The sequence below is a fragment of the Roseateles toxinivorans genome (genome assembly GCF_004362525.1).
In the GTDB taxonomy this organism is placed as follows: domain Bacteria; phylum Pseudomonadota; class Gammaproteobacteria; order Burkholderiales; family Burkholderiaceae_C; genus Paucibacter; species Paucibacter toxinivorans.
This window is the reverse complement of sequence record NZ_SNXS01000010.1, coordinates 1-57,671: the sequence shown is the minus strand read 5'-3', so window position 1 is coordinate 57,671 and position 57,671 is coordinate 1. Positions and strand designations below refer to the sequence as shown.

The 57,671-nt window shown below is 66.8% G+C and carries 43 protein-coding genes (1 of these 43 running past the window's edge); 17 read left to right on the top strand and 26 right to left on the bottom strand.

Annotated elements, in window-relative coordinates; all coding sequences use genetic code 11:
* The 6 genes from DES47_RS24335 to DES47_RS24310 form a co-directional block, all read right to left on the bottom strand.
* Positions 1-810: the 5' portion of an ABC transporter ATP-binding protein gene (locus DES47_RS24335; RefSeq protein WP_133703372.1), read on the bottom strand. 189 nt of this gene lie to the left of the window's left edge; the window shows 810 of its 999 coding nt (coding positions 1-810); the start codon lies at positions 808-810; its stop codon lies beyond the left edge, outside the window.
* Positions 807-1,757, bottom strand: a complete 951-nt coding sequence (locus DES47_RS24330; RefSeq protein ID WP_133703371.1) for an ABC transporter permease subunit — start codon at positions 1,755-1,757, stop codon at positions 807-809. Before DES47_RS24330 ends, DES47_RS24335 begins: the two co-directional genes overlap by 4 nt.
* Positions 1,747-2,775, bottom strand: coding sequence for an ABC transporter permease subunit (locus DES47_RS24325; RefSeq protein ID WP_133703370.1), 1,029 nt, complete (start codon positions 2,773-2,775; stop codon positions 1,747-1,749). The genes DES47_RS24330 and DES47_RS24325 overlap by 11 nt, the downstream gene beginning before the upstream one ends.
* 18 nt (positions 2,776-2,793) lie before the next feature.
* Positions 2,794-4,353, bottom strand: coding sequence for an ABC transporter substrate-binding protein (locus tag DES47_RS24320; RefSeq protein WP_133703369.1), 1,560 nt, complete (start codon positions 4,351-4,353; stop codon positions 2,794-2,796).
* Positions 4,354-4,717: 364 nt separating this feature from the next.
* On the bottom strand, positions 4,718-6,316 hold the full coding sequence (locus DES47_RS24315; RefSeq protein ID WP_133703368.1) for an ABC transporter substrate-binding protein: 1,599 nt from the start codon (positions 6,314-6,316) through the stop codon (positions 4,718-4,720).
* Positions 6,317-6,414: 98 nt separating this feature from the next.
* Positions 6,415-6,876 (bottom strand): Lrp/AsnC family transcriptional regulator, encoded by a 462-nt coding sequence (locus DES47_RS24310; protein ID WP_133703367.1) that lies wholly within the window; start codon positions 6,874-6,876, stop codon positions 6,415-6,417.
* A gap of 100 nt (positions 6,877-6,976) precedes the next feature.
* Between DES47_RS24310 and ilvB the strand changes: the two genes are divergently transcribed.
* From ilvB to DES47_RS24295, 3 genes are all read left to right on the top strand, one after another.
* Positions 6,977-8,722: a biosynthetic-type acetolactate synthase large subunit gene (ilvB, locus tag DES47_RS24305; protein WP_133703366.1), complete on the top strand. Its 1,746-nt coding sequence runs from the start codon at positions 6,977-6,979 to the stop codon at positions 8,720-8,722.
* A gap of 281 nt (positions 8,723-9,003) precedes the next feature.
* On the top strand, positions 9,004-9,408 hold the full coding sequence (locus DES47_RS24300) for a hypothetical protein (protein WP_133703365.1): 405 nt from the start codon (positions 9,004-9,006) through the stop codon (positions 9,406-9,408).
* Positions 9,409-9,463: 55 nt separating this feature from the next.
* On the top strand, positions 9,464-9,946 hold the full coding sequence (locus DES47_RS24295) for an SET domain-containing protein (protein WP_133703364.1): 483 nt from the start codon (positions 9,464-9,466) through the stop codon (positions 9,944-9,946).
* Here the strand turns inward: DES47_RS24295 and DES47_RS24290 are convergent, their stop codons facing one another.
* The 4 genes from DES47_RS24290 to DES47_RS24275 form a co-directional block, all read right to left on the bottom strand.
* Positions 9,947-11,002 (bottom strand): 2-oxoacid:ferredoxin oxidoreductase subunit beta, encoded by a 1,056-nt coding sequence (locus tag DES47_RS24290; RefSeq protein WP_133703363.1) that lies wholly within the window; start codon positions 11,000-11,002, stop codon positions 9,947-9,949. It abuts the gene before it with no gap.
* A 16-nt stretch (positions 11,003-11,018) separates the two neighbouring features.
* Entirely contained in the window at positions 11,019-12,863 is a 1,845-nt protein-coding gene (locus tag DES47_RS24285) for a 2-oxoacid:acceptor oxidoreductase subunit alpha (protein ID WP_133703362.1), read from the bottom strand.
* A complete protein-coding gene (locus DES47_RS24280; RefSeq protein WP_133703361.1) occupies positions 12,860-14,680 on the bottom strand; it encodes an FAD-dependent oxidoreductase in 1,821 nt (606 codons plus the stop codon). The genes DES47_RS24285 and DES47_RS24280 overlap by 4 nt, the downstream gene beginning before the upstream one ends.
* Positions 14,681-14,810: 130 nt before the next feature.
* A complete protein-coding gene (locus DES47_RS24275) occupies positions 14,811-16,370 on the bottom strand; it encodes a methyl-accepting chemotaxis protein (protein WP_133703360.1) in 1,560 nt (519 codons plus the stop codon).
* A 240-nt stretch (positions 16,371-16,610) separates the two neighbouring features.
* Here DES47_RS24275 and DES47_RS24270 point away from each other — a divergent pair, with 240 nt between their 5' ends.
* The 3 genes from DES47_RS24270 to DES47_RS24260 are packed head-to-tail and all read left to right on the top strand — an operon-like array spanning position 16,611 to position 25,312.
* The gene (locus DES47_RS24270; protein ID WP_166652148.1) at positions 16,611-18,269 is read left to right on the top strand and encodes a FecR family protein; all 1,659 of its coding nucleotides are present in this window, start codon (positions 16,611-16,613) and stop codon (positions 18,267-18,269) included.
* A gap of 10 nt (positions 18,270-18,279) precedes the next feature.
* Positions 18,280-21,105 carry a CHASE2 domain-containing protein gene (locus DES47_RS24265; RefSeq protein WP_166652147.1) on the top strand — a complete coding sequence of 942 codons (2,826 nt, stop codon included), beginning with the start codon at positions 18,280-18,282 and terminating at the stop codon, positions 21,103-21,105.
* 40 nt (positions 21,106-21,145) lie between these two features.
* The gene (locus DES47_RS24260) at positions 21,146-25,312 is read left to right on the top strand and encodes a DEAD/DEAH box helicase (RefSeq protein WP_133703357.1); all 4,167 of its coding nucleotides are present in this window, start codon (positions 21,146-21,148) and stop codon (positions 25,310-25,312) included.
* Positions 25,313-25,327: 15 nt separating this feature from the next.
* On the opposite strand, the gene DES47_RS24255 is transcribed toward DES47_RS24260, so the two are convergent.
* From DES47_RS24255 to DES47_RS24205, 11 genes are all read right to left on the bottom strand, one after another.
* The gene (locus DES47_RS24255) at positions 25,328-26,254 is read right to left on the bottom strand and encodes a hypothetical protein (RefSeq protein ID WP_133703356.1); all 927 of its coding nucleotides are present in this window, start codon (positions 26,252-26,254) and stop codon (positions 25,328-25,330) included.
* A gap of 9 nt (positions 26,255-26,263) precedes the next feature.
* A complete protein-coding gene (locus DES47_RS24250) occupies positions 26,264-27,568 on the bottom strand; it encodes a UDP-N-acetylglucosamine 1-carboxyvinyltransferase (RefSeq protein WP_133703355.1) in 1,305 nt (434 codons plus the stop codon).
* An 82-nt stretch (positions 27,569-27,650) separates the two neighbouring features.
* A complete protein-coding gene (locus DES47_RS24245) occupies positions 27,651-29,183 on the bottom strand; it encodes a Do family serine endopeptidase (RefSeq protein ID WP_133703354.1) in 1,533 nt (510 codons plus the stop codon).
* Positions 29,184-29,326: 143 nt separating this feature from the next.
* A complete protein-coding gene (locus tag DES47_RS24240) occupies positions 29,327-30,631 on the bottom strand; it encodes an ATP-binding protein (protein ID WP_243748446.1) in 1,305 nt (434 codons plus the stop codon).
* The gene (locus tag DES47_RS24235; RefSeq protein ID WP_133703353.1) at positions 30,628-31,344 is read right to left on the bottom strand and encodes a response regulator; all 717 of its coding nucleotides are present in this window, start codon (positions 31,342-31,344) and stop codon (positions 30,628-30,630) included. The genes DES47_RS24240 and DES47_RS24235 overlap by 4 nt, the downstream gene beginning before the upstream one ends.
* Positions 31,345-31,403: 59 nt before the next feature.
* Entirely contained in the window at positions 31,404-33,608 is a 2,205-nt protein-coding gene (locus tag DES47_RS24230; protein ID WP_166652146.1) for a putative bifunctional diguanylate cyclase/phosphodiesterase, read from the bottom strand.
* A gap of 113 nt (positions 33,609-33,721) precedes the next feature.
* Positions 33,722-34,528, bottom strand: coding sequence for a 4-hydroxy-2-oxoheptanedioate aldolase (gene hpaI, locus DES47_RS24225; RefSeq protein WP_133703435.1), 807 nt, complete (start codon positions 34,526-34,528; stop codon positions 33,722-33,724).
* Positions 34,525-35,991 carry an NAD-dependent succinate-semialdehyde dehydrogenase gene (locus DES47_RS24220; RefSeq protein ID WP_133703351.1) on the bottom strand — a complete coding sequence of 489 codons (1,467 nt, stop codon included), beginning with the start codon at positions 35,989-35,991 and terminating at the stop codon, positions 34,525-34,527. The genes hpaI and DES47_RS24220 overlap by 4 nt, the downstream gene beginning before the upstream one ends.
* A gap of 11 nt (positions 35,992-36,002) precedes the next feature.
* Positions 36,003-37,547 carry a UxaA family hydrolase gene (locus tag DES47_RS24215; RefSeq protein ID WP_133703350.1) on the bottom strand — a complete coding sequence of 515 codons (1,545 nt, stop codon included), beginning with the start codon at positions 37,545-37,547 and terminating at the stop codon, positions 36,003-36,005.
* A 5-nt stretch (positions 37,548-37,552) separates the two neighbouring features.
* Positions 37,553-38,575, bottom strand: coding sequence for a Bug family tripartite tricarboxylate transporter substrate binding protein (locus DES47_RS24210; protein WP_243748445.1), 1,023 nt, complete (start codon positions 38,573-38,575; stop codon positions 37,553-37,555).
* Between the two features lie 26 nt (positions 38,576-38,601).
* Positions 38,602-39,690: a tartrate dehydrogenase gene (locus DES47_RS24205; protein WP_133703349.1), complete on the bottom strand. Its 1,089-nt coding sequence runs from the start codon at positions 39,688-39,690 to the stop codon at positions 38,602-38,604.
* A 96-nt stretch (positions 39,691-39,786) separates the two neighbouring features.
* On the opposite strand from DES47_RS24205, the gene DES47_RS24200 reads away from it, so the two are divergent.
* Positions 39,787-40,710, top strand: coding sequence for a LysR substrate-binding domain-containing protein (locus DES47_RS24200; protein WP_133703348.1), 924 nt, complete (start codon positions 39,787-39,789; stop codon positions 40,708-40,710).
* A 301-nt stretch (positions 40,711-41,011) separates the two neighbouring features.
* On the opposite strand, the gene DES47_RS24195 is transcribed toward DES47_RS24200, so the two are convergent.
* From DES47_RS24195 to DES47_RS24185, 3 genes are all read right to left on the bottom strand, one after another.
* Positions 41,012-42,433 carry an efflux transporter outer membrane subunit gene (locus DES47_RS24195; protein WP_133703347.1) on the bottom strand — a complete coding sequence of 474 codons (1,422 nt, stop codon included), beginning with the start codon at positions 42,431-42,433 and terminating at the stop codon, positions 41,012-41,014.
* 18 nt (positions 42,434-42,451) lie between these two features.
* Positions 42,452-45,700 carry an efflux RND transporter permease subunit gene (locus DES47_RS24190; protein WP_133703346.1) on the bottom strand — a complete coding sequence of 1,083 codons (3,249 nt, stop codon included), beginning with the start codon at positions 45,698-45,700 and terminating at the stop codon, positions 42,452-42,454.
* A 128-nt stretch (positions 45,701-45,828) separates the two neighbouring features.
* Positions 45,829-47,022: an efflux RND transporter periplasmic adaptor subunit gene (locus tag DES47_RS24185; RefSeq protein ID WP_243748450.1), complete on the bottom strand. Its 1,194-nt coding sequence runs from the start codon at positions 47,020-47,022 to the stop codon at positions 45,829-45,831.
* Between the two features lie 329 nt (positions 47,023-47,351).
* On the opposite strand from DES47_RS24185, the gene DES47_RS24180 reads away from it, so the two are divergent.
* Positions 47,352-47,984: a TetR/AcrR family transcriptional regulator gene (locus DES47_RS24180; protein ID WP_133703344.1), complete on the top strand. Its 633-nt coding sequence runs from the start codon at positions 47,352-47,354 to the stop codon at positions 47,982-47,984.
* Positions 47,985-48,019: 35 nt separating this feature from the next.
* A complete protein-coding gene (locus tag DES47_RS24175; RefSeq protein WP_133703343.1) occupies positions 48,020-48,904 on the top strand; it encodes a pirin family protein in 885 nt (294 codons plus the stop codon).
* A 13-nt stretch (positions 48,905-48,917) separates the two neighbouring features.
* On the opposite strand, the gene DES47_RS24170 is transcribed toward DES47_RS24175, so the two are convergent.
* A complete protein-coding gene (locus tag DES47_RS24170) occupies positions 48,918-49,997 on the bottom strand; it encodes a serine hydrolase domain-containing protein (protein ID WP_133703342.1) in 1,080 nt (359 codons plus the stop codon).
* Between the two features lie 183 nt (positions 49,998-50,180).
* Between DES47_RS24170 and DES47_RS24165 the strand changes: the two genes are divergently transcribed.
* On the top strand, positions 50,181-51,044 hold the full coding sequence (locus DES47_RS24165) for a fumarylacetoacetate hydrolase family protein (protein WP_133703341.1): 864 nt from the start codon (positions 50,181-50,183) through the stop codon (positions 51,042-51,044).
* Between the two features lie 35 nt (positions 51,045-51,079).
* On the opposite strand, the gene DES47_RS24160 is transcribed toward DES47_RS24165, so the two are convergent.
* Complete coding sequence (locus tag DES47_RS24160; protein ID WP_133703340.1) at positions 51,080-52,327, bottom strand: integron integrase; 1,248 nt, start codon at positions 52,325-52,327, stop codon at positions 51,080-51,082.
* Positions 52,328-52,561: 234 nt separating this feature from the next.
* Here DES47_RS24160 and DES47_RS24155 point away from each other — a divergent pair, with 234 nt between their 5' ends.
* From DES47_RS24155 to DES47_RS24130, 7 genes are all read left to right on the top strand, one after another.
* On the top strand, positions 52,562-52,918 hold the full coding sequence (locus tag DES47_RS24155; RefSeq protein ID WP_133703339.1) for a hypothetical protein: 357 nt from the start codon (positions 52,562-52,564) through the stop codon (positions 52,916-52,918).
* A gap of 471 nt (positions 52,919-53,389) precedes the next feature.
* Positions 53,390-53,704: a hypothetical protein gene (locus DES47_RS24150; protein ID WP_133703338.1), complete on the top strand. Its 315-nt coding sequence runs from the start codon at positions 53,390-53,392 to the stop codon at positions 53,702-53,704.
* A 103-nt stretch (positions 53,705-53,807) separates the two neighbouring features.
* Positions 53,808-54,350, top strand: coding sequence for an Imm52 family immunity protein (locus tag DES47_RS29740; protein WP_425057486.1), 543 nt, complete (start codon positions 53,808-53,810; stop codon positions 54,348-54,350).
* Between the two features lie 659 nt (positions 54,351-55,009).
* Entirely contained in the window at positions 55,010-55,666 is a 657-nt protein-coding gene (locus tag DES47_RS24145; protein ID WP_166652144.1) for an HAD family hydrolase, read from the top strand.
* Between the two features lie 681 nt (positions 55,667-56,347).
* On the top strand, positions 56,348-56,659 hold the full coding sequence (locus DES47_RS24140; RefSeq protein ID WP_133703336.1) for a type II toxin-antitoxin system RelE/ParE family toxin: 312 nt from the start codon (positions 56,348-56,350) through the stop codon (positions 56,657-56,659).
* A complete protein-coding gene (locus DES47_RS24135) occupies positions 56,643-56,957 on the top strand; it encodes a helix-turn-helix domain-containing protein (protein ID WP_133703335.1) in 315 nt (104 codons plus the stop codon). The genes DES47_RS24140 and DES47_RS24135 overlap by 17 nt, the downstream gene beginning before the upstream one ends.
* A 121-nt stretch (positions 56,958-57,078) precedes the next feature.
* Entirely contained in the window at positions 57,079-57,408 is a 330-nt protein-coding gene (locus DES47_RS24130) for a hypothetical protein (RefSeq protein ID WP_133703334.1), read from the top strand.
* Positions 57,409-57,671: the final 263 nt, after the last annotated feature.

The following is a 57,671-nucleotide window of genomic DNA, read 5'->3' as shown; positions in this document are numbered from 1 at the left end:
CAGCGTCGGCAGGCGAGCGGCGCCACGCGAGTGCTCGGGAATGGAGGCGAGCAGTGCCTCGGTGTAGGGATGGTGCGGCCGCTCGAACAGCGCCGGCACCGCCTGGGTCTCGACCACCTCGCCGGCATACATCACCGCAATGCGCTTGGCATGTTCGGACAGCAGGGCCAGGTCATGCGTGATCAGTATCAGCGCCATATTCTGCTGGCGCTGCAGATTGACCAGCAGGTCCAATACCTGGGCCTGGATGGTCACGTCCAGGGCGGTGGTCGGTTCGTCGGCGATCAATAGCTTGGGCGCACAGGCCAGGGCCATGGCGATCATCACGCGCTGGCTCATGCCGCCCGACAGCTGGTGCGGATAGGCCTGCAGCCGCGAACTCGGGTCCGGGATCTCGACCAGTTGCAGCAGCTCGAACGCACGGTCGTGCATCTTCATGCGGCTGGCCTTCTGGTGCACCTTCAAGGTCTCTATGATCTGGAAGCCCACCGTGTAGCTGGGGTTCAGGCTGGCCATCGGGTCCTGGAAGATCATCGCCATGTCACGGCCCACGATCTTGCGGCGCTCGCGCGGCGGCAAGGTCAGCAGATCGTGACCATCGAAGCGCAGCGCATCGGCGCGCACGCGGCCCGGCGCGTCGATCAGGCCCATCAGCGCCAGCATGCTGACGCTCTTGCCCGAGCCCGACTCGCCGACCACGCCCAGCAGCTCGCCGCGGTCCAAGGTGATGTCCACGCCCTGCACGGCGGCGAAGGGTCGCTCGGCGCTGCCGAACTCGACCGTCAGATTGCGTATTTCCAAAAGACTCATGACAGCTTCTTCAAACGCGGGTCGAGCGCATCACGCAGGCCGTCACCCATCAGATTGATGGCCAGCACGGTGCTCAGAATAGCCAGGCCGGGCAGGGTCACGACCCAGTTGGCGCGTTCGATGTAGTCGCGCGCCGAGGCCAGCATCGTGCCCCACTCGGGCATCGGCGGCTGAGCGCCCAGGCCCAGAAAGCCCAGGGCCGCGGCGGTCAGGATGGCGTCCGAGAAGCCCAGCGTCGCGGTGACTATCACCGGCGCCATGCAGTTGGGTAAGACGGTGTCGAACATCAGCCTGAACGTGCCGGCACCGGCAAGGCGCGAGGCGATCACATAGTCCTTGGCCAGCTCGGACATCGCCGAGGCGCGCACCAGCCGCACATAGCCGGGGATGCTAACCAGGGCGATGGCCAGCATCGTGTTGACAAGACCCGGCCCCAGCACCGCCACGACGGCAATCGCCAGCAGCAGGCTGGGCAGGGCCAGCATCACGTCCATCAGGCGCAGGATCGCCGTACCCAGCTTGTTTGGAAAGAAGGCCGCCAGCAGGCCCAGCGCAATGCCCGGCAGCATCGACAGAACCACCGCCACCAGCCCTATGCTCAGCGACAGCCGCGCGCCATGCAGCAGGCGCGACAGCATGTCGCGGCCGATGTCGTCGGTGCCGAGGAGGAAGCGGCTCGTGCCCTCGCCCCACACCGGCGGCGTCAGCAGCGCATCGCGGTACTGCTCGATCGGACTGTAGGGCGCCAGCACATCGGCCAAGAGCGCGCACAGCACGACGATGACGAAGAAGATCAGGCCCAGCAGCGCGCCCTTGTTGGACGAGAAGCTGCGCCAGAAGTCGGCAAACCCCGAGGGCAAGGGTGCCAGCAGCTCGTTGTTGTTGCCGACGACATTCAGCACCGGCCCCTGTTTGGCCGCATCGCTGGGCAATTGACTATTTGGCATGGCGGATCCTCGGGTTGATCCAGCCATAGAGCAGGTCCACCAACAGATTGACGATGATGACCAGGGTCGCGGAAATCAGGATACCGCCCTGCACCACCGGATAGTCGCGCCGGCCGATCGCATCGATCAGCCATTTGCCGACGCCGGGCCAGGAGAAGATGGTCTCGGTCAGCACCGCGCCGCCGAGCAGGGTGCCGACCAGCAGGCCTATCACCGTGACCACCGGCACCAGCGCATTGCGCAGCGCGTGCACGAACACCACACGGGCCGGCGACAGGCCCTTGGCCCGGGCGGTGCGCACATAGTCCTCGCGCAGCACCTCCAGCATGCTGGATCGCGTCATCCGCGCGATCACCGCCAGCGGCACCGTGCCCAGCACGATGGACGGCAGCACCAGGTGCGACAGCGCCGACTTGAAGGCCCCCGCCTCGCCCGACAGCCAAGCATCTATCAGCATGAAGCCGGTGCGCGGCGCGATGTCGAACTCCAAAGCCATGCGCCCCGACACCGGCAAAGCGAAGTCGGGCGCGATGTCGCGCATCGCCACCGAGAAGAACATGATCAGCAGCAGCCCCCACCAGAAGATCGGCATCGAGAAGCCGGTCAGCGAGATACCCATCACGCCATGGTCGAGGAGGGTGCCGCGCTTGATCGCCGCCAGCACGCCGGCCAGCAGGCCGACGACGGTGGCGAACAGCAGCGCACAGAAGGCCAGCTCCACAGTGGCCGGGAACAGCTTCAGGAACTCGCTCCACACGCCCTCGTGGGTGACGAAGGACTCACCCAGATCCAGCTGCAAGGCCTTCCACAAATAGATGCCGTACTGCTCGTACAGCGGCCGGTCCAGCCCCAGGCGGTGCAGGGTCTCGGCATAGAAGGCGGGGTCGAGGCGGCGCTCGCCGGCCATCACCTGCACCGGGTCGCCGGGGATCAGGTGTATCAGCGAGAAGGCCAGCAGGGTGATGCCGATGAAGGTCGGAATCACCAGGCCCAGGCGCTTGAGGAAGAAACTGAACATGGTCTAGGCTTGGAGCTCTCAGGGCAGGGACACACCGCGAAAATCGAGGTCGGCAAAGGGGCTGGATTTGAAGCCCCTGACCCGCTGGTTCACCGCCGTGAAGTACTGGGGATAGACGGTGGGAATCAAGGGCACCTCCTCGGCCACCATGCGCTGCGCCTGGACGTAGAGCTGGCTGCGCTGGCCTTGGTCGCTGTGGGCGCGGGCCTTGGCCAGCAGCGCATCGAAGGCCTTGTTGCACCAGCGGCTCTTGTTGTTGCCGGCGCTGACACCGTCACAGCTGAGGTTGGGGTTGACGAAGCTGTCAGGGTCGCCGTCGCCGGCCCAGTTCAGGAAGGTGATGTCATGCTCACCGGCACCGGTGCGCCTGAGCATCTCACCCCATTCCATCATCTGCACCCGAACCTTGACGCCGATCTTGGCCCAGTCGGCCTGCATCAGCTCGGCGGCACGACGGCCATCGATACTACCGCCGATGCGGGTGAAGATGGTCAGCTCGGTGCCGTCATAGCCCGAAGCCTTGACCAGCGCCTTCGCCTGCTCGACATCGAAGCGGCTGCTCAGGCCCTTGTCATGGCTCCACTGCGACGGCGGCAGGAAGCTGGCCGCAGGCAAGGCACGGCCGCCATAGACCGACTGGATGTAGCTGGCCTTGTTGAAGCTCAAGGCCAGCGCCTGGCGGAAACGCTTGTCGGACAGGAACTTGCGCTGCGTGTTCAGCGCGATATAGCCGGTCAGCAGCCCCACCTCGGACTGCACCTTGACGGCCGTGCCGTCGAAGCCGCCCAGGGTCTCACCGCGCATATTGGCACCGATCAGGCACTCGCCGGCCTTGAGTCGCTGCACGCGCACATTGGCGTCGGGCGTGATGGCCACCACCAGTTGATCGAACTGCGGCTTGCTGCCCCAGTAGCCCGGGTGGGTGCTCAGGCGCAGCACCGCGTCTTTCTGATAGCTCTTGAATACAAAGGGGCCGGTACCCACCGGCTGGGTATTGATCAGCTCCGGCTTGCCGGCCTTGAGCAGCTGCGCGCCGTACTCGGCCGAGTACACCGAGCTGTTGAACTGGTTGGCCAGCAGGGTCTGCATCAGCGCATTCGGCTGCTTCAGCTGCAGGCGCACCGTCATCGCGTCGACTTTCTCGACCGCCTTGATCGCATCGCCCATGCCGGTGCCGTGCCACATCAGAAAGCCGCCCTTGGCCACCGCCTGCCAGGGGCTCTTCGCATCGGCCATGCGCTGGAATGAGAACAGCACATCGTCGGCGTTCATCTCGCGCGTGGGCGTGAACCAGGGCGTGCTGTGGAACTTCACCCCCGGGCGCAGCTCAAGGGTCAGCTGCAGGCCGTCGGCACTGAGGCGCCAGGCCCGGGCAAGACCCGGCACAAACTCGGTCGTGCCGCGCTTGTACATCAGCAGCTGATCGAAGATCGTGTTGCCCACCGCATCGACGGTCACCGCCGACTCGCTCTGGGCGATGTCGAAGCCATCGGGGGCGGCCTCGGTGCACACCGTCAGCGGCGCCGCTTGGGCCACCGCCAGGCAGACTGTGAGGCCCAGCGCCAGGCCGGCCCGCATCACCTCAGTGGCTCCACCGCGCTATGCGCGACCCACGATCCATGAAACGTGAAGCGGCAGGGACGAGGGCGCGCCGGCCGCTGCGGGCTGAAGCATCGTCCGGCCCTGGACGGACCGGACCTCGGCTTCTTTATGCCCGCTGCGACCGGCACGCCCTCATCCCTGCTGCAGCGGGTGTGCAGGCGGCCGCCGGCGCATCCACGGAGGGGGTGGGGGGCCGGCCACTGCGGGCATAAAGAAGCTGAAGGTCGGGCCGAAGGGACCGGCCCAAGCTTCAGCCCGTCGTGGCCGGCCCCCCGCCCCCTCTGCCACCCCGAAGCAGCGAGGCGCAATCCACCGCCACCCAGCGGAAAGCCGATCCGTTTCATTTCAGGCTCACACCATAGAACTGGTTCAGACCGAAGGGGCTCATCTTGTAGCCCTCGACGTTCTTCAGCATCGGGTAGTAGACGACCGAGTGCGCCAGCGGCACCCAGGGCGCTTCGCGCTTGAAGACCTGCTGCGCCTGCTCGTAAAGCTTGGTGCGCTCGGCCAGCACGGTGGTCTGCTTGGCCTTGGTGATCAGGCCGTCGAACTCCTTGTCGCACCACTGTCCGTAGTTGGAGCCGCCAACGCCGGAGCAACTGAGCAGATTGCCCATGAAGTTGTCCGGGTCGCCGTTGTCACCGGTCCAGCCGAACATGCCGATATCGCTCTCGCCCGCCTTGGCCCGCTTCAGGTACTCGGCCCATTCGTACTTCTGGATCTTGGCCTTGATGCCGACCTTGGCCAGATCGGCCTGTATCAGCTCGGCCATCTGCTGGCCGTTCGGGTTGTAGGGCCGCTGCACCGGCAGGGCCCATAGCGTGGTCTCGAAGCCGTTCGGAAAGCCCGCCCTGGCCAGCAGGGCCTTGGCCGCCACCGGGTCATGGGCATAGTCCTTGACCGCCTTGTTGTAGGACCACATCGTCGGCGGAATCGGGTTCTTCGCCACCTCGCCGGTGCCCTGGTAGACGGCCTCGACCAGCGACTTCTTGTTGATGGCCATATTGATGGCGCGCCGCACATCGGCATTGTCAAAGGGCTTGTGCGCCACGTTCAGGGTCAGGTAGCCGACGTTGAGCCCCTGCAGCTGCATCAGCTTGACCTTGGCCTCCTTCTTCAAGACCTCAACCTCGGCCGGCTTCGGATAGGAGGAGATATGGCACTCGCCGGCCTTCAGCTTTTGCATGCGCACGGCCGAGTCCTTGGTGATGGCGAACACCAGGTTGTCGATCGGCGCCTTGCCACGCCAGTAACCGGGGAAGGCGGCGTAGCGAATCTGCGCGTCCTTCTCGTAGCGCCTGAACACAAAGGGGCCGGTGCCGACCGGCTTGTTGTTCAGCTCGGCGGCCTGGCCGGCCTTCATCAACTGCTCGGCGTACTCTGCCGAGTGGATGGAGGCAAAGTCCATCGCGAGATTCGCCAGAAAGGCCGCATCGACGCTCTTCAGCGTGATGCGCAGGCTCATCGCATCAGGCTTTTCCAGCTTGACGATATTGGCCGGCAGGCCCATGTCATTGGCGTACTCGTAGGATGCAGGGGCCGCCTTGTGGAAGGCATTCTCCTTGTTGATCATGCGGTCGAGGCTGAACAGCGCATCGTCGGCATTGAAATCGCGCGTCGGCTTGAAAGTCTCGCTGCTGTGGAACTTCACGCCACGGCGAAGCTTGAAGCTGTAGACCAGGCCGTCGGGGCTGACGGTCCAGCTCTCTGCCAGGCCGGGCACCACCGTCGTGCCGCCGCGCTCGAACTCCACCAGACGGTTGAATATCGTCTGCGAGCTGGCGTCCATGGTCGTGCCGGCGGTGTAGCGCGCGGGGTCGAAGCCCTCGGGGCTGGCCTCGGAGCAGTAGATCAGGGTGGTCGCCGCCTGGGCGCCGACGGTAGCCAGGGCCAGGGCGGACAGGGCAAAAAATGCGTTCAATTTGGACCGCTTGTTCATGCAATCGCTCCCGGGGATGTGTCATGTGGTGCCGCAGTCTAGGACCATTGATTGACACCACTGTCAGGGATTACTACTGATTGCACAAAGCGTGCCCGTCACCGCCTCAGGGGCAGATGGCTCTGCTTCAGCTGCCTCAGCACAAAGCTGGACTTGCTGTGCCGTATGCCCGGAATCTTGTACAGCCGCTCGCGCAGCAGCCGCTCGTAGTCTCGCGTGTCACTGACGGCGATGCGGATGAAGTAGTCGTAGTCGCCCGAGACCAGAAAGGCCTCCAGCACCTCGGGTATGCCCTCGAGCGCGCGGCCGAAGTTGAACAGGGCCTCATCCGAATGGCTGTCCAAAGTGACGTGGACGATGACGGTGTCCGACAGCCCCACGGCCGCGGCATTGACGCGCACCGAATAGCCCTCGATCACCCCCGCCTCCTCCATGCGCTTGACGCGGGTCCAGCAGGGCGAGCTGGTCAGGCCGACCTTGGCGCTGAGCTCGGCGAGGCTGATGCGCGCGTCCTGCTGCAGCGTTTCCAGTATGGAAATATCGAACTTGTCGAGTTTCATGCTGCAATTATGCAGTTCAACAGAAATTCCTCCCGAACATTCAAAAATCGTCGAAAAACAAAGAAACCTTTGCCGAGGCTATCTGGGCACAGTAGCGCACATGAATGCCCTGCTCGAATCCCCCGCCCTGCCCGCCCTCCCCGAGGTTCCCGTCCAGCGCCAAGCCAATGGCGCCGACGCCCTGATCGCCACCCTGCTGAACCTGGGCGTCGACACCGTGTTCGGCTACCCCGGCGGCGCGGTGCTGCCCCTGTACGACGCCCTGCATGCCGAGCCCCGGCTGCGCCACATCCTGGTGCGCCACGAGCAGGCAGCGGTGCATGCGGCCCAGGGCTATGCGCGCACGACGGGTCGGGTCGGCGTCGTGTTCGTCACCTCGGGCCCGGGCATGAGCAACACCACCACCGGCCTGCTCGACGCGCTGTGCGACTCCATTCCCGTGCTGTGCATCAGCGGCCAGGTGGCGACCACGGCCATAGGCACCGATGCCTTCCAAGAGTGCGACGCCATCGGCATCTCGCGTCCGGTGACCAAATGGAATGCCCAGGTGCTGAGGGTCGATGAGCTGAGCGCAACGATTGCGCGGGCCCATGCGACGGCCGCCGCCGGCCGGCCCGGTCCGGTGCTGGTCGATGTGCCCAAGGACGTGCAGCTGGCGCCGCTGGCAGCCGCGCCACAGGGTCGGGTCTTGATGCCTGACCTGCCCGCCGTGCCGCATAAGCAGGTGCTTGCCGCGCTTGAGTTGCTGAGCCAGGCCAGGCGCCCGATCTTCTACGGCGGCGGCGGCCTGATCAATTCAGGTGCAGCCGCCTGCGACGCCTTCAAGCGCCTGGTGCAGATCAGCGGCGCGCCCTGCGCCCTGACCCTGATGGGCCTCGGTGCCTACCCGGCCTCGGACCCGCAGTTCCTCGGCATGCTGGGCATGCACGGCACGCTGGAGGCCAATCTTGCCATGCATCATGCGGACCTGGTGGTCTGCGTCGGCGCCCGCTTCGATGACCGCGTCACCGGCCGGCTGGATGCCTTCTGCCCTGGCGCGAAGGTCATTCACCTGGACATTGACACGCGCTCCATCGGCAAGGTCGTCAAGGCCGATGTCGGCCTGCTCGGTGACTGCCATGCCAGCCTGCTGGCCCTGCTGAACGCGTGGGACCAGCGCGACGCGACGAAGGCAGATCTCGCCAGCTGGTGGTTGCGCATCGAGGGCTGGCGCGCCGAGCAGTCACTGGGCTTTGAAGACAGCGCCGAACACATCGTGCCGCAAGCCCTGATGAGCCGCCTGCAGCATCAGCTGCAGGGCCGTGATGCCATCGTCGCCACCGATGTCGGCCAGCACCAGATGTGGGCCGCCCAGCACATCAGGCTGGAGCGCCCGGGCCGCTGGCTCAGCTCCGGCGGCGCCGGCACCATGGGCTATGGACTGCCGGCGGCGATCGGCGCGCAGATCGCGCACCCGGACGCACTGGTGGTATGCGTCAGCGGTGATGCGTCGATACTGATGAACATCCAGGAGCTCAGCACCGCCACCCAGCACCGCACGCCGGTCAAGGTGGTGCTCAGCAACAACGGCTATATGGGCATGGTGCGCCAGTGGCAGGAGTTGATACACGGCGGCCGCTACAGCCACAGCTACACCGAGGCCCTGCCCGATTTCGTGGCCCTGGCCAGGGCCTTCGGCTGGCAGGCCGCAAGGGTGGACCGGCGCGAGGATCTGGACGCCGCTCTGCAGGCCTGCCTGGAATCAGACACTGCGTATTTCCTTGACGTGCGCGTGGCCGCCGAGGAGAACTGCTTCCCGATGATCCCGGCCGGCGCCGGCCATCACGAGATCATGCTGCGCAAGTGAAAAAGTCCTCAGCGCGCTTGAAGCACGCTGAGGACCGGATGTTGGCGACGGTGCCGACACTGGATCACTGTCGTTCTGCTTGGTGCGGATGCACTGGCTCGCCTCACCACCGTCGATTCCATAGTAGGTCGCGCCATTCGCGTCCGAAACCCCCTGCTTGGGGGGCACCGGGTCAGATCGGTTTACAAATTCACGCTGCGCGGCGGGCAGGAGCGCCAATTGCTCTGTGATGGCGCGCGGGCGCAATCCGTGGCCGCGCCCCGCCCCAGGAGATCAACAGCATGACCAAACCCAAGCTCACCCAGCAAGACTTCCCGCTCTCCTTCGGCGCCTTTGCGCCGGTGGACTATGTGGTGGTGGCCCTGCCGGACGAGGCAGCCACCGAGGCCTTGATGGCCGACTTGGATGGGGCGGGGTTTGCGCCCGAAGATATCGTGCGTCACAGCGCTGCAGACATGGCTCAGCACCTGAAGGCGCTACTTCCCGATGTCAGCGGTGCGGCAGGGTTTGGCTCCGAGGCTCATTACATGAGCAACTATTACGCGCTGGCCGAAGCGGGTTGCCCCTGGTTGCTGGTCCATGCGCCGGAGACGGAGCAAGAGACGCGGGTGGCCGCGCTGGCCAGAGACCGCGGCGCCAAGGTGGCCAACAAGTACAACATGCTGACCCTGGAAGAACTACTCTGACGGCCCCCTTGCTCCGCGATCGCCAGGCGCGCGGCGCAGGCTCTATAGTCCGCCCATGCCGCGCCTGACCGACATTGGAGTCCTACCCTCCACAACTGAAAGCAAGCCCTCCCGCATCAAGGGCCAGGTGCAGCCGGCGGCACGCTTTGCGTTGACGGTGGCCCCGTCGGTCATTGATGGCCTGGGCGTTTTTGCCGCCGAGCCAATACCGGCGCGGCGCAAACTTGGCGAGCTGCGCGGCGAGAGCATTTCGGTCACGGAGGCCAGACGCCGGGCCAAGGGCCGCGAGCGCATCCACATCGTCGAGATCAGCGACAAGCGTGCCATCGACGCGACGGACTCAACGGACGCGGTGCGGCAGATTAACCATTCTTGCGGGCCCAATGCGGTGCTGCGCATACGTCAGGGCCGGGTCGAGTTCTATGCGCTGCGCGACATCGTGATTGGCGAGGAAGTCACCGTGCACTACGGCGAGAGCCACCACGAAGGCCGGCTGCGTTGCCGCTGCGGCGCAGCCAATTGCAGCGGCAGGCTCTAGTCAACGCAAGCTCGCATTGAGTCGGGCCAGAGCCGCCTCCCCGGGGCACAGTACCGCTTCGTCCAGCGCATTCAAGGGCCGCGCCGAGGTGTTCAGCGCCTCGTGCAGATCGCCGGCCTCGGCTTCGACATACAGCAGGCCGGTCACCACCTCACCCTGGGCCTGCAGCGCCTGCACATGGGACATGGCCGCCACGCGGTCGGTCGGGTCGTAGTCGGCGTGGAGCTTGCGCAGGCGCAAAACGGTGCCGTCATGCTGCTCGACATCGACAAAGCCACCGGGCTCGACCTCGGCCGTGATCTCGTTGCGCGGGCTGATGAAGTCGATGCGGCTGACCGCCTCGTTGTGCTCGCGCACATAGTCGTAGCTGCGCGTGCTGCCGGCATGGTTGTTGAAGGCCACGCAGGGGCTGATGACGTCGATGAAGGCGGCACCCCGGTGGGCGATCGCGCCCTTGATCAGCGGCACCAGCTGCTCCTTGTCGCCCGAGAAGCTGCGCGCCACATAGGTCGCACCGAGCTGCAGGGCCATGCCGATCAGGTCCACCGGCGCATCGGGGTTGACGACCCCCTTCTTGGACTTGGAGCCCCGGTCGGCGGTGGCCGAGAACTGGCCCTTGGTCAGGCCGTAGACACCGTTGTTCTCGACGATATAGACCATGTTGACGCCGCGGCGCATCACATGGGCGAACTGGCCCAGGCCGATCGAGGCCGAGTCGCCGTCACCCGACACGCCCAGGTAGAGCAGATCGCGATTGGCCAGATTGGCGCCGGTCAGCACCGAGGGCATGCGGCCATGCACGGTGTTGAAGCCGTGCGAGGCGCCCAGAAAGTAGTCGGGCGTCTTGCTGCTGCAGCCGATGCCCGACAGCTTGGCGACGCGATGCGGCTCGACGTCCAGCTCCCAGCAGGCCTGGATGATGGCCGCCGAGATCGAGTCATGACCGCAGCCGGCGCACAGGGTGGAGACCCGGCCCTCGTAGTCGCGCCGCGTGTAGCCGACCCGGTTGCGGGCCAGGGTCGGGTGGTGCAGTTTCGGTTTGGCGAGATAGGTCATGGTGTCTCGATGAGATTCAGTCGTCCGAACCAACCTGGCGCAAGGGCTTCACGGCCATCGCGTGCACCTGGCGCGTGATCGCCGCGGTGATGAAGCGGGCGGTGATCGGCGTGCCGTCGTAATGCAGCACCGCGATCAGCACCGCCGGGTTGATCTCCAGCTCGTTGATCAGCAGCGTGCGCAGCTGGCCGTCGCGGTTCTGCTCGACAACGAAGGTGCTGTCATGGGCGGCGATGAACTGCGCCACCGAGTCCGGGAACGGGAAGGCGCGCAGCCGCATCGCGTCCACATGGATGCCCGCCTCGCTCAAGGCCTCCAGTGCCTCGCCCATCGCCGGGCTGGTGGAACCGAAATACAGCACGCCCAGCCGCGTCGGCTGCTCGGATCTGAGCAGCACCGGTTGCGGCACCAGCTTGGCGGCGGTATCGAACTTGGTCAGCAGGCGGTGCACGTTGTACAGATAGTCGGGGCCGGCCTCGGAGTAGCGGGCGTAGGCGTCTCGCGTCGTGCCGCGGGTGAAGTAGGCGCCCTTGCTCGGGTGAGTGCCCGGCAAGGTGCGCCAGGGGATGCCGTCACCGTCCACGTCCTTGTAGCGGCCGAAGTCGCGGCCGGCCTCGAGCTCTTCGGACGTCATCACCTTGCCGCGGTCCAGCCTTCGTTCGTCGTCCCACTCGAAGGGCTCGCTGAGGCGCTGGTTCATGCCGATGTCCAGATCGGTCATCAGGAACACCGGGGTCTGCAGGCGGTCGGCCAGGTCCAATGCCGCGGCGGCATGGTCGAAGCATTCCTTCGGGTCTTCAGGGAACAGCAGCACATGCTTGGTGTCGCCATGCGAGGCATAGGCGCAGCTCAGCAGATCGGCCTGCTGCGTGCGCGTGGGCATGCCGGTGCTGGGGCCGCCGCGCTGCACATTGATGATGGTGACCGGTATCTCGGCGAAATAGGCCAGGCCGATGAACTCGGTCATCAGCGAGACACCAGGCCCCGAGGTGGCGGTGAAGGCCCGCGCGCCATTCCAGCCGGCGCCGACGACCATGCCGATCGAGGCGATCTCGTCCTCGGCCTGGACGATGGCGTAGTGGTGCGTGCCCGTGGCCTTGTCGACCCGGTACTTGGCGCAGTACTTCTGAAAGGCCTCGGCCACCGAGCTCGACGGCGTGATCGGGTACCAGGCCGCCACCGTCGCGCCGCCGTACACACAGCCCAGCGCCGCCGCGCTATTGCCATCGACAAAGATCTTGTCGCCCACCGCGTCGCGGGGCTCCACCCGCAGGCCGACCTGGCCGGCCAGATGCTCCTGCGCAAAGTCGCGGCCCAGTTGCAAGGCCTGCATATTGGACGCCAGCAGCTTCTCCTTGCCGACATACTGCTCGGAGAACAGCTTCCGGATCTGCTCGGCGTCGATATTCAGCAGCACCGACAGCGCGCCGACATAGACGATGTTCTTGAACAGCTGGCGCTGGCGCGGATCGGCATAGGTGGCGTTGCAGATCGCCGTCAGTGGCATGCCGATCACATGCACGTCGTCGCGGAAGGCCGACTTTGGCAGCGGCTTGGTGCTGTCATAGAACAGATAGCCGCCGGGCTCCAGCTCGGCCACGTCCTGGGCCCAGGTCTGCGGGTTCATCGCCACCATCATGTCGATGCCGCCGCGCCGTCCCAGATGGCCCGCCTCGCTGACCCGCACCTCGTACCAGGTCGGCAGGCCCTGGATATTGCTGGGGAAGATATTGCGCGGGCTCACCGGCACGCCCATGCGCAGGATCGCCTTGGCGAACAGCTCGTTGGCCGAGGCCGAACCCGAGCCGTTGACATTGGCGAACTTGATGACGAAGTCGTTGACCGCCTCAAGCCGCTTCATGCCATCACTCCCATCGCCGAGTCTCGGCATGCGGGGCCCGCCTTCGTGGTGTTGAGCAGGAACTTCTGCATGTCCCAGGCCCCGGTCGGACAGCGCTCGGCGCACAGGCCGCAGTGCAGGCAGACGTCCTCGTCCTTGACCATCACGCGGCCGGTCTTCAGCTCGGGCGACACATACAGCGCCTGGCTGGTGTTCAGCGCCGGGGCCTTCAGCCGCGTGCGCAGCTCCCCCTCCTCGCCATTGGCGGTGAAGGTGATGCAGTCGGTCGGGCAGATATCGACGCAGGCATCGCATTCGATGCAGGCCGGCGGCGAAAACACCGTTTCGACATCGCAGTTCAGGCAGCGCTGCGCCTCCTTGAAGGCGGTGGCCGCATCGAAGCCCAGCTCGACCTCGACCTTGATGCTGGCCAGGGCCTTGGCCGCATTGGCCCAGGGCACCTTGAAGCGGTCGTCATTGGACACCGCGTTGTCATAGCTCCACTCGTGAATGCCCATCTTCTGCGACACGAGATTGAACTGCGGCGGCGGGCGCTGGCTCAGGGCCTCGCTGTGCAGCAAGCGGTCTATGGACACCGCCGCCTCATGGCCGTGGGCCACCGCCGTGATGATGTTCTTGGGCCCGAAGGCCGCGTCACCACCAAAGAAGACCTGGGGCAGCGAGGCCTGGAAGGTCTGGGCGTCCAGCACCGGCAGCCCCCATTTGTCGAAGTCAATGCCGCTGTCCCGCTCGATCCAGGGGAAGGCATTCTCCTGGCCCACGGCCAGCAGCACGTCATCGCATTCGAAGAAGGCATCGGGCTCACCGGTGGGCACCAGGCTGCGCCGGCCCTGTTCGTCATAGCGGGCCGCGACGATCTCGAAGCTCATGCCCACCAGCTGCCCGCTGGTATGCACAAAGGCCTTGGGCACATGGAAGTTGATGATGGGTATGCCCTCGTGCTGCGCATCCTCCTTCTCCCAGGGCGAGGCCTTCATCTCCTCGAAGCCGCTGCGCACGATCACCTTGACGTCATCGGCGCCCAGGCGCCGCGCCGAGCGGCAGCAGTCCATCGCCGTGTTGCCGCCGCCGAGCACGATCACCCGCCTGCCGATCTTGTCCACATGGCCGAAGGACACCGAGGACAGCCAGGCTATGCCGATATGGATGTGGCCGGCGGCCTCATGGCGGCCCGGGATGTCCAGGTCGCGGCCGCGCGGCGCACCGCAACCGACGAACACCGCGTCATAGCCCTCGGCCAGCAGGGCCTTCATCGAATCGACCCGGGTGCCGCTGCGGAACTGCACGCCGAGGTCGAGGATGTAGCCGGTCTCCTCGTCTATCACCGACTCGGGCAGGCGAAAGCGCGGAATCTGTGTGCGGATGAAGCCTCCCGCCTTGGCCTCGCCATCGAACACGGTCACCTCATAGCCCAAGGGGGCCAGGTCGCGCGCCACCGTCAGCGAGGCCGGGCCGGCGCCTATGCAGGCGATGCGCTTGCCATTGCGGGCGGCAACTTCGGGCATGCGGCCGTGAACGTCATCCTTGAGATCGGCAGCGACACGCTTCAAGCGGCATATGGCCACCGGTTCAGGCTTGTCGCCGTTGTTTTCCTCGACCCGGCCTCGCCGGCAGGCTGGCTCGCAGGGCCGGTCACAGGTGCGGCCCAGGATGCCGGGGAAGACATTGGACGCCCAGTTCACCATATAGGCGTCGGCGTAGCGCCCCGCGGCAATCATCCGTATGTATTCGGGCACCGGGGTGTGGGCCGGGCAGGCCCACTGGCAGTCAACGACTTTGTGGAAGTAGGACGGGTCGGCAAGCTCGGTCGATCGCATGCAGTCTCCTGTGCGGGGCTGCCGACCGTGACCCTACAGAGCGGTGACGTGCCGTGCCCTCTGGCACAAATACTACGCCCACATTCGGTGCGCCGGCACTGGCGGCAACCCTTGGCGCCGCCTCAACATATCAAGCATGCCCGCCCGGCAGCTTGAAGCGCCTCACCACATCGGCCAGCGCATGGGCCTGCACCTTCAGGCTGTCCGAGGCGGCGGCCGATTCTTCAACCAACGCAGCGTTCTGCTGCGTCATCTGATCCAGATGGGTGACCGAGGTATTGACCTGGCCTATGCCCATCGACTGCTCGGTGGCCGCACCGGTGATCTCCTCGATGATGGTGCTGACGCGCTGCACCGAGCTGACGATGTCGGCCATGGTCTGGCCGGCCTCACCGACCAGTTGCGAGCCCTGGCCCACCTTGTCCACCGAGTCGCCGATCAGGGTCTTGATCTCCTTGGCGGCCTGGGCGCTGCGCTGGGCCAGGCTGCGCACCTCGGCGGCCACCACGGCGAAGCCACGACCCTGCTCACCGGCCCGGGCGGCCTCGACGGCTGCATTCAACGCCAGGATATTCGTCTGGAAGGCGATGCCATCGATCACGCCGATGATGTCGACGATGCGCTTGGACGAGCTGTTGATGTCGTCCATCGTCGCCACCACTCGGGACACGACCTGCCCCCCGCGCGCGGCCACCTCGGCGGCCGACACGGCCAGCGTACTGGCGGTCTTGGACGAGGCCTCGGATTGCTTGACCGTGGCCGTGATCTGCTCCATCGCCGCGGCCGTCTGCTGCAGGCTGCTGGCCGCCTCCTCGGTGCGCGAGGACAGGTCCAGGCTGCCGGCAGCGATTTCGCCGCTGGCGGTGGTGATCGATTCGGTGGACTGGCGCACCTGGCTGACCATGGCGCCCAGCGAGCCCTGCATCTGCTCCAGGCTGCTCATCACCTCGCTGACCTCGTCCTGACCCTCCACGGTGATGCGCTGAGACAGGTCACCGTCTGCGATGCTCTGGGTGGCGGCGGCCACCAGGCGCAGCGGCTGGGTCACCGAGCGGGTGATGAACCAGGCGCTGGTGGCACCCATCGCCACGCTGGCCAGGGCCAGCAGCAGCAGCATGGTCTTGACCCGGCTGGATTCGGCATGCGATGCGGCGATAGCCGCAGCGGCCAGTTCGCGCTCGTAGACCTGGAACGTATCGATGGCGGCCAGATAGCCCGCTGCAGCGGGCAGCAGCTTGGCGTCTATCTGCGTCTGCGCCTCTGCCGCATCGCCACCCGCCTTGAGCTGGGTCAGGATCTCGTCGCGCATGGCGATATAGCTCTTGCGCTTGGCGCCGATCTCGGCAAACAGGGCCTTGGCCTTGTCGGTGTGCAGCTCGGCTTCGAGCGCCTTCTGCACCGCGCTGATGCGCTCGGTGGTTGACTTCATCATCGGGTTCATGAAGGCCGTCAGCTGCGGGTTGGCGCCGGACTTGGCGATCGCCAGGGTGCGCGCCACGTTCAGCTGGGTCAGGCCTTCCCACTCATCGGTCCTGGACACCAGGGACTGGGCCTCCACCACGCTGTCCATGCGCGCATTCATCTTGTTGATGCCCACATAGGCCACCGCCACCAGCACGGCCAACAGCAGCAGCACGGCACCGAAGCCGAAGCCCAGACGCGGGCCCAGCTTGATTCTGTTGAGCTTCATGCCGGTACCTTTCCGAAGTTGAATGCCAGCCAAGCATAGGCCGATACGCACCACGCGTGGGCGTTTTTTCGCCACAAGCGACCTGACCCCGACCCGCAGGCCCACCCCATTCGCAGTGTCCAAGTGATGCCACCAGCCACGGTCGCCTGGGTTACTATTTCCCTGCACCTGTCGTCGCCCACGGTTGGGCGCAGAGCGAACCGCGGGCTGAGTCTGAGTCCTCTTTCAGAGTCGCCACTCATGTATTCGAGCCTCACCCCGCACAGCTTCCTCGGTCTCGCGCTGATTGCCAGCAGCAGCCTGGGCACGCTGCATCCGGCCCTGGCCGCCGAGCCGCCGGCATCCGGCGACTGGAACTACCGGGTCGCCCCGGGCGACACCCTGATCGGCTTGCAGCAGCGCTTTCTGCAGCCCCCGGCCGACTGGCGCGGCCTGCAGAGACTCAACCGTGTGGCCAATCCACGCCGGCTGATGCCGGGCAGCAGCCTGCGCATGCCGGTGGCCTGGCTGCGGCAGGATGCCACCGTGGCCGAGGTCGTCCATGTGCAGGGACAGGTCGGCCTGCAGCGCGGCCAGGCGCCGGCCAGCGCAGTGGCGGTCGGTGACAAGCTACTCACCGGAGACGCCCTGCAGGCCCCGGCCGAAGGTTCGCTGACCCTGCGTTTCGCCGATGGCTCGCGCCTGCTGGTGCGGCCGCAGACCCGAATGGTGCTTGAGCGCCTGATGGCCTATGGGCAGAGCGAGGTGCATGACACCCGGCTACAGCTACAACAGGGCAGCCTGGACTCGCAGGTGCTGCCGCGCGCCGGCGGTCTGCGCAGCTACCAGATCAGGACGCCTACCGTGACGCTGGGCGTGCGCGGCACCGACTTCCGCGCCCAGGCCGACGCCCAGGGTGCCAGCCTGGAGGTGCTGGAGGGCAGGGTGGCGGCCAGCGACGGCAGCGCCAAGCCCGGCGCCGAGCGCCTTGTCGAGGCCGGCTACGGCCTGCGCGCCCAGGCCGGACAGGCCCCGGGCATGCCGGCCAAGCTGCTGCCTGCACCTTCGCTGCAGGGCCTGCCCGCTCTGCTGGAGCGGGTGCCGCTGCGCTTTGCCTGGCCTGCGCTGAGTGGCGCCACGGCCTATCGCGCCCAGGTCACCGAGCCCGAAGGTGGCCTGCTGCTGGATGGCCGCTTCGACACCCCGGCCGCGCGCTGGGCCGATCTGCCCGATGGCCACTACCGCCTTCGCGTGCGCGGCATCGATGCCATCGGCCTGGAAGGGCTGGATGCCGGTCAGCCCTTCCGCCTGAAGGCCCGCCCCGAACCCCCCTTCATCAGCCAGCCGGCGGCGAATGCCAAGGTCTATGGCGACAGCGCCACCCTGGCCTGGACCCGTTCCACCGCCGCCGCCCGCTACCACCTGCAGCTGTCGGACAGCGGCGACTTCGGCAAGCCCCGGCTGGATCTGACCGACCTCACGGCCACCGAGCACCGCCTCGCGCTGCCGCCCGGCAGCTACCACTGGCGCGTGGCCAGCATACGCGCCGATGGGGACCATGGCCCCTTCGGCGACGCGCAAGCCTTCACCCAGAAGCCGGTGCCCCCCAGCCCGGCGCTGCAGGCGCCACAGATCAGCGGCGATAACCTGCTCCTGCGCTGGCAGGCCCAGGAGCCCGGCACACGCTTCGAATTCCAGCTCGCGGGTGACGCCGAGTTCAAGCAGGTCCTGCAGCAGCAGTCCAGTGCCGAACACCAGATCACGCTGGCCAAGCCACCTGCCGGCATCTACTTCCTGCGCGTGCGCAGCATCGACGCCGACGGCTTCGTCGGCCCCTTCGGCGGCACGCAGCAGATCGAGATCCCGCGCTCGCCTTGGTGGTTGGCCGCGCCGCTGCTGCTCCTGTTGCTGGCGCTCTGAAGCCGCCACCATGCGCGAACCCGAGGGTCCGGACCCTGCAGCCTCTCCCTCGGCGGCAGGGTCGCGCCTTGGCATGGCCTGGGTGCCGCTGGGCGCCCTGCTGCTGACCGGCCTGCTCTGGCTGAGCCCCTGGCAGCGCAATGCCTCGGCCTGGCTGGCGGATGCCCAGGCGCGCCTGCTGGCCCGGCCCGCGGCGCTGCAGGACCTGGTGGTGGTGGACATCGACGAGGCTTCGCTGCAGCAGCTCAAGCCCTATCTGGGCGCCTGGCCCTACCGGCGTGACGCCTATGCGCTGGTTGTCGACTACCTGCGCGAGGCCGGCGCCAAGCTGATCGTCATCAACATCGTGTTTGCCGACGAACGCGAGGGCGACGCCGCGCTGCGCCGGACCCTGCAGGCGCCGGGCGCGCCGGTGCTGCTGGCCGCGCGCAGCCTGCTACAGCCACTGGAGACCGAGTCGACCCATGCCCAGCGGATGGAGCGGGTGTCTCGCCCGGCGACCGATGGCACACCCGCGATGCACTGGCCGGGCCTGCTGCTGCCCGCCGACTCACTGTTGCTGGCACCGCCCGGCGTGATATCGGCGCCGCTGGATGCCGATGGTCTGCTGCGCCGCCTGCCGGTGCTGCACCAGGTCGAGGCCTTTGGTCTCAGCCGGGTGCTGCCGGCCCTGCCGGTGGCCGTGCACCTGCGGCTGCAGGCCGAGGTCGAACCGGTCTACCGGCCCGGCCGCTTTCTGGTCAAGGACCGTGACTGGCCGGTGGACGAGGCCGGCATGGCAGCCATCGCCCCGCCCTCGAATGCCCGCGAGCTGACCCAGTTGCCCTTTGCCCAGCTGGCCCAGGCGGCGCTGGGCACGCCGCTGGGCAGCGTAAGCGATCTGCCGACCCGGGCCGCGTTCAAGGATCGCATCGTCTTCATCGGCAGCAGCGCCCTGTCGGGCGACGGCGTGATGACGCCGGCCGGCCAGTTCTCCGGCACCGCCTGGCTGGCCCTGGCCTACGCCCAGCTGCGCGAGGGTCGGGTCATGCGCCCACCCGACCGGGCCGCCGACAGCCTGCTGCTGGCCCTGGCCCTGCTGCCCGCGCTGAACCTGTGGCGACGCGGCCGGCCGGACTCGCGGCATGATGCGGTGGCCGCCGGCCTGGCACTGACGGCCGTGGCGGGCCTGAGCCTGGGCGCGCTGGCCTGGCTGCAATGGCAGACGCAGCCGCTCCCCCCTCTGCTGCTGATCGCCAGCGGCGGCCTGCTCGCGGCCCTGGCCCAGCAGCGCCACACCCAGGCGCAGAACCTGCTGCTGGCCCAGCAGCGCACCGTGGCCGAGGCGGCCAACCGCGCCAAGACCGAGTTCCTGGCCAATATGAGTCACGAGTTGCGCACCCCGCTGAACGGCGTGATCGGCGCAGCCCAGCTGCTGCAGGACCAGGGCGATGACCCGCAGCGCCGCCAGGAGCTGGTCGACATCATCCGTTTCAGTGGCGCCAGCCTGCTGGACATGATTGACAGCGTGCTCGATCTCGCCCGCATCGAGGCCGGGGTGCTGGAACTCAGCGCCAGCGACTTCAATCTGGCCGATTGCGTCGAGGCGGCCGTGGCCACCGCCGCCGTGCCGGCGCGCGGCAAGGGCGTGCAGATGGCATGCATCCTGGCGCCCGAGTTGGAGCCCTGGCGCCATGGCGACGCCGCCCGGCTGCGCCAGGTGCTTCTGAACCTGCTGGGCAATGCCGTCAAGTTCACGCTGCGCGGCGAGGTGGTGCTGCGCATCAGCGCCGGTGATGCAAGCCCCGAGCAGCTGCGTTTCGAGATCAGCGACACAGGCATCGGCATGGACGAGGCGGCGCTGGCCCGCGTGTTCGAGCCCTTCCGCCAGGCCGATGCCGGCACCAAGAAGCGCTTCGGCGGCTCCGGCCTGGGCCTGACCATCTGCCGCCGCGTGGTGCTGAACATGGGCGGGCAGATAGCGGTCAGCAGTACACCGGGCCAGGGCTCGACCTTCAGCGTCAGCTTGCCGCTGCCGCTGGCCGCCACGCCGGTGCCCGAAGCCGCGCCGCTGGGCCTGCGCGTGGCCTTTTTCGAGCCCCATGCGCCCTCGGCCGAGGGCCTGGCCAGCCTGCTGCAGCGCATGGGTTGCACGGCGCTGGCCTGTGACTCCGCCGAGCAGCTGCGTGCGCTGTTCGACGGCGTGCCGCCGCACCGGCAGCCTTCCTGGTTGCTGGTCAGCGCCGACAGCCCGCTGGGCCCGCCGCTGCTGGAGGCCGCCGAGCCCTGGCTGGACCCCGAGCGAGTGGTCGGCATGACCCAGGCCGACTGGTACCGCGCCGATGCGGCGCGCGAGCAATTCCGCCTGCCGCGCAGCCTGATCAAGCCGGTGCTGCGCGCCCAGCTGGTCAGCCGCTTCGGTGCCGTGCCGCGCCTGGCCTCCGAGCGGCCGGTCGCAGCGGCAGTCACCGTGCCCAGCCGCATCCTGATCGTCGAGGACGATCTGGTGAACCAGACCATTGTCTCGGCCATGCTCAACCAGGCCGGCTTCCAGACCCTGGTCGCCGGTGACGGGCAGACGGCGCTGCAACTGGTCAACGAGCAGGAGTTCGACCTGCTGCTGATGGACTGGCAGATGCCTGATATGGATGGGCTGGAGGTGACGCGGCGGCTGCGCAACGGCGCCGCCGGGCCGCGCGGCAAGACCGTGCCCATCGTCGCGCTGACGGCCAATGCCTTTGCCGAGGATAGAGCCACCTGCCTGGCCTCGGGCATGAACGACTTCCTGACCAAGCCGGTGGTGGCGAGGGATCTGGTGGCGATGGTGCTGCGCTGGTCCGGCATGAACCGGACTTGACGCGGCCCGTCATACTCGCGGGCTGTCTCAGCCTCGCACCATGACCTTTCAATCTCCGACTCGAATCCCCGCCGACTCCGACCGCGTGCTCGACGCACTGCTGCTGCTCGGCGGCACCCGTGGTGCCACCGGCCTGAGCCTTTGGCTCAATGCGCTGGGCTGGCAGCGGAGCGACGGCGGGCCCTTCGAGCCGGCCGACGTGACGCGGGGCCTGCAGGCGCTGCTGGGCACCGGCGTGATCGCCCAGCACTATGGCAAGGGTTACGCCGCCGACCCACAGCGCCATGCGGAGCGCCTGCAGGCCCTGCTGCTGCGCCCCGAGGCAAGGCGCTACTGGCGGGTGATGGTCTGGGTGCTGGGCGGCGGCAATGGCGATATCGAGCGCCTGCCGGGCTGGCTCAGCTTTCGCGCGGCCGATGAACGGCTGAACCTGTTGCGCCTGCTGCTGGCCTCCGGCCTGGCACTGGCCGACTACCGGCGCCTGCTGGACAGCCTGCTGCTCGATCTGTCCGACGAGGCGCTGCTGGTGCCCGCCCTTCTTCAACCCTGGCTGCCCGAGGTCGTCGCCGCGATGGACCCGGCCCTGCGCGACCAGGTGCTGGGCCAGCTGCTGGCGCTGCTGCCGGCCGGTTCGGCGCCGGGCCTGATGCTGCACGACTGGCTGCTGCAGCAGTTCCGCAGCGCCCCGGAGGCCCTGGACCCGGCGCTGCGCGCCCGCCTGGCCGACGATGCGCTGCAGGCGCTGGCCCTGCCCCTGCTGGATGATTTGCTGAAGGGTCTGGACGGCATCGAAGCCAGCCCCTTCGAGGCCGCGAAGCTGATGCTGGCCGGCCGCTGGCCCGAGGCCGCCGCACGCTACGAGCAGGCGCTGGTCGATCTGCGCAAGAAGCGCGGTGTTCGCCGCGGCGTGCTGGGTCAAAACCATGGGCGCTTGTACGTGCTCAGCCTCTTGGCCCAGGACAGCCCCAAGCTCTGGGAGGCGGCACGCAAGTTCTGCATCGCCGAGTCGGGCTCGCGCAAGCCCACCGCCTTCGAATGGTGGGGGCTGTGGGCTCACGCGATCGGTGTGCGCCTGGGCGAGGAAAGCCCGGATGACGCCGCGCTGGCCTTCATCCCCGGCCTGGAGGCACGCGAGCATGTGCTGGAGACCGGCTGCAACCGCCTGCTGCTCGCCGCCTGGCTGGGCCGCGACGCGCCGGGCTGGGAGGCGTCGGCGGTGCAGGCCGTGGTGGCTCGCCTGCAGGCGCTGCAGCAGCACTGGCTGGCGGCCCTGGTCGCGGCGGCGGCAGAGGCACTCGACCTCGGGCCGATCCGCTTGGAGAAGGGCCAGCGCCCGCAGCCGGTCAGCTTTCTCGGCGGCCCGCGCGAGGCCTGGCGCGATGCCTTGGCGGCCATCGCCGTGCTCGATGAGGTTGCGGCGCCAAAGGCCGCCGCTGCCCAGATCGAGCTGGCCTGGCAGTTGGAGCTCGACGCCCAGGGCCGCGTGCAGGACATCGCGGCGATGGAGCGCAGCCTCGGCGCGCGGGGTCAGCTGAAGCTGAAATCGGTCGGCTGGGCCAAGCTGAAGAAGAGCAGCGCCCTGTTGCCCCGTGACAGCGTGGTGCTGCGCCATGTCGAGCGGCCCGCCTACGGCGCCAGCACCACCTACCAGATCGATGTCAGCCAGGCGGCGATTGCGCTGGTCGGCCACCCCGGTGTGATGTTTGCCGACGCCCCCGGCCAGTGGGTCGAGCTGGTGGAGGCGCAGCCTGAACTTGAGGTGCTGAAGAAGGCCGGTGCCGATGGCCGCGAGCAGTTCGAGTTCTCCATCCACCCGCCGCTGGTCGCCTCCGAGCCGCCGCGCACGACCGACTGGCTGGGCAGCAACTACGAGGCAGAAGTCGAAAAGCGCAACAGCATCCGCCTGCTGCGCGACGGCCCGCAGCATGCGCGGCTGATACGCATCAGCGCGGCGCAGCGCCGTGTCGCCGAGCTGGTCTCGCAGGGCTGGGCCGTGCCGGCCGAGGCCACGGCCGAGTTGGGCGCGGCACTGCAGGTGCTGAGCGGCCATTTCCAGCTGCACAGCGACGCCGCCGCCGGCCAGTTGGTGACTGGCGACAGCCGCCTGCGCGCCCGCCTCAGCCCGCTGGGCGAGGGCCTGCAGCTGCAGCTGGTGGCGCAGCCGTTCGGCGACTTCGGCCCGGCCGTCACGCCGGGCCTCGGCCGCGCCCGGCTGATGTGCATGCACGAGGGCCTGAGCCTGGCCACCGAGCGCGATCTGGCGGCCGAACAGGCCCATCGCCTGGCCGTGCTGGACGCCCTGCCCTTTCTCGACCCCGAGCTGGGCGCCGACGCGCCCTGGCTTCTGGACGACCCGGAGCAGGCGCTGCACGCTGTCGAGCTGCTGCCCGGCCTGCCCGGAGTCGCGGCGCTCGACTGGCCCAAAGGCCGACGCTTAAGCGTGCAGCCCCTGGCCAGCGCGGCGCTGACCGTCAATGTGGCCAGCGGCCGCGACTGGCTGGCGCTGCAAGGCCAGGCCCAGCTCGACGAGCAGCGGGTGCTGGGCCTGCAGCAGCTGATCGCGCTGGCGCGGGCCTCGCGCAGCCGCTTCGTCAGCCTCGGCGATGGGCAATACCTGGCCCTCAGCGAACAGCTGCGCCAGCAACTGCGCGACCTTGATGCGCTGGGCCAGACCAAGAAGGACCAGCTGCAGCTGCCCAGCGCCGTGGCCTCCTGGCTGGACGAAACGCTGGACGGCATGCAGGTCGAGGGCGACTCGCCCTGGCGCGCCCGCATGGACGCCCTGGCCCAGGCCGCCGCGTTGCGGCCCGCCGCCCCGCCCGGCCTGCGCGCCGAGCTGCGCGACTATCAGCTGGAGGGCTATGCCTGGATGAGCCGCCTGGCCCACGCCGGCCTGGGCGCCTGCCTGGCCGACGATATGGGCCTGGGCAAGACCGTGCAGACGCTGGGCCTCTTGATCGCCCGCGCCGACCTCGGCCCGGCGCTGGTGCTGGCGCCGACCTCGGTCTGCGCCAACTGGCTGGCCGAGGGCGAGAAGTTCGCGCCCGGCCTGCGCTGCAGCCTCTACGGCGAGGACGGCGACCGCGAGGCACAGATCGCCGCCGCCGGCCCCGGCGACGTCTTGATCGCCTCCTACGCGCTGGCCCAGATCGACGGCGAGCGCTTTGCCGACAAGCATTGGGCCACCTTGGTGATGGACGAGGCCCAGGCGCTGAAGAATGCCGCCACCAAGCGCGCCAAGTCGGTGGCCGAGTTCAGCGCCGGCTTCCGGCTGGCACTGTCGGGCACGCCGGTGGAGAACCGCCTGTCCGATCTGTGGTCCATCATGAATCTGATCAACCCGGGCCTCTTGGGCAGCGCGGCCCAGTTCAACGAGCGCTTCGCCGGGCCCATCGAGCGCCAGCAGGACCCCGTCGTGCGCGCGCGGCTGCGTCGGCTGGTCTCACCGTTCCTCCTGCGCCGCACCAAGGCCCAGGTGCTGCAGGACCTGCCCCCGCGCACCGAGATCGTCCACCTGGTCCAGCCGGGCCCCGAGGAGCGCAGCTTTCTGGAGGCGCTGCGCCGCAATGCGCAGGACAGCGTCAGACAGGCGGGCAGCGATGGAAAACCCGCCACGATGCAGGTACTGGCCGAGCTGATGCGCCTGCGCCGCGCCGCCTGCGACCCGCGGCTGGTGGCCCCCGAGCTGGGCCTGGCCGGCGCCAAGATGGCCGAGTTCGAGCGCATCGTCCGCGAGCTGGTCGATGGCCAGCACAAGGCCCTGGTGTTCAGCCAGTTCACCGACTTCCTGAAGCTGCTGGCCGAGCGCCTGGACAGCATGGGCCTGGCCTATCAGTACCTGGACGGCAGCACGCCCGCGCCCGAGCGCGCCAGGCGCGTGGCCGCCTTCCAGAAGGGCGAGGGCGAGCTGTTCCTGATCAGCCTGAAGGCCGGCGGCTTCGGTCTGAATCTGACGATGGCCGACTATGTCTTGATCGTCGACCCCTGGTGGAACCCCGCCGCCGAAGACCAGGCCATGGGACGCGCCCACCGTATGGGCCAGCAACGCCCCGTCACCGTCTACCGCCTGGTGACCGCCGGCTCGGTCGAGGAAAGCATCCTGGCCCTGCACCGCGACAAGCGCGGCCTGGCCGATGGGATTCTGGAGGGGCAGGATGAGGCAACGGTGCTGGATGCGAGGGCGCTGGCGGAGTTGCTGCGGGGCTGAGCCGGCCCCTGACCATCACTCGATCAGCGCCCCACCCTTCGCCCGCTCATCCATATACCGGTTGATGCGCAGCCGGTCCTGTTCGTCGAGCGACTCGCCGCGCCAGGCCCGTATCCAGGCCTCGCGCTGCGGGTCCTGGGCCAGCTTGCGCACGGCCAGGTCTATGGCCTCGATGTGCCTGCGGCCCTCGGCGTTGCGGGTGCAGGCGGCAGTGGCAACCAAGGTGCTGCGGCCTTCGGCCAGGGGCAGCTTGATCAGCTCGGGGCCAGGCTCGGCGGTGCGCAGGTACTCATCGACGGCCGAGGGGTACTCCAGTGTGTAGTCCATGCGGCCGGCGCGCAGCATGGCCAGCAGTTGCTGCCTGCGCGTGGCGACCACGGTTTGCGGGGCGTTGAAAGCAGCTGTTTTCAGCAGCGCATCGATCTTGGGGCCGAAGGAGCGGTCGCGAGGCAGCAGGCCCATCAGCTCGGTACGCTGCAGCAGCTCGCCAAGTTGCAGCGGCTGGCCCCCGGACTCGAACTGCGCGGCCTTGTCGCGGCGCACGATGACGTGCAGCTGGCGCGATAACAGCGGCGGGTGCAGCTGAGTGAAGTAGAGCCAGTTCATGCGCTCGGGCGTGCGCAGATGCAGCACCGAGCACAGGGTCTGCCCCTGACGTGCCAGGGCCTCGAAGCGCGGAAAGCCGGCATCGACGAACTCATGCCTGAACTGCGGCATATTGGCAATCAGCAAGCGCAGAAAACCATCGAGCTCGCCATTGGCCAGATCGGCCACACGTTGTGGCGGCCTGCCGTTGACGTAGCTGAAATGCGGCGGAAGGTCCTGCGTCATCCAGCGCACCGCGCCGACGGGCTCCTGCGCTCGGGCAGGGGCCGACAGACCCAGGCCCAGGGCAAGCAGCCAGCAAAAGAAGAGGCCGCCGCGACGGCGCTCAGCAGTCACGCAAGCGCCTCAGTCGCCTTCGACCCACTCGATGCGGGCGCCCAGGGTGCAGATGTTCTCGACGAAGTGGGGATGCGCGCGCCGTATCGGGGTGGCATTGCGTATCACCGAGCGTCCCTTGATGCTGGCCGCCACCATCAGCAGGGCTATCGCCACGCGGATGATGTAGGGGCTCTCGACCTCGGCCGGGGCCAGCGGCTTGCCGCCGAAGGTGACCATGCGGTGCGGGTCGGACAGGAAGGCGTGCGCTCCGAACTTGCTCAGCTCCGAGGTCCAGCCCATCGCGCCGTCGTAGACCTTGTTCCAGAACATCACGCTGCCCTCGGCCTTGACGCCCAGGGCGACGAAGATGGGCAGCAGATCGACCGGCAGATAGGGCCAGGGTGCTGCCTCGACCTTTTGCAGGATGTTGCGGGTGAACGGCTCCTTGACCTTCAGCGGGCCGTCGGTGATGGCCCGCGACCAGCCGTCCTTGTGCTCGATGCGCACACCGAACTTGGCGAATGTGCGGTCGATCAGCGGGAACTGCTCGGGCGTCGAGTTCTTCACCTGCACATCGCCGCCGGTGATCGCACCCAGTGCCAGGAAGGTGACGATCTCGTGGAAGTCTTCTGCAAAGGTGAACTCGCCGCCCTTGAGCCTGTCCACACCGCTGATCTTCAGCTTGGACGTGCCCAGGCCCTCGATCTGCGCGCCCAGCATCTGCAGAAACAGGCAGAACTCCTGCACATGGGGCTCGGAAGCGGCGTTCATCAGCGTCGAGGTGCCGTCGGCCAGCGCGGCGCAGAGCACGAAGTTCTCGGTCGTCGTCACCGAGGCATAGTCGGTCCAGTGGTCGTTGGCATGCAGCTTGGCCGCCTGAACATGCAGCAGCAGGCCATCGGGCTGGCGCTCGACCTGGGCGCCGAAGCGCTCGAATACCTCGACGTGCGGGTCGATTTCGCGCATGCCCAGCGTGCAACCCTTGACGTCGTCCTCGATTCGGGCCGCACCAAAACGGGCCATCAACCCGGGCACCAGCATGATGGACGAACGCATTTCCTCGGGCAGACGGTCCTTGGACGCGTCGAAATGCGTGTCGCGGTGGTGCACATCGAGCAGGCCGGTCTTGAAGTCCACCTCGACCCGGCTGCCCAGATTGCGGAAGACCTCGAGAATCTTCTTCACGTCGGTGATCTCGGGCACGCCATGCAGCCGGATCGGCTCCGCGCTGAGCAGCGTCGCGCAGAGTATGGGCAGTACGGCGTTCTTGTTGGCCGAGGGGATGATGCGGCCGGCCAGCGGGGTTCCGCCGTGAACAATCAGATTCGACATGTGGGGGGCTGCGCGGGGCGGCTGAAATTGCAGCCCCGATTATCAGTCCTGTGCAGCGCCCCCAGGCAGCAGACGCCTTTACTTACCCGATTTTCACCGGCACAAAGATCTTGTCGCCGCCGCGCTGTATCAACAGCGCCACCGATTTGCCCGACTTGGCGACCACCTCGCCGACCTGTTCGGCCGATTGCACCGGCTTGCCATTGATGGCGAGCAGCAGGTCGCCGGGGTTGATGCCGGCGCGTGCCGCCGGGCCGGAAGCGTCCTCCACCACCAGGCCCTGGGCGCCGTTGACGCTGCGCTTCTCGTCCAGCGTCAGCGGGCGCAGGGCCAGGCCCAGCCTGCCGTCCTGCGGGCTGCCATCGCTGGCTGCGGCCTGCTTGTCACCGGCATCGGCGCCACCGAGCCTGGCCTCGATCTCGCGAGCCTCATGGTCACGCCAGACCTTGAGCTTGACCCGCTCGCCCGGCGCCGACAGGCCGATCAGGCTGGACAGATTGCCCGAGCGCACCACCGGCTCGCCGTTGACCTCGGTGATCACGTCGCCCGCCTTCAGACCGGCCGCTGCTGCGGCGCTTTTTGGTGCCACATTGGCCACCAGCGCTCCATCGGGCCTGGGCAGGCCGAAGGAATCGGCCAGCGCCTGGGTCAGGTCCTGCACATTGACGCCCAGCCGGCCATGCTGGGCGCGGCCGGTGGCGACGATCTGGTCCTTGATCTTCAGTGCCACATTGATCGGGATGGCAAAACTCAGCCCCTGATAGCCGCCGGACTGCGAATAGATCTGCGAGTTGATGCCCACCACCGCGCCGCTACCATCGAACAGCGGGCCACCCGAGTTGCCCGGGTTGACGGCCGCGTCGGTCTGGATGAAGGGCACGACCGCGTCGCCGGGCAAGGAGCGGCCCTTGGCGCTGACGATGCCCTGCGTGGCCGTCTGCTCCAGGCCGTAGGGTGCGCCTATGGCCAGCACCGGGTCGCCGACCTCGATCTGGCGCGGGTCACCCAGGCGCACAGTGGGCAGGTTCTTGGCCTCGATGCGCAGCACGGCGATGTCGGTGGTCTTGTCACTGCCCAGCACCTTGGCGGCGAACTCGCGCCGGTCGCTCAGCTTGACCGTCACCTCCTTGGCCTCGTTGACGACATGGGCGTTGGTCAAGATCAGCCCGTCGCTGCTGATGATGAAGCCCGAGCCCTGGCCGCGGAACGGCTGCTGCGGCTGGCCGCGGCCGCGCTGCTGGAAGCCCGGCAGGCCGCGGAAGAAGGGGGCAAACGGGTCGGCCTCTGAGCCGGGGCCGCCCTGCTCCTCGCGGCTGACCCTGTGCATGCCCTCGACGGTGATGCCCACCACGGCCGGGCCTGCCTGCTTGACGATGGCGCGGAAATTGGGCACGCCAGCATCACGCAGCAGCGGCACCGGGGCCTGGACCTGAGCCTGGGCGGAAAGGTTGGCGGGCGCCGGCTCGGCGGCGGCCAGCTGCTGCGGGGCCGTCGCTGCGACCGGCACCGGCTTCGGCTCACCCTTCAGCCATTGCGGCAGATTCAGCGCACCGGCGGCACCGCCGGCCAACAGGCCTGCCGTCAGCAGGGCCGCATTCAGGGGTTTGATGTTCATGCCACGTTCTCCGTCAAGGCGCGCGGGGGATTCCGCATGACATGAACGATAGGGCGGCAGCGTTAGGCCTTGGTTAGCCGAGATTTAAGCGAAAGTTAAACGGCGCGGGGGAACAGCCATTGGTAGCCCGGATGCAATCCGGGCTACGCCTCTGGGAACAGCAGGCTGACCTGGAGCCCGCCCAGCACCGAATCGCCCAGGGTGATGGCGGCACCGTGGCGCTCGGCCACCTGGCGCACGATGGCCAGACCCAGGCCGGAGCCGCCTTCGTCGCTGAGATTGCGGCGGTAAAACCGGTCGAACACATGCGCGCGCTCGGCCGGCGGTATGCCGGGGCCGCTGTCATCCACCTGCAAGCGGGGGCGGCCCTCGACCTGTTCGACGCGCAGCTCGACGCGGGCGCCGGGCGGCGCGTAGCGCAGCGCGTTGTCGGCCAAGTTGCGCACCAGCGCGGTCAGCGCCGCGCGATCGCCCAGCACCGTCACCGGCCGCTCGGCGAAGAGCTGCAGCTCGCTGCCGCGCTGCCGCGCCAGCGGCACGCAGTCGGCCACCGCCTCGCGCACCAGCTCGCTCAGGTCCAGCGGCTGCGGGGCCACGGCCAGCGCGCCCGGCTCGGCGCGGGCCAGGGCCAGCAACTGCTCGACTAGGCGGGCGGCGCGTTCGATGCCGGCGGTCAGCGCTGCCATGGCCTCCTCGCGCGTGGCCGGGTCCGTGGCACGGGCCAGCAACTGGGCCTGCAGCTTCAGCGCCGTCAGCGGCGAGCGCAGCTCGTGGGCCGCATCGGCGACAAAGCTGCGCTGCTGATCGAGCGACTGGCCCAGGCGCTGCAGCAGGGCATTCAGCGCCGTCACCAAAGGCGCCACCTCGTCGGGCAGGCCCTCGCTGGGCAACGGCGCCAGCGACTGCGCATCGCGCTCGCGCACGCCTGCCGCCACCTGCTGCAGCGGCCTCAGGGTCAGCGCGCTGAGCCACCAGCCCAAGAGCGCCATCAGCGGCGCCAGCAGCAGCAGCGGCACGACGCTGCGCAGCGCTGCGGCGGCCGCCAGCTGCTGGCGTATCTGCACCGGCTGGGCGACCTGGATGATGCGCTCGGGCGTGGCCACGCTGAAGGTACGCCAGGCCTGGCCGTTGACGTTGATCTCGGCCAGGCCCAGCAGGGCCCGCGCCGGCAGATTGGTGTGGGCACGCGAGGCGTAGATGCTGCGGCCGTCCACCGTCCAGATCTGGACCACGAAGTCGAGTTGCTCATCGGCCAGCGCACGGGCCTGGTTGGCGGCAATCTCGCCCTGGTCGCGCAGCGCCAGCGCCATCTGGCGCAGCTGGTAGTCGAACAGGGTCTCGGTCTCGGCCAGCACGCTGCGATAGGTGCTGAGGCCCATCACCAGCGCGGCGGCTGCCAGCAGGCCCAGCAGCGTGATCAGCAGTCGGGCGCGCAGCGAATTGATCATGGGCCCTCGGCCTTGGCCGAGCCGACGTAGTAGCCGACGCCGCGCACGTTCTGGATGAAGTCGGCACCGAGCTTGCGGCGCAGCTGGTGGATGTAGACCGAGACGGCGTTGCTCTCGATCTCCTCGCCCCAGCCGTAGAGCCGGTCCTCCAGCTGGGCGCGCGACAGCAGCGCGCCGGGCCGCTGCAGCAGGGCCTCCAGCACGGCCAGTTCGCGGGCCGACAGCACGACCGGCTGGCCGTTCAGCGTCACCTGGCGCGTCGCCGGGTCCAGCGTGACGGCGCCAAAGCTCAGCAGCGCCTGGCCGCGGCCGCTGTGGCGGCGCATCACGGCGCGGATGCGGGCATTCAGTTCGTCGAGCTCGAACGGTTTGACGATGTAGTCGTCGGCGCCGCTGTCCAGACCCTTGACCCGCTCGCCGGCACCGTCTCGGGCTGTGAGCACGATCACCGGCGTCTGGTCCTGGCGGGCGCGCATGCCGCGCAGCACGGTAAGGCCGTCGGACGTGGGATCGGCTTTGGGGTCGTTTGCGGCAGCCCCGCCGCCCGGCGGCAAGCCCAGATCGAGCAGGACCAGATCAAAGCGCTCGCTGGCCAGGGTGGTCTGCGCCGCGGCCACATCGCGCACCCAGTCCACCGCGAAGCCCTCCAGGCGCAGCGCGGCGCGCAGGCCCTCGCCAATCATGCGATCGTCTTCCACCAGCAGCAGGCGCATCGGGACCGGAAATCAAAGTTGCGACAGCCGGGAGCATAGCCGGCCATCGGCCGTATCAATCAGGTCTGCGCCCGGGCAAAGGCCATCAGCTGCTCGGCCGGCATCGGCCGGGCGAAATAGTAGCCCTGGCCATAGCCGCAGCCCAGATCCTTCAGCAGCCGGGCCACCTCGGCCGTCTCCACGCCCTCGGCCACACAGGCCAGGCCCAGATTGCTGGCCAGGCCGATGACGGCCTCGACAATCGTCTGCCCCTGGCCGCGACCGCCCAGGTCCTGCAGAAAGCTGCGGTCTATCTTCAGCTTGTCGACCGGAAAGCGGGTCAGGTAGGAGAGGCTGGAATAGCCGGTACCGAAGTCATCGATCGACAGCATCACGCCCTGCGCCTTGAGCCGGGTCACCGCCGCCAGCACGCTGGCCGGGTCGCTGATAAGGATGGACTCGGTCAGCTCCAGCTCCAGCCGCCCCGGCGCCAGGCCGCTGTCACGCAGCGCCGCCGCGACCAGCGTCTCCAGCCCGCCCTGGCGGAACTGCAGCGCCGACAGATTCACCGCCACCCACGGCGCTGGCCCATTGATGGCGGGCCACAGGCTGGCCTGCCGGCAGGCCTCGTGCAGCACCCAGGCGCCGATGCGCACGATCAGCCCGCTCTCCTCGGCCACGGGAATGAACTGGGCCGGTGGCATCAGGCTGCCATCGGGCAGACGCCAGCGCAGCAGGGCCTCGGCGCCGACCATGCGGCCGGTCTTCAGATCGATCAGCGGCTGGTAGTGCAGCTCGAACTCGTTGGCCTCGATGGCGCGGGCCAGGCCCACCTGCATGCGCATGCGGTCCTGCACATCGCCCTGCATGCTGTCGTCGAAGAAGCGGTGGCAATTGCGGCCGCTTGCCTTGGCGTGGTACATGGCCGTGTCGGCGCGGCGCTGCAGCGTTTCGAGGTCGCCCCCCTGCTCGGGGAACATGACAATGCCGAACGAGGCCGAGACGCGCAGCTCGGCGCCGTCGATCAGCACCGGCTCGCTCAGCCTGGCCTGCAGAGAGTCGAGCACGGGAGCAATCGACTCACGGTCCTTGACGCCACGCAGCAGTATCAGGAACTCGTCGCCGCCGAGGCGGCCCACGGTGTCGCTGCTGCGCAGGGCGGCCTGCAGGCGCCGCGCGGCGGTGGCCAGCAGCTGATCACCGGCGCCATGGCCCAGCGAATCATTGACGGTCTTGAACTGGTCCAGGTCCAGCAGCAGCACCGCCACCTGGGTGTGGTTGCGCCGAGCGTCGGCCATGGCCTGCTCCATCCGATCATGCAGCAGCGCGCGGTTGGGCAGGCCGGTCAGCGGGTCGTGATAGGCCAGAAACGCCAGCCGCTGCTCGGCGCGCTGGCGCTCGGCCACCTCCTCGCTGAGCCTGGCATAGGGCTCGCGCACGGCGACCACGAACACGGCGCGGTAGATGAACCAGTAGGCGACTATCTTGTAGCCATGGCCCAGCAGGCTGAAGATGTCATTGACATTGGCATACAGCGTGAAGCACAGCTCGCTGAGGATGGTGACCAGCGCCGCCAGCGCCAGATCGGCGCTGCTGTACTGGTTGCGCGCGGTCTGCCGCACCAGCAGGCCGGCCGCCGCCAGCAAGAGCAGAACGATGCCGTACTCGGCGGCGATCTTGGTGCTCGTCAGGCCCAGGCCCGGCACGAACAAGGTCGGCCAGATCTGCGGCCAGGCCAGCTGCGAGGCATAGCCCAGGGCCGCGAGCGCCAGAAAGGCCATCAGCAGCAGGCGGCGCTGCGCGACGTCAAGCAGCGGCGACACCGGCCGCAAAGCCACCAGCAACAACACGATCGCGGCCGTGTAGCGGGCGCTGAGCCAGAAGGCGATCGCCTTCTGCGGCGCGGCCTCGGTGACGAAGTCGGGCATGCCCTTGTAGGACAGCAGATGCCCCAGGTCCAGCAGGCCCACGGCCAGAAAGCCGCAGCCCAGCAGCATGACGTTCAGCCGGCGCTCGCGCCCCTGCGCATGCCAGGCCGAGACGAAGACAAGGCCCGCAATCACCACTGCGGCCAGCTCGCCGACGGTATGCAGCCAGACCGGAAACACGCTCTCGCTGCGCTTCAGGAAGTCCAGCGAGGGCATGGCCCAGAACAGCAGCAGAGGAAGGGCCAGAACCAGCACCAACACCCAGGGCCGGCGCTGCGACCCCGGCGTCGGGATGATCTTGCGAGGCTCGGCGATGTCGGGCACGACATCACCGATGCGGCTGGGGACTTGGGCCATGGCGCCAAGCATAGCGCCGGACAGCGTCAACCCGCGTAGGCGAGGCCCATGTCACCCGAGGCGGGATGCGGAAAGTCACCGAATCCCCCTGGTCAAAGCCGGGCTGAGGCGATTCAGTAGGCCGAAGCCCCCGCCGCCGCCAGGCTGGCCGAAGCCCCCAGTCCGAAGTCACCGGCCAGCTTGCGCGCGGCCTGGGCCAGCAGCACCACGTCGATGCCCACCGCCACAAAGGTGGCGCCCAGCTCCAGATAGTGCCGGGCCAGTGTCTGGTCGGCCGTCAGGATGCCGGCGGCCTTGCCGCTGGCCACGATGGTCTTGATGCCCGCAGCTATGGCGGCCTGCACCTCGGGGTGGCCCGGCCTGCCGCGATGGCCCATCGACGCGGCCAGATCGGCCGGGCCTATGAACACGCCGTGCACGCCATCGACGGCGCAGATCTCGACCAGATTGCCCAGCGCCGTGGCCGTCTCGGCCTGCACCAGCAGGCAGACCTCGTCATCGGCCACTTCGACGTAGTCGAGTCGGGCGCCGAAGCGTGCCGCACGGGCCGCGGCCGCGCCGACGCCGCGCATGCCCAGCGGCGGGTAGCGTGTGGCGGCCACCAGGCGGCGGGCCTGCTCGGCCGTGTCCACCATGGGCACCAGCAGGTTCTGCGCGCCGATGTCCAGCAGCTGCTTGATCAGCACCGGGTCGCCGGCCACCGCCCGCACCACCGGCTGCACCGGATAGGCGGCGACAACCTGCAACTGCGCCAGCATCGAGCGCACATCGTTCGGTGCATGCTCGCCATCGATCAGCAGCCACTGGAAACCACAGCTGGCGCAGATCTCGGCACTGTAGGTCTGGGCCATCGACAGCCACAGGCCGACCTGCTTGTCGCCGCGAGCCAGCGCCGCCTTGAATGCGTTGCCAGCCATCAGAGTCCTCCCTGGCACAGGTATTTGGTGTGCATGTAATCGTCCAGGCCGTGGGTCGACCCCTCACGACCATAGCCCGATTCCTTGACACCGCCGAACGGCGCGGCCTCGGAAGCCAGGGCGCCCTCGTTGATGCCGACGATGCCGGTCTCCAGCGCGTCCGCGACGCGCCAGACGCGGGCGATGTCGCGGGAGTAGAAATAGGCGGCCAAGCCGAATGGTGTGTCGTTGGCTATTCTCACCACCTCGTCCTCGCCGGTAAATCGGAACACCGGCACGACCGGACCGAAGGTCTCTTCCTGGGCCAGCAGCATCGCCGTCGTGGCGCTGCTGAGCACCGTCGGCGCGACATAGTTCGGGCCCTCGCCCTGCAGCAGGCGCCGGCCGCCGGTGACCAGCTGCGCGCCCTTGGACAGCGCGTCGTCGATATGCGCCATGATCTTGTTCACCGCACGGGCGTTGATCATCGGGCCGATCTGCGAATCGGCGCGGGTGGCCGGGCCGACCTTCAGCGCGCCGACGCGGGAGGCCAGCTTCTCGACGAACTGATCGTGCACGGCGTCATGGACGAACACGCGGTTCGGGCAGACGCAGGTCTGGCCGCCGTTGCGGAACTTGGAGACCATCAGCCCTTCGACGGCGGCGTCCAGATCGGCGTCCTCGAAGACGATGAAGGGGGCGTTGCCGCCCAGCTCCAGCGACAGCTTCTTCAAGGTGGTGGCCGACTCGCGCGCCAGGTGCTTGCCCACCGGCGTGGAGCCGGTGAAGGTGATCTTGCGCACGCGCACGTCCTTGAGCCAGACGTCGACCACCGCCGGCGTGTGCTCGCGCGAGGCGCTGACGATGTTCAGCACGCCGGCCGGAAAGCCGGCCAGCTCGGCCAGATGGACGAGCGCCAGCGAGGTCAGCGGCGTGTCCTCGGCCGGCTTGGCGACGACGGTGCAGCCGGCGGCCAGCGCCGGGGCGATCTTGCGCGCGATCATCGCGGCGGGGAAGTTCCAGGGCGTGATCGCGGCGACCACGCCGACCGGCTCCTTCAGCGCCATCATGCGGCGGCCGCGCACCGGCGCCGGGATCAGCTCACCGTTGGCGCGGGTTGCCTCCTCGGCAAACCATTCGACATAGCTGGCCGCGTACAGCACCTCGCCGCGGCCCTCGGCCAGCGGCTTGCCCTGCTCGGTCGAGATGATCAGGGCCAGGTCTTGCTGGTGTTCGATGATCAGCGCATGCCAGCGCTTCAGCAGCTGCGCGCGCTCGCGGGCCGGCGTCGCCTTCCAGGCCGGAAAGGCGGCCTGGGCGGCGTCGACCGCGGCCTGCGCATCGGCGGCCGCGCTGTCGGGCACGGCAACGATCAGCGCGTTGTCAGCCGGGTTGCGCACCTCGAGCTGCTGGCCTGAGGCGGCGGCCATCCAGCGGCCGGCGATGAAGTTGTCGGCACGCAGCAGCGTGGCATCTTGCAGGTTCATGGCTAAGTCTTTCAGGTGACGATGCCGAGTTGCCAGGGCACGAATTCGTTGTCGCCCAGGCCCAGCTCTTCGCTCTTGGTGGGCTGGCCGGAGGCGACGCGCAGGATCTCGTCGAAGATCTGCTGGCCCATCTCCTCGATGCTCAGCTCGCCATCGACGACCAGGCCGCAGTTGATGTCCATGTCTTCGCTGAGACGGTCAAACATGACCGTGTTGCTCGCCAGCTTGATCGAAGGCACCGGCTTGGCGCCGAACATCGAGCCACGGCCGGTGGTGAAGCAGATCAGATTGGCGCCGCTGGCGATCTGGCCGGTGGCCGAGCAGGGATCGAAGCCGGGCGAGTCCATGAACACGAAGCCGTGCTGGTCAATCGGCTCGGCATATTCATAGACCGCCTGCAGCGGCGTCGTGCCGCCCTTCATCGCCGAACCGAGCGACTTCTCGAAGATATTGGCAATGCCGCCGGCCTGGTTGCCGGCCACGACCACACCATTCATCTGGCCGCTCTGGCCCAGCGAATATTCCTTCCACCACTCGAGCCGGTCGAGCAGCTTCTGGCCCACCGCCTCGCTGACCGCGCGGCGCGTCAGCATGTTCTCGACGCCGTAGATCTCCGGCGTTTCGGACAGTATGGCCGTGCCGCCGTGGCGCACCAGGATGTCCATCGCCGCGCCCAGCGCCGGGTTGGCGCTGATGCTGGAGAAGCCGTCCGAGCCGCCGCATTGCAGGCCTATGCTCAGATAGCGTGCGCTGACGGGTTCGCGCGTCACCGCGTTCGCCTCGGGCAGCATCGCCTGCACGGCGGCCACGCCGGCGGCAATCGTCGCGCGGGTGCCGCCGGTGTCCTGCATATTCATCGTCACCAGCTTCGGGCCCTTAGCCATTTCCTCCAAGCCCTGGCTCTCCAGCAGCGAGCTGATCTGGTTGCGCTCGCAGCCCAGGCCGACAATCAGCACCGCAGCCAGGTTCGGGTGGCGGGCAAAGCCGGCCAGGGTGCGGCGGAACACATCGAAGTTCAGGCTGGGCGTGGACATGCCGCAGCCGGTGTTGTGCGTGAAGGCGACGACGCCATCGACGTTGGGGAACTCGGCCAGCCGCTCCTCGGTGAACCAGTCGGCAATGCGACGCGACACCGTCGCCGAGCAGTTGACCGACGAGATGATGCCGATGTAGTTGCGCGTGGCAATGCGCCCGCCGGGCCGCTTGATGCCCATGAAGGTCGCCTGCTGCGCCTCGGGCAGGTAGGCCACAGCCTGCACATCGGTGCAGAACTCGGGGTCGCGGTCGAACTCTTCGAAGCGCAGATTGTGCGTGTGCACATGGTCGCCGGGCTCGACATCGCGGGCGGCGAAGCCGATCACGGTGTCGTACTTGCGCACCGCGTCGCCGGCCTTCAAGGCCACGGCCGCGATCTTGTGGCCGGCCGGCACCTGGGCCCGCACGCGCAGGCCGAACTCGGGCACCTCCTGGGCCAGCGCCACCGGGGTGCGCGCGATCAGCACATTGTCGTTCGCGTGCAGCCGTATCAGCGGCGAGGCGGTGATGGTGGCGGCCATCGCGATCAGCCCTTGGCCATCAGCTCTTTGAGCTTCAGGCGTTCGATCAGCAGCGTTTCCTTCTTGTAGGTCGCGGCGATGTATTTCTCGTAGTCCGGGCCGTCGAGGTACATCAGCGGCGCGTCGATCTTGTCGCAGGCAGCGGTGAACTCGGGGCTGGCCGCGGCGGCCTTGAAGGCCTCGCGCAGGCGGGCGGCGACGGCCGGCTCCAGGCCCTTCGGTGCGCCGATGCCGTTCGGCGCATCGACGACGACGTTGTAGCCGGCCTCCTTCAGCGTGGGCACCTCCTTGAAGTCCGTGGTGCGCTGCTCACCCCAGGTGGCCAGCAGGCGCAGCTTGCCCGACAGCACATGGGGCGCCCAGGAGCTGGAGTCGGCCAGCACATCGATGTGGCCGCCCAAGAGCGCCTGCAGCGCGTCCGAGCCGCCCTTGAACGGGATGTGGTTGAACTGCGCGCCGGCGGCCATCGCGAACTCTTCCATGCCCACATGGGTGGCTCCGCCGATGCCGGCGCTGCCGTAGTTGACCTTGCCCGGATTGGCCTTGGCATAGGCCACGAGCTCCTTCAGCGTCTTCCACGGCGCGCTGGCCTGCACGGCGATGCCGAAGGTCTGGCCCGAGGTGCGGGCGATATAGGTCAGGTCCTTCAGCGGATCGATCTGCACCGAGCCCAGTTGCGAGAAGCGCGTCACCGAAATCGGGATCTGGCCGATGGTGTAGCCGTCCGGCTTGGCCGAGGCCATCGCGCGCAGGCCCAGCATGCCCGAGGCACCGGTGCGGTTCTCGACGACCAAGGTCTGGCCCAGGTTCTTGGCCGCCGCGGCACACAGCGCGCGCATCGTCTGGTCGGCCGTGCCACCGGCCGGCCAGGGGCAGATGAAGGTGATGGGCCGCTCGGGGTAGGCGGCGGCGAAGGCGTTCTTCGGCAGCAACGCGGCCGTCGAGCTGGCGACGACGCCTGCGCTGGCCAGCAGCCATTGGCGGCGGCTCAAATGCATGTAGGTCAAGGTCTTGATGGATGTGTTCATGTCTCGCTCCGGGGGATGTTCTGGGGTCAGGCCTGGGCAACCAGCGCGGCAATCGCCTCGCCCATCGCCGTGGTGTTGGCCGTGCCGCCGAGATCGCCGGTGCGCGGGCCCTGCACCAGCACGGTCTCGATCGCCTTGACGATGGCGTCGTGGGCAGCGCGGCCGGCGCCTGTGCTTTCGGTCAGGAAGTCCAGCATCAGCGCGGCCGACCAGATCATGGCCACCGGGTTGGCAATGTTCTTGCCGTAGATGTCGGGTGCCGAGCCATGGACCGGCTCGAACAGCGAGGGGAACTTGCGCTCCGGGTTCAGGTTGGCCGAAGGCGCCAGGCCTATGGTGCCGGTGGTCGCCGGCCCCAGGTCGGACAGGATGTCGCCGAACAGATTGCTGGCCACGACCACATCGAAGCGGCCCGGCTGCAGCACGAAGCGGGCGCTGAGGATGTCGATGTGCTGCTTGTCCACCGTCACCGCCGGATAGCCCTGGGCCATCGCGTCGGCCCGGCCGTCCCACCAGGGCATGCTGATGGCGATGCCGTTGGATTTGGTGGCCACCGTCAGATGCTTGCGCTCACGGCTGTTGGCCAGCTCGAAGGCGTACTTCATCACCCGGTCGGTGCCGAAGCGCGAATAGACCGACTCCTGGATCACGATCTCGCGGTCGGTGCCGGCATACATCACGCCGCCCAGATTGGTGTACTCGCCCTCGGTGTTCTCGCGCACGACGAAGTAGTCGATATCACCGGCCTTGCGCCCGGCCAAGGGGCAAGGCACGCCCTCGAACAGACGCACCGGGCGCAGATTGATGTACTGGTCAAACTCGCGGCGGAACTTCAGCAGCGAGCCCCACAGCGAGACATGGTCGGGCACGGTGGCCGGCCAGCCGACGGCGCCGAACAGGATGGCGTCCATGCCACTCAGCTGCGCCTTCCAGTCGTCCGGCATCATCTGGCCATGCTGGGCGTAGTAATCGCAGCTGGCCCAGGCGATAGGCGTCAGCTCGAGGTCGATGTCGAAGCGCTGGGCGGCGGCCTGCAAAACGCGCAGGCCCTCGGGCATGACTTCCTTGCCGATGCCATCTCCGGGGATGACGGCGATTTGGTAGCGCTTGGACATGGTGCGGGCCTGGTTCAGTGGGGATGGCTGAACTGTAGTTGTGCACGAAAAAACTACAATGGCCGCATCGGTTAATTCATCCTGCACATTTCGTGAATGATCAAGTCACCAAACACTGACGATCTGCGCGTGTTCACCGTGGTGGCGCGCAAGTCCAGCTTTGCCGGTGCGGCCGAGGAGCTGGGTGTGTCGGCCGCCTATGTGACCAAGCGCATACGGATGCTGGAAACCGATCTGGCGACCAAGCTGCTGCACCGAACGACGCGGCGCGTGGTCGTCACCGAGGACGGCGAGCGGGTCTATCTGTGGGCCCAGCGGGTGCTGGACGATATCGACCACCTGATGCAGGAGGTGTCGGTGACGCGGGCCATGCCGCGCGGCCTGCTGCGCGTGTGCTCCAGCTTCGGCTTCGGGCGCAATCTGGTCGCGCCGGCAATCTCGCAGCTGGTCGAGAAATACCCCAGCCTGGCGGTGCGCTTCGAGGTGTTCGACCGGCTGGTCGATGTCGCCAGCGAGGGCTTCGATCTGGACGTGCGGGTCGGTGACGAGATCGCCCCGCACCTGATCGCCAAACGCCTGGCCTCCAACCACCGCGTGCTCTGCGCGGCCCCCAGCTATCTGGAGCGGCGCGGCGTGCCACGCGCGCTGGCCGACCTGTCCAACCACGACTGCATGGTGATCAAGGAGCGCGATCACCCGTTCGGCGTCTGGAAGCTGACCACCGGCAACACCGAGCAGACCGTCAAGGTGACAGGCCCGCTGTCGACCAACAACGGCGAGATCGCCGTGCGCTGGGCGGTCGATGGCCGCGGCATCGTCTTGCGCTCGGTCTGGGACATCGCCCCGCTGCTGGCCAGTGGCGAGCTGGTGCAGGTGCTGCCCGGCCATGAGCAGGAGGCGAACGTCTGGGCCGTCTACCCGTCGCGGCTGGGGACCTCGGCCAAGGTCAGGGTGTGCGTCGAGTACCTGGAAACCTATTTCGCGAGGATCGCGGCGCAGACCTGGCCGGAGGGGCGCTGAAGATGCGCCTCAGAGTAGCTGCGCAGGTACAGCCCCGCCAGCCGACGGGCGCCTGTGCGGGGCTGAAGCGCGCAGCGGCTTGGGCCAGCGCGCCTTGGCGCGCGATTCCAAAACTAACTGGGCGCGATTGTCCGAACATAGTGAGCGAAGCGAACGGCGTGAGTTTTGCGCCCGGCCCAAGCAGCGAGCACTGCAAGGCAGTCGAGCCGGCCAAAGGCCGGGTCGACCCCCGCACTGAAGCCCGGCGGTTGGCGGGGCTGTGCCTGCGCCGCCACCATCGTTGACTCGCTGACAGTCTTCTTCAGGCTCCCCAGCTGCCGCCTATCGCCCGCACCAGCCCGACGGTGGCCTGGTACTGCGCGGAGCGCACCTGCAGCGCCTGGCGGCGGTTGCGAAGCTCGCTGCGCTGCGCGTCCAGCAGCTCCAGCTGGCTCACCAGCCCGTTACGGTAGCGCGAGTCGGACAGCTTGGTCGCCCGACTGGCCGAATCGACCGCGCTGGTCTGCAGCTCGGACTGGCGGGCCAGCAGCTGCAAGGCCGCGAGCTGGTCTTCGACGTCCTTGAACGCGACCAGGACCTGCTGGCGGTAGTTGACCAGGGCCATGTCCAGCTCGGCGCCGGCGTTCTGCACCTGTGCTTCGCGGCGGCCGCCGTCAAGAATCGGTAGCGACAGCAGTGCGCCAACGCCCCAGGCGCGGGCCGACAGCTTGAACAGATCGCCCAGCTCGGGCGAGACGCCGCCGCCATTGGCCGTCAGCGCGAGACTCGGGAACCAGGCGGCCTTGGCCACGCCGACGCGGGCCTGCGCAGCCAGCATGGCCCGCTGCGCCGCCGACACATCCGGACGGCGCGCCAGCATCGTGCTGGGCAGGCCGGCCGGGATCTGCGGCAGCGCCGCGTTCCAGCCGTCCAGACCCAGTTCGAAGTTCGAGGCCACCTCGCCGACCAGCACGGCGAGCGCGTTCTGCAGCGCGGCGCGCTGGCGGTCCAGCGCAAAGGCCTCGCTCTCGGTTGCCGCGGCTTCGGTGCGCACGCGCATCACGTCCAGCTCGGCCACGTCGCCGGCCTTGAAACGACGCTCGGTCAGCTGCAGCGTGTCGCGGTAGGCGGCCACCGTGTCGCGCACCAGCGCGCGCTCGGCATCCAGCGCCCGCAGCGCCAGATAGGTCTGCGCCACCTCGGCCTGCACCAGCAGCTGGGTGTTGCGCAAGAGGGCCTCGCGGGATTGGGCGTCCAGCGCGGCGGCGTCGGTGGTCTGCTTCAGCTTGCCGAACAGGTCCAGCTCGTACGACAGCCTCGCACCAGCGGTGATGCGGGTGGTGGCGTTCGGCGTCACGCCGGGCTCGACGCCGCGCGTGGCACCGCCGCTGATGCCCAGCTGCACCGACCGGTCCGCATCGGCGCTGCGCACCAGTGCGTTGGCCTGTGCCAGCCGTGCGGCCGCCACCTGGATGCTGGCGTTGTTGGCCGTGGCCTGCAGTTCCAGCGCGTTGAGCACCGGGTCGGCAAAGGCCAGCCACCATTGGCCGCGGGCCTGCGCCTCGGCCGGGGCGGCGGCGGTCCAGCGGCCGTCACCGGATTTGAAGGCGGCCGGGGTGGCAGGCAGTTCCTGCGCCACCGGCACGGTGGCCGTGGCGCAACCGGCCAGCAGCAGGGCCGCCAGGAGAGGTGTCAAGACGGGGGTCAGGGCTGAACGCCGCCAGAAATTCGACAATGTCTTCATGTGATTTCTCTCAATCCATCATTCATGTTTGGAGATGGGCGCTGCGGGCTGGGGCTTCAGGCTGCCCCCGGCGGAGGGGCCGAAGTCGGCATGGGCAAAGGCCTCCAGATGCGGCACCTCGCCATGCAGCTTCAGCGGGCGGTTGCCGGTCAGCTGGCGCAGCAGCACATAGAACACCGGCGTGAGGAAGAGGCCGAACAGCGTGACGCCAATCATTCCGAAGAACACGGCGATGCCCATGGCCTGGCGCATCTCGGAGCCTGCGCCGGTGGACAGCACCAGCGGCAGCACACCCATCACAAAGGCCATCGAGGTCATCAGGATGGGGCGCAGGCGCAGGCGGCTGGCCTCGATCGCGGCCTGGCGCGGCGTGCGTCCGGCGAACTCCAGCTCACGCGCGAACTCGACGATCAGGATCGCGTTCTTCGCACTCAAGCCCACCAGCACCATCAGCCCGATCTGGGTGAAGACGTTGTTGTCGCCATGCGAGAGCCAGACGCCGGTCATCGCCGCCAGCAGGCCCATGGGCACGATCAGGATGATGGACAGCGGCAGCGTCAGGCTCTCGTACTGCGCGGCCAGGACCAGGAACACCAGCAGGATCGCCAGCGGGAACACCCACATCGCCGAATTGCCGGCCAGGATCTCCTGGTAGGTCAGCTCGGTCCATTCATAGCTGATGCCCTTGGGCAGCGTCTCGGCCGCGATGCGCTTGATCGCATCCTGCGCCTGGCCCGAGGAATAGCCGGGGGCCGGGCCGCCGTTGATGTCGGCCGACAGGAAGCCGTTGTAGCGCATCGCACGCTCCGGGCCGAAGCTGGGCGTGACCTTCATCAGCGTTGACAGCGGCACCATCTCGCCCGAGTTCGAGCGCACCTTCAGCTGGCCCACGTCTTCCGCGCGGGCGCGGAAGGCCGCATCGGCCTGCACGCGCACCGAGTAGGTACGGCCGAACTTGTTGAAGTCGTTGGCGTACAGGCTGCCCAGGTAGATCTGCATGGTGTCGAAGATGTCCGTCACCGGCACGCCCAGCTGGCGGGCCTTGGTGCGATCGATGTCGGCATACAGCTGCGGCACATTGACCTGGTAGCTGGAGAACATGCCCGCCAGCTCCGGTGTCTGGTAGGCCTTGGCCATGAAGGCCTTGACCGCACCGTCCAGCGCCGTGTAGCCCAGACCGCCGCGATCTTCCAGCTGCAGCTTGAAGCCGCCGGTCGTGCCCAGGCCTGCCACCGGCGGTGGCGGGAACATGACGATGAAGGCGTCCTTGATCTGGCCGAACTGTGCGTTCAGATTGCCGGCAATCGCGCCCGCGCTCAGCGATGCATCCTTGCGCTGATCGAAGGGCGTCAAGGTGGTGAACACGATGCCCGAGTTCGAGCTGTTGGTGAAGCCATTGATCGACAGGCCCGGAAAGGCCACCGAGTGCTCGACGCCCGGAGTCTTCGAGGCGATCTCGCCCATGCGGCGAATTACGTCCTCGGTGCGGTCCAAGGTCGCACCATCGGGCAGCTGGGCAAAGCCGATCAGGTACTGCTTGTCCTGCGCCGGCACAAAGCCGCTGGGCACTATTCTGAACAGGCCCACGGTCACGCCGGCCAGGGCCAGATAGACCAGCACCATCACCGTCTTGCGCGAGATCGCACGGGTCACGCCGCCGCTGTAGGCTGCCGCGCCGCGGCCGAACAGCTTGTTGAAGCCGCGGAAGAAGCGGCCCAGCAGGCGGTCCATCACACGGGTCAGCCAGTCCTTGGGTGCGTCATGGCTTTTCAGCAGCAGGGCGGCCAGCGCCGGCGACAGGGTCAGCGAGTTGATCGCCGAGATCACCGTCGAGATCGCGATCGTCAGCGCGAACTGCTTGTAGAACTGGCCGGTCAGGCCGCTGATGAAGGCCAGCGGCACGAACACGGCGATCAGCACCAGGGCGATCGCGATGATGGGGCCGGAGACCTCACGCATCGCGCGGTAGGTGGCGTCGCGCGGGCTCAACCCCGCCTCGATATTGCGCTCGACGTTCTCGACCACGACGATGGCGTCATCCACCACAATGCCTATCGCCAGCACCAGGCCGAACAGGCTCAGCGCGTTGATCGAGAAGCCGAACAGATGCATCACCGCAAAGGTGCCGACCACCGATACCGGCACGGCCAGCAGCGGAATGATGGACGCGCGCCAGGTCTGCAGGAACAGGATCACGACCAGCACCACCAGGGCGATCGCCTCCAGCAGCGTGTGCACCACCGATTCGATCGATGCACGCACGAACTGTGTTGGGTCATAGACGATCTCGTAGTCCACGCCCTCGGGCATGCCGGCCTTCAGCTCGGCCATGGTGGCGCGCACGCCATTCGAGATGTCGATCGCGTTGGAGCCAGGTGCGGCGAAGATGGGCACGGCCACCGCGTCCTTGTTATCCAGCAGCGAGCGCAGCGAGTAGCCCGAGGCGCCCAGCTCGATGCGGGCGATGTCGCGCAGGCGCGTCACCGCGCCATCGGCGCTGGTCTTGACGATGATGTCGCCAAATTCTTCCTCGTTCTGCAAACGGCCCTGCGCGTTGATCGACAACTGCACATCGACGCCGGCCAGGCCCGGCGAGGCGCCGACCACCCCGGCGGCGGCCTGCACGTTCTGGCCGCGGATGGCGGTCACCACATCGCCGGCCGACAGGCCGCGCTGGGCGACCTTGTTCGGGTCCAGCCAGACGCGCATCGAGTAGTCGCCCGAGCCGAACAATTGCACGTCGCCGACGCCCTGCACACGCGCCAGCCGATCCTTGACGTTGAGCAACGCGTAGTTGCGCAGATAGGTCATGTCATAGCGGCCGTTGGGGCTCAGCAAGTGCACCACCATGGTCAGGTCGGGCGAGCTCTTGATCGTGCTGACACCCAGGCGGCGCACCTCCTCGGGCAGGCGCGGCTCGGCTTGCGAGACGCGGTTCTGCACCATCTGCTGGGCCTTGTCGGGGTCGGTGCCCAGCTTGAAGGTGACGGTCAGTGTCATCAGACCGTCGGTCGTCGCCTGGCTGCCCATATAGAGCATGCCTTCGACGCCGTTGATCGCTTCTTCCAGCGGTGTGGCCACGGTTTCGGCAATCACCTTCGGATTGGCGCCGGGGTAGTTGGCCCGCACCACCACCGAGGGCGGCACGACCTCGGGGTATTCGGAGATCGGCAGACTGCGCACCGCAATCAGGCCGGCGATCAGCATCAGCAGCGACAGCACGCCGGCAAAGATCGGCCTGTCTATGAAGAATTTGGAGAGGTTCATGGCGGTTCTTCTTTCCTGTCAGGCGTTCACGCGGGAACGCCGGGGGCCGGCCTGGGGCTGCCTGCCCTCAGATGGGGGCGTGCAGCCACAGACCGGACGGCCTGGAATAGGCTGGGACTTGCTTGGCTTTAGGAAGGCTTGGCGTCTTCTCGGCGGGCCTGCAGTTCGGGCTTGGCGTCCATTGCCACGGCCTCGGGCTTCAGCACCGCGCCGGGGCGCACGCGCTGCAGGCCGTTGACGACGATGCGCTCGTCGGCCTTCAACCCGGTGTTGACGACACGCAGGCCGTTGACATTGGCGCCCAGGGTGACCTCGCGGTACTCGGCCTTGTTCTGCGCACCGACCACCATCACGAACTTCTTGCTCTGGTCGGTGCCCACCGCGCGTTCGTTGATCAGCAGGGCCGAGGCATTCTTGACCTGGCCCATGCGCAGCTTGGCGAACTGGCCGGGCATCAGGCTGCCGTCCTTGTTGTCGAACACCGCACGCACACGCACCGTGCCGCTCTTGGTGTCGACCTGGTTGTCGACCAGCTGCAAGCGGCCCTCGAACGGCGTGTCGGTGGTGGCGGCCGTGCCCATCAGCACCGGAATCTTCTCCAGCTGGCTGCGGCCACCGGCGCTGGCGGGCAGGCTCTTCAGCGCGCGGGCCACGACCTGCTCATCGGCGTCGAAGCTGGCGTAGATGGGGCTGACCGAGACCAGCGTCGTCAGCACCGGGGCGCCCGGGCCGGCGGCGACCAGATTGCCGACGGTGATCTCCAGCTTGCCGACGCGGCCGGACACCGGCGCACGCACCTGGGTGTAGCTGAGGTTCAGGCGGGCCGACTGCAAGGCGGCCTGGGCGGCACGCAGATTGGCCTCGGCCTCGCGGTAGGTGTTCTGGCGCTCGTCGTATTCACGCAGGGCGATCGCATGCTCGTCCAGCAGGCGCTGGGCACGGGCCTGATCGCTCTTGGCATAGGTCAGGCGCGACTGTGCGGCGGCCACCTGAGCCTCGGCGCGCTCGACCTCGGCAGCAAAGGGGGCCGGATCGATGGTGATCAGCAGATCACCCTGCTTGACCAGCGCTCCTTCCTTGAAATGCACCGCCTGCACGGCGCCGGCCACGCGGGAGCGCAGGTCGACGCGTTCGACGGCTTCGAGTCGGCCTGAGAACTCGTCCCAGGTGGCGACATCGCTCTTCACCACCGTGGCCACCGACACCGGCGTCGCCGGCGGCTCGGCCGACGCGGCAGCGGGGCCGGCCTCGGCCGTGTGCAGGCCAAAGAAGGCGGCCGAGACGGCCACCACGGCGGTGACGGCTGTGCCCACCGCCCACATGCGGGTGTTCGAGCGTTGCGGGAACTGATCGAGATTAGGGTTCTGACTCATGGGAACTCCGTGAAACTGTGTGACTGTGTTGACTGCCGATCAGCGTTGCTGAATCCGTTGGCCAATCGCGCTGATCTGGTGCATTTGTTCCTACGGTGGAACAAAGCAAGCTATTCGAGGTCTTGATATCAGGGTTTACAGCTAGATGTATGGGCTAGAGACCGCTTCGATTTGATTGAATTCATCGTTTTCCCCTTAGTTTCGTAGCGACCGTTCTGGAATAATGGGGACTGTAGCGAGCTTGCACAAGGCCGTCAACAAATTTAATATCGATCGTTATGGAAAAGACTCTTGAGACAAAAAAGCCCCGTGCGCGTGGCCGCCCGCTGTCCTTCGACCGGGACCAGGCGCTGGAGAACGCGATGCATGTGTTCTGGCGTTTTGGCTATGAGGCGGCGTCGATCAGCGAGCTGACCGCGGCCATGGGCATCACCCCGCCCAGCCTCTACTCCGCCTTCGGCGACAAGGAGCATCTGTTCTGGGAGGCCATCGAGCGCTATGCGGTCGGCCCCGGCAGCGGCGCACCGAAGGCGCTGGCCGAAGAGGCTAGCGCCTATGCCGCGATCAAGCGCCTGCTGGAAGAGGCCGCCGAGGAGCTGACCCGCTCCTGCCACCCGCGCGGCTGCATGATGGTGATGGCGGCGACCAACTGCTCGGTGGCCTCGGCGCACATCGAGGCCGCGCTGGCCAAGCGCCGCGCCGGCGCCGTGACCGGCATCCGCGAGCGCATCGAGCAGGGCATCGCCAACGGCGAATTGCCGGCCGACACCGATGCCAGCGCGCTGGCCAACTTCTATGCCACCGTCTATCAGGGCATGTCCATGCAATCCAAGGACGGCGCGACCTTCGAGAGCCTGATGGCCATCACGGCCGCGGCGATGCGCGCCTGGCCGGCCAAGCAGCCGGCGTGAGCCCAGAGAACGCAGATCAACCCACCGGAATCGCCATGCCCGTAACGCTTCAACTCAGCGGCCATGTCAAGGACCTCGGCGGCGGTTTCGTGGTGCGGCGTTTGCTGCCCTCGGCGCCGCGTCAGGCGGTAGGGCCCTTCCTGTTCTTCGATCACTTCGGTCCGGTCACCGTCGAGCCCGACAGCCACCACGATGTGCGGCCGCACCCCCATATCGGCCTGGCCACCGTCACCTATCTGTTCGAGGGCGCGATGATGCACCGCGACAGCCTGGGCACCGAGCAGCGCATTGCCCCGGGGGCGATCAACTGGATGACGGCCGGCAGCGGCATCGTCCACTCGGAGCGCCGGCCCGCCGACCTGCGCGACAAGACCTTTGTCAACCACGGCCTGCAGCTGTGGGCCGCGCTGCCGGAAGCGTTCGAGGAAGTGGCACCGAGCTTCTCGCACACGCCTGCCGAGGCGATCCCAACGCTGAACGTGGGGGCCGCACAGGTGCGCGTGCTGATCGGCGAAGCCTTCGGCCTGCACTCGCCGGTGCCCACGTTTGCGCCGACCCTCTACCTCGATGTGCGCTTCGCTTCGGCGGGTGACATGGAGTTGCCCGCGCTGGCCGAAGAGCTGGCGGTCTACACGGTCGATGCGCCGGTTCAGGTTGATGGCGACACCGTGCCGCCGCACACGCTGGCTCTTTTGGAGCCCGGTCAGACCGTCAGGCTGCAAGCCGACGGCCCGGCGCAGCTGATGGTGCTGGGCGGCGCCTCGCTCGGCGCGCACCGCCACATCTGGTGGAACTTCGTCTCCAGCCGCAAGGAGCGCATCAACCAGGCCGCCGATGACTGGCAGGCCCAGCGTATGGGCCAGGTCATCAACGAGACCGAGTTCCTGCCGCTGCCGGAGCGCCGCCCGGCCGGGATCTGACGGGCCAGCGGGGTCAGGCCAGGGCCCGCAACACCCGCCCGAAGAATCCGTCGGCATGGTCGGCATTGATCCAGCGCACCACCACCACCAGGCGCTGCGCAGGTGCCACCCAGGTCAGGGAGCTGCCGGCGCCGACAGCGAAATAGCTGTCTTCGGGCAGACTGGGGAACACGCTGTGGCCCGGGTTCAGAAACACCAGGCAGCCATAGAACGGCGCGATCGCACAGGGTGTGCGCATGCGTTCCACCCAGGCGGCGGGAATCACCTGCCGGCCGTTGACGCGGCCCTGGTCGAGCAGCATGTGCCCGATGCGCGCCTGATCGACGCTGCTGATCGACATGCCGCCGCCCCAGTGGCTGCCGCCGGGCACCGACTGCACGCGCTGGCCATTCGCCAACTCGACCCAGGAGTTGTCATAGCCCACCCAGCGCCAATCAGTGCTGGCGCCGATGGGCCGCATGATGGCCTCGTCAAACACCTCCGGCAGCGCCCGGCCGAACAGGTGCAGCAGCGCCAGTGACAGCTGGTTGATGCGCACGTCGTTGTACTCCCAGTAGCTGCCAGGAGCCTGCAGCGGGCGGGCGTCGCCCTTGATGCCGCTCACCTCCTTGGCCTGGAATTTGACGCTGCGGAAGCGATCCACCTGGTCAGGCACGCCGAAGCAGCTGCCCTCCCATTCGCTGGTTTGCTGCAGCAGCTGCAGCCAGGTCACCTGGGCGTTGTGCTCGCCCTCGAAGCCAATGCCCGGCACCCTTTTGTGCACCGCCTCGTTCAGATCGGGCAGCAAGCCGCGGCCCTGTGCCACGCCAGCGAGCAGGGCCAGATAGGTCTTGGCGATGCTGAAGGTCAGGTCGGCCCGCTCGGGCTCGCCCCAGTGCGCCCGCAGTTGGCCGTCCTGCAGGATCACGCCCGACACCGGCCCGCGGCCATGCACCGGCCCCAGCAAGCGGTTCCAGGGCGGCGGGTCCTGCTGGTGCACGCCCCAGGCCTGGTTCTCGGTGTCGCGGCTCCAGGCCGTCTCGTGCTCAATGGCGAATTGCACGGCGTCCAGCAAGCGCGGGTCTTGTGTTGTGGCCAGGGACAGATTGAGCATGATGATGATGAAATTGCTGCGGTGAAGGCGGTCTTGATTGTAGAAACGACCAACGTGCGCGAAGCTCCGGCAATCGCACCGTCGACGCGGAATCGGCGGAGCCCCGCGCCGTCGGGCCGTGATACTTTCTTTCTTACTTTCTTCGCCTCAGCGCCCCACCCTACCCCCACGGAGACACCTGGCATGAAACTGATGCGATACGGCGCCAAAGGCGCGGAGCGACCGGCCCTGCTGGACAGCCAGGGGCGCGTACGAGATCTTGGCGGCAGCCTGGACGATATCGACGGCAGCCACCTCACACCTCAGGGCCTGCACCTGTTGCGCCAGATTGATCCCGACAGCCTGCCCCTGGTCGAGCAGCCGGGTCGCATCGCGCCGCCATGGAGCGGCATGGGCAAATTCGTCTGCGTCGGCCTGAACTACGCCGACCATGCTGCTGAGGCCGGCATGCCCTTGCCGAAGGAACCCATTCTGTTCATGAAACCCACGAGCGCCGTGATCGGTTGCAATGACGCTGTCGTGCTGCCCCAGGGCTCGGTCAAGGGCGACTGGGAAGTCGAGCTGGGCGTGGTGATTGGCAGCAAGGCACGCTATGTCAGCGAGGCAGACGCGCTGCAGCATGTGGCCGGCTACTGCGTGGTCAACGATGTGTCCGAGCGCGAGTATCAGATCGAACGCGGCGGCACCTGGGACAAGGGCAAGGGCTGCGACACCTTCGGCCCGGTCGGGCCCTGGCTGGTGACGGCCGATGAAGTGCCGGACCCGCAGGCGCTGGCCCTGTGGCTTGACTTGAACGGCCAGCGCCGCCAGACCGGCAGCACCCGCACCATGGTGTTTGGCGTCGCCCAGCTGGTAAGTTATATCAGCCGCTTCATGACGCTCTACCCGGGCGACCTGATCAGCACCGGCACGCCCCCCGGCGTGGGCATGGGCCACAAGCCGCCGCTGTATCTGCGGCCCGGCGACGAGATGCGTCTGGGCATTGCCGGCCTGGGCGAGCAGTGTCAGCGTGTGCATGGGTGGAGCTCGACGCTGATTGATGCCTGAGGCAGAACGCCTTCACTCGCCGGCCCGGCCGCGGCTCAACGCCAAACCCGGGACATCAGCCTGGCGCAATAGCTCGCCTCCGGCACCGCCACACGCCAGGGTCCATGGGACAGGGCATCTCCTCCGGTATGCCGCGACCGGTTCGAAGCAGGATCCGCAGGCTCTGCGGACACTTGCGCCGGGGCGATGCCGGTTGAGCCCCCGCGACGGGGCGCTGATGGCGCGCGCGATACCTCCGCAACTCCTGGCCCTGACAATGGGCCCAGCATATCCACCGGGCTGCGCACCGCACCGCCCCCAAGCTTCAAGACGTGGGTGTAGATCATCGTGGTGGCGACGTCGGCATGCCCCAGCAAATCCTGGACGGTCCTGATGTCGTAGCCGGCCTGCAGCAAATGTGTGGCGAATGAATGGCGGAGTGTGTGCGGCGTGGCGAGCTTCCCGATCTGAGCCGACACAAGAGCCCTCTTGAACGCACGCTGAAAGCCCTGGTCGAACATATGGTGCCGCCGAATCTCACCGCTGCGCGGATCCACTGAATGCTTGCCCTGAGGAAAGACCCAAAACCAGATCCAGGACGACGCCGAGCGGGGGTACTTCCGGTCCAAGGCGTCGGGCATGTAAACCCCGCCGTGCTGGCCAGCCTGATCTGCCACCCACAGGCAGCGGGCATGCGCTAACTGGGCTCGCAATGCGGGTATCAAGCTGGTCGGCAGCATCACCACCCGATCCTTGCCGCCCTTGCCCTCACGGACAATGATGGCACCATGATCGAAGTCCAGGTCCTTGACGCGCAGTTGCAAGCCCTCGGACAACCGTAGACCCGTGCCGTAGAGCAGTTGGGCAAACAGGCGGTACTCACCGTCCATCCATCGAAACACCCGCGCGATGTCATCTCGGGTCAGCACCACCGGAAGCCTGCGCTTGCTGCGTGGCCGGCCAATCTGGCGCAGCCAGGGCAGGTTGATGTCCAGCACCTTGGTGTACAGGAACAGCAGGGCGGACAAAGCCTGCTTGTGCGTTGATACCGCAACATGACGCTCGTTGGCCAGCCAGGACAGGAAGGCCTCGAGTTCGTCCTGCCCCAGGTCCCGCGGATGGCGCAACCCATGAAAACGCACGAACGCCCTGACCCAATGCACATAGGCCTGCTCGGTGCGCAGGCTGTAGTGCAAGGACCGCACCCGCTCCCTCACCTGATCCAACAGTTTGACAGCCTGCAGCGGCGGCAGCGGCGACAACTCGCCCGCAGGGCGCAGCAGTGTTCTTGACGAATCAGCCATCTAACGCTCCAATCAACGCCATATTGGTTGCAGGCACCGCAGCAAAACGCTGCAGACTTGCGATGCAAGCCAAAGCTGCCTTTGCACGACCCAATACACTGTACGAAACCACAGCATATGCAATCCAATGCCTTAGTTCAAGCGGAGAACAACCCACAGACGTCTCCGTGGATACGGCGACAACTAAATGTGTTACGCAGCGTGTCTGTCGCCCGATAACATAGTTAGGCAGCTATGGAGAGCGTCGGTCGGTTCATCAACATCGTTCTCTTCTTTTTCTTGCTTTGGGGACCCATCGCGAGCTACTTCCTTGCTCGAACCGTAGCTCGAAGAGCCCATCTTCTGGTTGTCGCGCCGCTCCTTGTTGGCGCGTTGACACTTGGTCAGTTCGTCGTTTTCTGTCCAGTCATGTGGGGCGGCGAAGGTTTTGGCATGCTTCTTCCTTGGTGGGGCTTGCTCTGGTTCGGGGCAGCGCACGCAAACTTCTTCTATGAGTTCGCCGCAGTGGCGCTGGTCTACTTTGCCGCCGTTGCGGCCTATGTTGTTTGGCAGTGCCAGCGAAACGCTCGCCCAGGTCAAACCGTGATTTAAGGCTTGCTATGCACAATCTGCCTAACCATTCCATCGAGGGGACAAACAACGGCGGTTCAGGTTCAGGCTTTCTGTCCATGCCGGTGCCGCCGTCGTTTGCCCCTCATGTCAAACGTTATGCGTCGGCTTTGCCGGAACTCTAAAGCTGGCTCCGCTTGCGACCACACTGGAGTCTTTGCCGCGCGCGTCGAACTGCCAAGCATGCAAACCTCGCCGCCGCGCGCGTTGCTTGCTCAGTCTTCAGGGTTTGCTATGCGTCTTGGCGCGGCATACACGGGTAAAGTCATCGCAATGCAACCCAGGCCTCGCTTTCGGTCCACGCCACCGCCCTCGGGGCGCGCCTGGCTGGCTCCTTCTTCGGCTGGCACATTCGGCATTCAAGCGCCTGTGCCTTCGTCGTTGGGGCTACGCATAACCAATCGCTCCATCCGACAGCCTACGGCTGCGGCTGAGCTCAGACGTTAGAGCGCAATGAGCATCATGATGCTTTTCCTCGGCTTGGTATCGCCCTTAGTTGCGTTCCTGTGGGCAGGTCGTGTCTACGCCGGCAGCGAGAGAAGGCATAAAGAGTCCAGCTCATTTGGCGTCTATCTTTGTGAAGTAGGTTTCGTGCTTGTCATTGCTTTGCTCGTCGTAGCCTTTCTTGGCCGCGGCTTGTGTGGACTTCTCTCCTTTCCCGAGGAAACCTGCGGGTGGGTCGCGCCGTTCTTCTTGGCTCCGCTTCTCGCGAGCATTTCCGCCGTGGCATACGCATACATGTGGGCGAAGCGCACCAATGCGCTCTAACCATTCCATCGAGGGGACAAACAACGGCGGTCCAGGTTTGGGCCTTCTGTCTAGGATGGTGCCGCCGTCGTTTGCCCCTCATGTCAAACGTTAGGCCGCAGAAATGCCCTCCAAGTCCATCGTTGCGCTTTACTGGGAGTCGAGAGCGTCTGCGCCAAGCGAGAGTGCAGCCGCATTGCTCCCGGCGTTTGAGGCGCTGCGCTGCGCTGGTTTCGGTGTCTTCTTCCGCAAGGGCCGCTCAAAGAAGGCGGCAACAGCACAACCGCTTGTCATTTCCCACGAGTCACTCGAAGAGCTGCTCTCTCAAGGTGCGAATCTGCGAGATGTTGGAAGGCAGCCCATCCTGGAGCTTGGCCAGTCGCTGGGGCTTTGGTCCGGTGGACCTGAAGACGAGGCATATGCACTTGCCGTTCAAATTGGCAGCACTTCGCCTCACTCGAGGAACTGCTTCGTCCTTCAGCTCCCAGGTACGGGACCTCATTCATTGGCCAGCACATCCATTGAAGTCAAGACTATGTTTACTGCATTGGTGCAGCTCCTTCTCCCTAGTCAGGCTATCGTTTGCGAGGCCAGCGCTATTCGCTGGGAGGATTCCGTGTTGGCTGCCAACATTCCACACTTGGTCAGGTACAAGCGTGCGGCCTAACCCTGCGTTCGAGCCGACTCGCGCCGGCTGGTCACTACAGGCCCCCATTTCATTCTGGGCCTTCTGTGCCCTGCCGTCGCTCGCGGCTCAACTTGAACGTTAGGCCGCATCCAAATGCCGTCTCGCCCACGAATCTATGCTGACTTCAACGCCATTGCGTATCGGCAAGACGGATCTTCGCTCGCCGACATCCCGATAACCGGCTACGGAACGCTCGCAAGCCTGTCGAATCAGCGTCTTCGCCTCGCGGAAGGGCTTGAGGTAGTGATCTTCGAGCCACGCGACATTGAATGCGACGGAGCAGCGCACTTCGACTTGGCAAGAACCGATCCAGCAGGAAGACAGGGTGAATGGGTTGTTGTTATTGACCATAGTCAGACCCGGGACTGCGCACCCGATCAACCGGAGTTGAGTGAGCATCTGTGCTTCGGCTGCCGACTTAACCTCAAATCGCATTTCAAGGACATTGGTCGGTCATATACGGAGATATGCCCAGCATGCGGCACAAGCGTCATGGCCCCGCTCGCGCCTCCGGCCAATGCGGCCTAACCGGTCGCTCGAGTGGACCTACGCCAGCTGGCCGCGCTACGCTGCCTGTATATTTTCAGCTCCGCGCGGCCAGCTGGCTGCGGCCCCTCAGCTTCAACGTTAGACCACCCATGAACCTACGTGCCGTGCTCTTTGACCTCGATGACACGCTGCACGACAAGTCGGCAACGCTGCGCACGGTCGCCGCCAAGCAGTACGTCACCGGTGAGCTTTCGTCCTTCGGCATTCACGAGGGCGAATGGGTGTCACAGTACCTCGATCTGAACAACCTTCGCATCGAGAAGACCGAGGTCTTCTCGCGCCTGCGAGATCGGTTCTCGCTGCCCTCAGACCTTGCCGAGTCGCTGCTCGCAGACTTCGACAACAACCTTGGAACAGAAGCCAAGCTGTATGCCGGTGCACTGGACCTCGTACGGTCATGCAAAGCGCAGGGTATGAAGGTAGGCCTTATCACCAACGGCCGCGACGCCTTTCAGCGAAGCAAAATCGTAGGCATGGGTGTCGCCGAGAACTTCGATGCGGTGGTTACCTCGGGCGGCCTAGGAATCAAGAAGCCAGATCTACGCATCTTTCGAGCTTGTCTCCAGATACTCGATGTCGAGCCAAATGATGCTGCATTCGTCGGAGACGACTTCGCAGCCGATATGCAGCCCGCCCTGGAGCTTGGCATGCAAGCCATCTGGAAATCATCCGCTTACTCTCCGCGAGTAGCATTCAGCAGCGACAACCTCAATGAAATTCGAGCGTTCCTATTGTCGGCGGTCTAACCCTTCCATCGAGGGGACAATCAACGGCGGTTCAGTTTTGGCTTCGTTGCCTACGTTGGTGCCACCGCTGTTTGCCCCTCATGTCAAACGTTAGACCTCTCATGCGATCCAAGACCATCGCCGTCACTTCGTCCTCCCTCGTTTCCGCGTGTCTCCTACTTGCAATCGACAAGGCGGGATGCGCCCTACGAGCGTGCACCGAGGACGATGCAGCTGTCAGGGCAGAGTTGGTCATGGTGCCAATGTTATTCGTCTATGCAGTGGCATCCTGGCTCACCGTGTTTCCATTGATTGTCGCTGTGGGAAGGAGCGTGCGAAAGCCTGTCGCTGCATTGCTCGTCTCCCTCTCCTTTGGCCTCGCCGTCGCTCTGCTGCTTCACCAGCCGCAAGTCGACAGCTCAGTGGTGCGCACGCTAAACGTGCTTCTCCCGTGGTTGGTTGTCCCCTGGTTTGCCGGGGGTTGGCTAGCCACATTGCTCTGGCCCTATCCTCCCAACAACGAGAAGCACAGTGCGGCAGAAACAGAGGCCTAACCATTCCATCGAGGGGACAAACAACGGCGGTTCGGTTTTGGGCATTCTGTCCACGCTGGTGCCGCCGTCGTTTGCCCCTCATGTCAAACGTTCGACCTCTTGAAATCCGCTTCTGGACTGCTGTGCGCCTCTGGCGTATAGTTCGGCAATGCTCACAGTCGTCGAAACCCTCCTCTTTCAACGCCAATGGCCGCTCTACTGGAGCGAAGAGGAGCGCGGCGTTTTCGCCGCCTACATTGCAGAGCATCCCACTGCCGGAGATGTCGTGCCCGAATCCGGTGGCATTCGCAAAGTGCGATGGGGTCGCGCAGGTTCGGGCAAGTCGGGCGGCGTGCGGGTGATCTATTTCACTCGTACAGCCGAAGGTGAAGTCGTCTTGCTTACGCTTTATGCGAAGTCCAAAACGGACAACCTCACTGGCCCAAAGTTGAAGGAGATTCGCCGTGCCCTCGAAGAGTAAACCCCTGACCGACGCAGAACTCACTGCGTACGAAGCCAAGCGCGATCTTGCCGCGGAGCTTCTGCAATCTGTGCGGGAGATGAAGGCAGGACAAGTCCGCGTTGTTTCTTCGCCGGTTATTGAAGCTCGGCACAAAACCGGGCTTTCGCAATCACAGTTTGCCGCGCTGATGGGAGTGTCCGTTCGCACCTTGCAGGGCTGGGAGCAAGGTCGGAAGCAGCCGAGTGGAGCCGCGCGAACATTGCTCGCCATCGCCAGCTCCAATCCGAAGGCACTGTTGGCAGTGGCACACAAGTAGGCCGCATGCGCAAGAGGTCGAACCGGTCGTTCGAGCCGACAGCCACAGGCGGGCTCCGTTGTGCCGGTTTGGTCAGGTGGGTGCCGCCTGTGTCTGCGGCTCAACTTCAACGTTCGGCGTCATGGGACTGATCTTCTTCCTCGGTATCAACTGGCTGCTCATCGCGCTAGCCGTAGGTCTTCTTAAGAAACCTGGCGAGCTGAGAGCCGTTGCCAAGAGCTGGGCTGACCGTCCTTTCATGAACGCGTTCATGCTCACCTGGGTCAGCTCGATTCTTGTAGCCGGCTGGGGGGTGCTGACCGGGGGCTACTTATCTTGGCCAGTAGCTACGCCGTGGGGACGCTTGCAGTCCTGGCAGCTTGGCGGAATCGTCGCGTTTGCTGGGCTCGTTGTGTTCTTTGGAATCTCCGCCTACGAGAATCGTCAGCACCGCAAGCGGTACGAACAATGACGCCGAACCCATCATTCCAGCGGACCGCCTTCGGCGGCCTCTGAATTCAGACGTTAGGCGTCCAAGCCGAATCATGCGCGATCTCACTACGCGGGTACTTTCGAGAACCCGCAAGCGTTGGTTCAAGTCGCGTCCTCTTTTCGAGGCCTACAAACCCGTCGCTTCGTCGTATCCGTCCGGCCAAGTCATCTTGAAGTCGCCAAGCGGAACCGTAAGGATCGTGTCCACTTAACTTAGGTGGACACGATGCCAAGCGAGAAGAT

Coding starts and splice junctions, on each gene's coding strand:
- DES47_RS24330 (WP_133703371.1), bottom strand. CDS start 1,757: ATGCCAAATAGTCAATTGCCCAGCGATGCGGCCAAACAGGGGCCGGTG.
- DES47_RS24325 (WP_133703370.1), bottom strand. CDS start 2,775: ATGTTCAGTTTCTTCCTCAAGCGCCTGGGCCTGGTGATTCCGACCTTC.
- DES47_RS24320 (WP_133703369.1), bottom strand. CDS start 4,353: ATGCGGGCCGGCCTGGCGCTGGGCCTCACAGTCTGCCTGGCGGTGGCC.
- DES47_RS24315 (WP_133703368.1), bottom strand. CDS start 6,316: ATGAACAAGCGGTCCAAATTGAACGCATTTTTTGCCCTGTCCGCCCTG.
- DES47_RS24310 (WP_133703367.1), bottom strand. CDS start 6,876: ATGAAACTCGACAAGTTCGATATTTCCATACTGGAAACGCTGCAGCAG.
- ilvB (WP_133703366.1), top strand. CDS start 6,977: ATGAATGCCCTGCTCGAATCCCCCGCCCTGCCCGCCCTCCCCGAGGTT.
- DES47_RS24300 (WP_133703365.1), top strand. CDS start 9,004: ATGACCAAACCCAAGCTCACCCAGCAAGACTTCCCGCTCTCCTTCGGC.
- DES47_RS24295 (WP_133703364.1), top strand. CDS start 9,464: ATGCCGCGCCTGACCGACATTGGAGTCCTACCCTCCACAACTGAAAGC.
- DES47_RS24290 (WP_133703363.1), bottom strand. CDS start 11,002: ATGACCTATCTCGCCAAACCGAAACTGCACCACCCGACCCTGGCCCGC.
- DES47_RS24285 (WP_133703362.1), bottom strand. CDS start 12,863: ATGAAGCGGCTTGAGGCGGTCAACGACTTCGTCATCAAGTTCGCCAAT.
- DES47_RS24280 (WP_133703361.1), bottom strand. CDS start 14,680: ATGCGATCGACCGAGCTTGCCGACCCGTCCTACTTCCACAAAGTCGTT.
- DES47_RS24275 (WP_133703360.1), bottom strand. CDS start 16,370: ATGAAGCTCAACAGAATCAAGCTGGGCCCGCGTCTGGGCTTCGGCTTC.
- DES47_RS24270 (WP_166652148.1), top strand. CDS start 16,611: ATGTATTCGAGCCTCACCCCGCACAGCTTCCTCGGTCTCGCGCTGATT.
- DES47_RS24265 (WP_166652147.1), top strand. CDS start 18,280: ATGCGCGAACCCGAGGGTCCGGACCCTGCAGCCTCTCCCTCGGCGGCA.
- DES47_RS24260 (WP_133703357.1), top strand. CDS start 21,146: ATGACCTTTCAATCTCCGACTCGAATCCCCGCCGACTCCGACCGCGTG.
- DES47_RS24250 (WP_133703355.1), bottom strand. CDS start 27,568: ATGTCGAATCTGATTGTTCACGGCGGAACCCCGCTGGCCGGCCGCATC.
- DES47_RS24245 (WP_133703354.1), bottom strand. CDS start 29,183: ATGAACATCAAACCCCTGAATGCGGCCCTGCTGACGGCAGGCCTGTTG.
- DES47_RS24240 (WP_243748446.1), bottom strand. CDS start 30,631: ATGATCAATTCGCTGCGCGCCCGACTGCTGATCACGCTGCTGGGCCTG.
- DES47_RS24235 (WP_133703353.1), bottom strand. CDS start 31,344: ATGCGCCTGCTGCTGGTGGAAGACGATCGCATGATTGGCGAGGGCCTG.
- DES47_RS24230 (WP_166652146.1), bottom strand. CDS start 33,608: ATGGCCCAAGTCCCCAGCCGCATCGGTGATGTCGTGCCCGACATCGCC.
- DES47_RS24220 (WP_133703351.1), bottom strand. CDS start 35,991: ATGAACCTGCAAGATGCCACGCTGCTGCGTGCCGACAACTTCATCGCC.
- DES47_RS24215 (WP_133703350.1), bottom strand. CDS start 37,547: ATGGCCGCCACCATCACCGCCTCGCCGCTGATACGGCTGCACGCGAAC.
- DES47_RS24210 (WP_243748445.1), bottom strand. CDS start 38,575: ATGAACACATCCATCAAGACCTTGACCTACATGCATTTGAGCCGCCGC.
- DES47_RS24205 (WP_133703349.1), bottom strand. CDS start 39,690: ATGTCCAAGCGCTACCAAATCGCCGTCATCCCCGGAGATGGCATCGGC.
- DES47_RS24200 (WP_133703348.1), top strand. CDS start 39,787: ATGATCAAGTCACCAAACACTGACGATCTGCGCGTGTTCACCGTGGTG.
- DES47_RS24195 (WP_133703347.1), bottom strand. CDS start 42,433: ATGAAGACATTGTCGAATTTCTGGCGGCGTTCAGCCCTGACCCCCGTC.
- DES47_RS24190 (WP_133703346.1), bottom strand. CDS start 45,700: ATGAACCTCTCCAAATTCTTCATAGACAGGCCGATCTTTGCCGGCGTG.
- DES47_RS24185 (WP_243748450.1), bottom strand. CDS start 47,022: ATGTGGGCGGTGGGCACAGCCGTCACCGCCGTGGTGGCCGTCTCGGCC.
- DES47_RS24180 (WP_133703344.1), top strand. CDS start 47,352: ATGGAAAAGACTCTTGAGACAAAAAAGCCCCGTGCGCGTGGCCGCCCG.
- DES47_RS24175 (WP_133703343.1), top strand. CDS start 48,020: ATGCCCGTAACGCTTCAACTCAGCGGCCATGTCAAGGACCTCGGCGGC.
- DES47_RS24170 (WP_133703342.1), bottom strand. CDS start 49,997: ATGCTCAATCTGTCCCTGGCCACAACACAAGACCCGCGCTTGCTGGAC.
- DES47_RS24165 (WP_133703341.1), top strand. CDS start 50,181: ATGAAACTGATGCGATACGGCGCCAAAGGCGCGGAGCGACCGGCCCTG.
- DES47_RS24160 (WP_133703340.1), bottom strand. CDS start 52,327: ATGGCTGATTCGTCAAGAACACTGCTGCGCCCTGCGGGCGAGTTGTCG.
- DES47_RS24155 (WP_133703339.1), top strand. CDS start 52,562: ATGGAGAGCGTCGGTCGGTTCATCAACATCGTTCTCTTCTTTTTCTTG.
- DES47_RS24150 (WP_133703338.1), top strand. CDS start 53,390: ATGAGCATCATGATGCTTTTCCTCGGCTTGGTATCGCCCTTAGTTGCG.
- DES47_RS29740 (WP_425057486.1), top strand. CDS start 53,808: ATGCCCTCCAAGTCCATCGTTGCGCTTTACTGGGAGTCGAGAGCGTCT.
- DES47_RS24145 (WP_166652144.1), top strand. CDS start 55,010: ATGAACCTACGTGCCGTGCTCTTTGACCTCGATGACACGCTGCACGAC.
- DES47_RS24140 (WP_133703336.1), top strand. CDS start 56,348: ATGCTCACAGTCGTCGAAACCCTCCTCTTTCAACGCCAATGGCCGCTC.
- DES47_RS24130 (WP_133703334.1), top strand. CDS start 57,079: ATGGGACTGATCTTCTTCCTCGGTATCAACTGGCTGCTCATCGCGCTA.